Origin of the sequence: Aromatoleum evansii, from assembly GCF_012910805.1 — a bacterium.
Taxonomy (GTDB): domain Bacteria; phylum Pseudomonadota; class Gammaproteobacteria; order Burkholderiales; family Rhodocyclaceae; genus Aromatoleum; species Aromatoleum evansii.
Genome location: NZ_WTVK01000045.1, coordinates 1 through 44,958, shown reverse-complemented (window position 1 = coordinate 44,958; position 44,958 = coordinate 1). Strand labels below are relative to the sequence as shown.

38 protein-coding genes and 1 riboswitch are annotated in these 44,958 nt (G+C 68.5%); of the genes, 22 read left to right on the top strand and 16 right to left on the bottom strand.

The window, feature by feature from the left end; all coding sequences use genetic code 11:
• The first annotated feature begins 213 nt into the window (after positions 1-213).
• From GO615_RS20205 to GO615_RS20115, 19 genes are all read left to right on the top strand, one after another.
• Complete coding sequence (locus GO615_RS20205; RefSeq protein ID WP_169131375.1) at positions 214-1,122, top strand: EpsD family peptidyl-prolyl cis-trans isomerase; 909 nt, start codon at positions 214-216, stop codon at positions 1,120-1,122.
• A 15-nt stretch (positions 1,123-1,137) separates the two neighbouring features.
• Positions 1,138-2,001, top strand: coding sequence for a polysaccharide export protein EpsE (epsE, locus tag GO615_RS20200; protein WP_211167250.1), 864 nt, complete (start codon positions 1,138-1,140; stop codon positions 1,999-2,001).
• Positions 2,002-2,014: 13 nt separating this feature from the next.
• Complete coding sequence (epsF, locus tag GO615_RS20195) at positions 2,015-3,412, top strand: chain length determinant protein EpsF (protein ID WP_169131373.1); 1,398 nt, start codon at positions 2,015-2,017, stop codon at positions 3,410-3,412.
• 4 nt (positions 3,413-3,416) lie between these two features.
• Positions 3,417-4,286: a chain length determinant protein tyrosine kinase EpsG gene (gene epsG, locus GO615_RS20190; protein ID WP_169131371.1), complete on the top strand. Its 870-nt coding sequence runs from the start codon at positions 3,417-3,419 to the stop codon at positions 4,284-4,286.
• A gap of 3 nt (positions 4,287-4,289) precedes the next feature.
• Positions 4,290-5,252, top strand: coding sequence for a glycosyltransferase family 2 protein (locus tag GO615_RS20185; protein ID WP_169131369.1), 963 nt, complete (start codon positions 4,290-4,292; stop codon positions 5,250-5,252).
• Between the two features lie 13 nt (positions 5,253-5,265).
• Complete coding sequence (locus GO615_RS20180; protein ID WP_211167249.1) at positions 5,266-6,657, top strand: O-antigen ligase family protein; 1,392 nt, start codon at positions 5,266-5,268, stop codon at positions 6,655-6,657.
• Positions 6,654-8,051 carry an Atrophin-1 multi-domain protein gene (locus tag GO615_RS20175; protein ID WP_246262385.1) on the top strand — a complete coding sequence of 466 codons (1,398 nt, stop codon included), beginning with the start codon at positions 6,654-6,656 and terminating at the stop codon, positions 8,049-8,051. The genes GO615_RS20180 and GO615_RS20175 overlap by 4 nt, the downstream gene beginning before the upstream one ends.
• On the top strand, positions 8,048-8,677 hold the full coding sequence (locus GO615_RS20170) for a serine O-acetyltransferase (RefSeq protein ID WP_169131365.1): 630 nt from the start codon (positions 8,048-8,050) through the stop codon (positions 8,675-8,677). The genes GO615_RS20175 and GO615_RS20170 overlap by 4 nt, the downstream gene beginning before the upstream one ends.
• Positions 8,674-9,897, top strand: coding sequence for a glycosyltransferase (locus tag GO615_RS20165; protein WP_169131363.1), 1,224 nt, complete (start codon positions 8,674-8,676; stop codon positions 9,895-9,897). Before GO615_RS20170 ends, GO615_RS20165 begins: the two co-directional genes overlap by 4 nt.
• A complete protein-coding gene (locus GO615_RS20160) occupies positions 9,894-11,090 on the top strand; it encodes a glycosyltransferase family 2 protein (RefSeq protein ID WP_339380090.1) in 1,197 nt (398 codons plus the stop codon). The genes GO615_RS20165 and GO615_RS20160 overlap by 4 nt, the downstream gene beginning before the upstream one ends.
• A complete protein-coding gene (locus GO615_RS20155) occupies positions 11,087-11,836 on the top strand; it encodes a WecB/TagA/CpsF family glycosyltransferase (RefSeq protein ID WP_169131361.1) in 750 nt (249 codons plus the stop codon). Before GO615_RS20160 ends, GO615_RS20155 begins: the two co-directional genes overlap by 4 nt.
• Positions 11,833-12,900 carry an SGNH/GDSL hydrolase family protein gene (locus GO615_RS20150; protein WP_169131359.1) on the top strand — a complete coding sequence of 356 codons (1,068 nt, stop codon included), beginning with the start codon at positions 11,833-11,835 and terminating at the stop codon, positions 12,898-12,900. The genes GO615_RS20155 and GO615_RS20150 overlap by 4 nt, the downstream gene beginning before the upstream one ends.
• 6 nt (positions 12,901-12,906) lie before the next feature.
• Positions 12,907-14,328 carry an MBOAT family O-acyltransferase gene (locus GO615_RS20145; RefSeq protein ID WP_169131357.1) on the top strand — a complete coding sequence of 474 codons (1,422 nt, stop codon included), beginning with the start codon at positions 12,907-12,909 and terminating at the stop codon, positions 14,326-14,328.
• A gap of 41 nt (positions 14,329-14,369) precedes the next feature.
• Complete coding sequence (locus GO615_RS20140; protein ID WP_169131355.1) at positions 14,370-15,404, top strand: glycosyltransferase; 1,035 nt, start codon at positions 14,370-14,372, stop codon at positions 15,402-15,404.
• Positions 15,405-16,889, top strand: a complete 1,485-nt coding sequence (locus GO615_RS20135; protein ID WP_169131353.1) for a lipopolysaccharide biosynthesis protein — start codon at positions 15,405-15,407, stop codon at positions 16,887-16,889.
• Between the two features lie 51 nt (positions 16,890-16,940).
• Positions 16,941-17,759 (top strand): polysaccharide pyruvyl transferase family protein, encoded by an 819-nt coding sequence (locus GO615_RS20130; RefSeq protein WP_169131351.1) that lies wholly within the window; start codon positions 16,941-16,943, stop codon positions 17,757-17,759.
• Between the two features lie 52 nt (positions 17,760-17,811).
• On the top strand, positions 17,812-19,134 hold the full coding sequence (locus GO615_RS20125; RefSeq protein ID WP_169131349.1) for a UDP-glucose dehydrogenase family protein: 1,323 nt from the start codon (positions 17,812-17,814) through the stop codon (positions 19,132-19,134).
• Positions 19,135-19,214: 80 nt separating this feature from the next.
• Entirely contained in the window at positions 19,215-20,318 is a 1,104-nt protein-coding gene (locus GO615_RS20120; RefSeq protein ID WP_169131347.1) for a nucleotidyltransferase family protein, read from the top strand.
• Between the two features lie 224 nt (positions 20,319-20,542).
• Positions 20,543-20,725 (top strand): hypothetical protein, encoded by a 183-nt coding sequence (locus tag GO615_RS20115; RefSeq protein WP_169131345.1) that lies wholly within the window; start codon positions 20,543-20,545, stop codon positions 20,723-20,725.
• Positions 20,726-20,782: 57 nt separating this feature from the next.
• Here GO615_RS20115 and GO615_RS20110 read toward each other — a convergent pair whose 3' ends face one another.
• From GO615_RS20110 to GO615_RS20075, 8 genes are all read right to left on the bottom strand, one after another.
• Positions 20,783-22,840, bottom strand: coding sequence for a M3 family metallopeptidase (locus GO615_RS20110; protein ID WP_169131343.1), 2,058 nt, complete (start codon positions 22,838-22,840; stop codon positions 20,783-20,785).
• A 180-nt stretch (positions 22,841-23,020) separates the two neighbouring features.
• Positions 23,021-23,794, bottom strand: a complete 774-nt coding sequence (locus tag GO615_RS20105; protein ID WP_169131341.1) for a DUF2189 domain-containing protein — start codon at positions 23,792-23,794, stop codon at positions 23,021-23,023.
• A 237-nt stretch (positions 23,795-24,031) separates the two neighbouring features.
• A complete protein-coding gene (locus tag GO615_RS20100; protein ID WP_169131339.1) occupies positions 24,032-24,967 on the bottom strand; it encodes a phosphoribosylaminoimidazolesuccinocarboxamide synthase in 936 nt (311 codons plus the stop codon).
• Between the two features lie 212 nt (positions 24,968-25,179).
• Positions 25,180-26,469, bottom strand: a complete 1,290-nt coding sequence (locus tag GO615_RS20095; protein WP_169131337.1) for a DUF3422 family protein — start codon at positions 26,467-26,469, stop codon at positions 25,180-25,182.
• A gap of 113 nt (positions 26,470-26,582) precedes the next feature.
• The gene (locus GO615_RS20090) at positions 26,583-27,278 is read right to left on the bottom strand and encodes a YiaD family glycine zipper/OmpA-like lipoprotein (RefSeq protein WP_169131335.1); all 696 of its coding nucleotides are present in this window, start codon (positions 27,276-27,278) and stop codon (positions 26,583-26,585) included.
• A 95-nt stretch (positions 27,279-27,373) separates the two neighbouring features.
• A complete protein-coding gene (locus GO615_RS20085; RefSeq protein WP_169131333.1) occupies positions 27,374-29,944 on the bottom strand; it encodes a putative bifunctional diguanylate cyclase/phosphodiesterase in 2,571 nt (856 codons plus the stop codon).
• A gap of 113 nt (positions 29,945-30,057) precedes the next feature.
• The gene (locus GO615_RS20080) at positions 30,058-30,756 is read right to left on the bottom strand and encodes a hypothetical protein (protein ID WP_169131331.1); all 699 of its coding nucleotides are present in this window, start codon (positions 30,754-30,756) and stop codon (positions 30,058-30,060) included.
• A gap of 113 nt (positions 30,757-30,869) precedes the next feature.
• Positions 30,870-31,418: a glutathione peroxidase gene (locus GO615_RS20075; RefSeq protein WP_169131329.1), complete on the bottom strand. Its 549-nt coding sequence runs from the start codon at positions 31,416-31,418 to the stop codon at positions 30,870-30,872.
• Positions 31,419-31,611: 193 nt separating this feature from the next.
• Here GO615_RS20075 and GO615_RS20070 point away from each other — a divergent pair, with 193 nt between their 5' ends.
• Positions 31,612-33,477, top strand: coding sequence for a diguanylate cyclase (locus tag GO615_RS20070; RefSeq protein WP_169131327.1), 1,866 nt, complete (start codon positions 31,612-31,614; stop codon positions 33,475-33,477).
• Between the two features lie 72 nt (positions 33,478-33,549).
• Here the strand turns inward: GO615_RS20070 and GO615_RS20065 are convergent, their stop codons facing one another.
• From GO615_RS20065 to pyk, 4 genes are all read right to left on the bottom strand, one after another.
• The gene (locus GO615_RS20065; protein WP_169131325.1) at positions 33,550-34,221 is read right to left on the bottom strand and encodes a hypothetical protein; all 672 of its coding nucleotides are present in this window, start codon (positions 34,219-34,221) and stop codon (positions 33,550-33,552) included.
• Positions 34,222-34,269: 48 nt separating this feature from the next.
• The gene (fba, locus tag GO615_RS20060) at positions 34,270-35,334 is read right to left on the bottom strand and encodes a class II fructose-bisphosphate aldolase (RefSeq protein WP_169131323.1); all 1,065 of its coding nucleotides are present in this window, start codon (positions 35,332-35,334) and stop codon (positions 34,270-34,272) included.
• Positions 35,335-35,469: 135 nt separating this feature from the next.
• Positions 35,470-36,225, bottom strand: a complete 756-nt coding sequence (gene bluB, locus GO615_RS20055; protein WP_169131320.1) for a 5,6-dimethylbenzimidazole synthase — start codon at positions 36,223-36,225, stop codon at positions 35,470-35,472.
• Between the two features lie 45 nt (positions 36,226-36,270).
• Positions 36,271-36,475, bottom strand: a riboswitch (cobalamin riboswitch).
• 38 nt (positions 36,476-36,513) lie between these two features.
• Positions 36,514-37,962, bottom strand: coding sequence for a pyruvate kinase (pyk, locus tag GO615_RS20050; RefSeq protein WP_169131318.1), 1,449 nt, complete (start codon positions 37,960-37,962; stop codon positions 36,514-36,516).
• Between the two features lie 189 nt (positions 37,963-38,151).
• Here pyk and GO615_RS20045 point away from each other — a divergent pair, with 189 nt between their 5' ends.
• Together GO615_RS20045 and GO615_RS20040 are read left to right on the top strand one after the other, a co-directional pair.
• The gene (locus GO615_RS20045) at positions 38,152-39,027 is read left to right on the top strand and encodes a cache domain-containing protein (protein WP_169131316.1); all 876 of its coding nucleotides are present in this window, start codon (positions 38,152-38,154) and stop codon (positions 39,025-39,027) included.
• Between the two features lie 111 nt (positions 39,028-39,138).
• On the top strand, positions 39,139-39,387 hold the full coding sequence (locus GO615_RS20040; RefSeq protein ID WP_169131314.1) for a hypothetical protein: 249 nt from the start codon (positions 39,139-39,141) through the stop codon (positions 39,385-39,387).
• A 96-nt stretch (positions 39,388-39,483) separates the two neighbouring features.
• Here the strand turns inward: GO615_RS20040 and GO615_RS20035 are convergent, their stop codons facing one another.
• The 4 genes from GO615_RS20035 to GO615_RS20020 form a co-directional block, all read right to left on the bottom strand.
• Entirely contained in the window at positions 39,484-40,668 is a 1,185-nt protein-coding gene (locus GO615_RS20035; protein ID WP_169131312.1) for a phosphoglycerate kinase, read from the bottom strand.
• Between the two features lie 65 nt (positions 40,669-40,733).
• Positions 40,734-41,750, bottom strand: coding sequence for a type I glyceraldehyde-3-phosphate dehydrogenase (gene gap / locus GO615_RS20030; protein ID WP_169131310.1), 1,017 nt, complete (start codon positions 41,748-41,750; stop codon positions 40,734-40,736).
• Positions 41,751-41,848: 98 nt separating this feature from the next.
• Entirely contained in the window at positions 41,849-43,882 is a 2,034-nt protein-coding gene (gene tkt / locus GO615_RS20025; protein ID WP_169131308.1) for a transketolase, read from the bottom strand.
• Positions 43,883-44,031: 149 nt separating this feature from the next.
• Positions 44,032-44,907 carry a phosphoribulokinase gene (locus GO615_RS20020; RefSeq protein WP_169131306.1) on the bottom strand — a complete coding sequence of 292 codons (876 nt, stop codon included), beginning with the start codon at positions 44,905-44,907 and terminating at the stop codon, positions 44,032-44,034.
• Positions 44,908-44,958 lie beyond the last annotated feature (51 nt).

Below are 44,958 nucleotides of genomic sequence, written 5' to 3'. Positions count from 1 at the left end.
GATGACGGGGAGGGCGGGGTCGATTCGCTGCTGCTGGCGGGACTCGCACTGTTTGCCCTGATTGCGCGCCAGCGGCTATCTGCAATGCCGCGCATCCGTAATTCCGCCCTATTCCAGTAGATCCGATGTGCGCAATTGCGCGGGGCAGTGCGCCGCGCAATTGCCGACCGCGGCTTTACATATTCTGATTCAAATCATCAATCGGGTAGATCGATGTCTTCGCTTGAACGCGGCGCATTTTCTGGCCCATTCTCCGGCCCATTTCCTGGCGCAATTCCTGCCGTACTTCTGGCCGTCTTCCTCCTCAATGCCTGCAGCAAGGGCGAGGCGGAAGGAAAGCCGGCGTTCGACGTGGTTGCGAAAGTGAATGAGCAGGAAATCCAGGCCAATGAATTGAATTCGGTCGCGGCCCGCGCGGCGTCGCAGGGGGCGACCGAGACAGGAGCGCTAGAGCGCCTGATCGACCAGGAGCTGATGGTGCAGCAGGCGCGCGAACGCAGGCTCGATCGCGACCCGCGCGTGCTGCAGTCCTTCGAGGCGGCGCAGCGGGAGATCCTTGCACGGGCCTATCTGGAGCAGGTGACGGAACAGATCCCGCCGCCGGGCGATGCGGAGATCTCGGCCTTCCATGCGGCCCATCCCGAGCTGTTCGCGCGCCGGCGCATCTACAGCCTGCAGGAGCTGGAGATCCGCGTGCCGGTAGAGCGCTTCGACGAGCTCGAGCGCGTGAGCGCGAAGGCGGCGGGCGTGGACGAGGTGAAGGACTGGCTTGCGCGCGAACGGATCGAGTTCCGCGTCACCACCGCGGTGAAGCCGGCCGAGCAGCTGCCGCTCGAGAGCCTGAAGGGCTTTGCGCGCATGAAGGACGGGCAGATGGCGCTGAGCCGGACCGGAAGCGGCGCGCTGCTGGTCCATCTCGTCACGTCGCGCGAGCAGCCGGTGGATCTGGCGACCGCGCGCCCGATGATCGAACGCTATCTGGTGAATGAACGCAAGACGGCGCTGGCCAAGGCGGAGGTCGAGCGCCTGCGCGATGGCGCGCGCATCGAGTATGCGCCCGCGGCCGCGACCCCGAATGCGGTCGCCCCTGCGGAGCCGCCCCGCGCGTCCGTGCCGCGATGATCGAGGGAGAGATTCATGCTGTTGTCGACAACGATTCGAGATGTTTTCGGGATTTCGCTGCAGATCTGCCTGGCGTGCGCGTCGGCGTGGGCGGTGGCCCAGGTGCCGCCGCCTGCACCGGCGGCGGTCGCCGCGCCGGTCGGGGCGGACGCGCGCGAGTACGTGCTGGGGCCGGGCGACATCGTGCGCATCAGCGTGTTCCAGAACCCCGACCTCACGACCGAAGGGCGGGTGTCGGAGACGGGGGCGCTGACCTTCCCGCTGATCGGCAGCATTCCGCTGGGCGGACTCACGGTGTCGGCGGCCGAGGCGCTCATTGCGGAGCGTCTGCGGACGGGCGGCTTCGTGCTGCAGCCGCAGGTGACGGTGCTGCCGGTGCAGATCCGCGGCAACCAGGTGGCTGTGCTGGGGCATGTGAACAAGCCGGGCCGCTATCCGCTCGACACCTTCAACGTGCGCGTGACCGACATGCTCGCGAACGCAGGCGGAATCGCGACGGGCGGTGACGACGTGATCGTGCTGGTCGGTACGCGCGACGGCCAGCCCATCCGGCAGGAGCTGGACCTGCCGGCGCTGTTCCAGCGTGGCGATGGCGACGCGAACATGATGCTGTCGCCCGGCGACGTGATCTTCGTGCGGCGTGCGGACGTGTTCTACATCTACGGCGAGGTGCAGAAGCCGGGCGCCTTTCGCCTGGAACGCAACATGACGGTGATGCAGGCGCTGGCGACGGGCGGCGGGCCGACGCTGCGCGGCACGGTGCGCGGGCTGCGCATCCATCGGCGCGGTGCGGACGGCAAGGTCGCGGTGATCGAGCCCACGCTGGAGGACCGCCTGCGGCCGGACGACATCATCTACGTGAAGGAGAGCCTCTTCTGAGGCGGGGCCGATCATGAATCTCGGACAATTCCTGCGCATCCTGCGTGCGCGCTTGTGGCTGGTGTGCGCGGTGGTGGTGGTCGTCATGGCGGCGGCCTTCGCGGTGAGCGTCGTGCTGCCTCAGAAGTACTCGGCCGAGACGGCGCTGGTCATCGACGCGAAGTCGGCCGATCCGATCGCGGGCGGCATGATGCCGTCGCAGCTGATGGCGAGCCACATCGCGACCCAGGTCGACATCATCGGCTCGGAGCGCGTCGCGCTGCGCGTCGTGGAGCTGGCGGGGCTGGAGCGCATGCCGCAGTTCCGCGAGCAGTGGCAGGAAGCGACGGGGGGGACGGGCGAGCTCCGCGCCTGGATCGGCGCGGTGCTGCGCTCGCGTCTGGAGGTGAAGCCCGCGCGCGAGAGCAACGTGATCCGCGTCCGCTATACGGCATCGCAGCCGGAATTCGCCGCGATGATCGCCAACACCTTCGCCAAAGCTTACATGGAGACGGCGCTGGAGCTGCGCGTGGAGCCGGCGCGGCAGTACGCGCAGTGGTTCGACGAGCGCACGCAGGGCCTGCGCGAGGAACTGGAGGCGGCGCAGAAGCGCCTGTCGGACTACCAGCAGAAGCACGGCATCGTGTCCGCGGACGGACGGCTGGACGTCGAGACGGCGCGGCTCGCGGAGCTGTCGAGCCAGCTCGTGCAGGTGCAGGGGCAGCGCGCGGAGAGCCGGTCGCGCTACAGCCAGGCCGGTGCGGCCGAGTCCCTGCCGGAAGTCACGCAGAACCCGCTGATCGCCAACCTGAAGGCCGAGCTCGCGCGGCGCGAGGCCGAGCGCGAGCAGATGCTCGGCCGGCTGGGGCCCAACCACCCCGAGGTGGGCAAGCTCGCTGCGGTGATCGCTTCGCTGCTGCAGCGTATCGGCGCCGAGACGCAGCGCGTCGCCGCGTCGCTGGGCTCGTCGAGCCGCATGAGCGCGGCGCGCGAGGCGGAGGTGGCAGCGGCGGTGCAGGCGCAGAAGGCGCGTGTGCTGCAGCTGCAGCAGCATCGCGACCAGATCTCGGTGCTGCAGCGCGATGTCGAGGGCGCGCAGAAGGCCTACGACCAGGTGGCGCAGCGCCTCTCCGCGACGAGCCTGGAGAGTCAGGCGCAGCAGGTGAACGTGGCGGTGCTGACGCCCGCGGCGACGCCGATGTGGCCGTCCGGCCCGCGCCTGCTGGTCATGCTGGCGCTGGCGCTGGTGGTCGGCGTAGTGCTGGGCGTGGGCAGCGCGCTCCTGATCGAACTGATCGACCGGCGGGTGCGCGGCGAGGACGACCTCGCCGGGCTGCCCGGCGTGCCGGTGCTCGGCAGCGTGCCGGGCAGCCGGTGGGGCGACCGGGTCTCCCGGGCGCGCGTGTCGAGTCGAACTGCCGGAGTCTATTGATCCCATGAATGCACCCCTGAGCGGCGCCCTCGATCCGAAGGGCGAACATTCGATCGGCGCGATCCTGATGGCGGCGGGCCGCCTGCGTGCCGACGAGAACGAGCGCATCGTGCGCCTGCAGCGCGACAAGGGCCTGCGCTTCGGCGAGGCTGCCGTGAAGCTGGGCCTCGCGAGCGAGACCGACATCCGCTACGCGATGGCGCGGCAGTTCGACTACCCCTGCCTGCAGGCGGGCGAGAGCAAGGTGTCGCCCCGCGTGATCGCGGCGTTCAACCCGTTCTCGGCGCAGGTCGAGGCGCTGCGTGCGCTGCGCAGCCAGCTGATGCTGCGCTGGTTCGACCCGTCCGCGGGGCGCAAGCTGCTGGCGGTGGTGAGCGCGGATCGCGGCGCGGGGCGTTCGTGGATGGCGGCGAACCTCGGCGTAGTCTTCTCGCAGCTCGGGCTGCGCACGCTGGTGATCGACGCCGACCTGCGCCGGCCTTCGCTGCACACCCTGTTCGGCCTCGACACCGGCAGCGGACTCTCCACCCTGCTGCTCGGCCGCCCCGCGCCCGATGCGCTGCGACCGGTGCCCGGCCTGCGTTCGCTCGCGGTGCTGCAGGCCGGCGTGGTGCCGCCGAACCCGCAGGAGCTGCTGTCGCGCCCGATGCTGGGGCAGCTGCTGCAGCAGTACTCGGCGGCTTTCGACGTAGTGATCCTGGACACCGCCGCGGGCGAGCGCTGCGCCGATGGCGTGATGGTCGCGGCGCGCGCACGCGCGGCGCTGATGGTGGCCCGGCGCAATACGAGCCGCATGGCGGCCGTGCGCCGCTACGCGGAGCGACTGCGCGAGTCGGGCGTGGGCCTGGCGGGTTCCGTGATGAACGGGGATTGAGACATGAGCCGCCTGACCGATGACCCCGGGATCGTCGCCGCGCAGCAGTGCCTGCGCCGCGCGCCCGCGCCGCTCGTGAGCGTGGTGATCCCGTCCTACAACCGTGGCCACGCGCTCGGCGCGTGCATCGCCAGCGTGCTGGGGCAGACGCTGGAGGACTTCGAGATCGTCGTCGTGGACGACGCCTCGACCGACGACACGCGCGAGCGCGTTGCCGCGATCGGCGATGCGCGCATTCGCTATGTCGCGCACGAGCGCAACCGCGGCGGGGCGGCAGCGCGCAACACCGGCGTGCGCGTTGCGCGGGGTGACTTCATCGCCTTCCTCGACAGCGATGACGGCTGGGCGCCGCGCAAGCTCGAGCGGCAGATCGCGCTGCTGGGCGAGCGCGGGCCGGAGTACGGCGTCGCCTACACCTGGTTCATCGGGCGCGACCGCGACGGCGGCGAGGTGTCGCGCTCGGACCACAGCCTCGACGGCAGCGTCGCGGATGCACTGCTGGTCGCGAACCATGTCGGCACCTTCTCCAGCATCGTCGTGCGGCGCGACGTGTTCGAGTGCGTCGGCGGGCTCGATGAGGATCTCAGGAGCTGCCAGGACTGGGACCTGTCGATCCGCCTGAGCCGGGTGACGAAGATCTGCTGCGTCGAGGATTACCTCGTCTCGTACTTCCACAACGGCGCAGACAAGCATCGCATCTCGTCGAATCCCGCGTCCCTGATCCAGGGCCATCGGCGCATGCTTGACAAGTTTGCCGACGACTACGCGCGCCTGCCGCGCGACCGGGCGGCGCAGGCGCTGCGGGGCTACCTCGACGTGTTCGCGGGCGCAGGGTCGTTCGAGGACGTGCTGCGGCTCGGTCGCCGCATGCTCGCGACGACGCGCCACCCGGGCAGCGCGCTGCAGTGCGGCGTGGCGCTGGCGCGTGCCGCCAAGCGGCGCATGACGGGGCGCTTCGGGTACTGACGTGGGACACTCGATGCAGTCGCCCCCTCCTGCCGTGCTGACCGGCGGCGCGCTGCTCGTCGCGCTGGCGGTGGGACTGGCGCTGCCGCTGTACGCGCAGGCGATGTCCGGCAGCGCCGTGCGGCTGCTGGCGCTGCCGGCCCTGCTGGTGCTCGCGATCCTGTTCCTGTATGACCGCCTCGTGCTGCTCGCGCTGGTGCTGCTGTTGCGCGCTGCGGGCGACCTGGTGTTCGAGACCACGCGCGTGGAGATCGGCGGCCTCGCGATCGGCTTCGGCGGGTTGGTGAATGCCTTCGTGATCCTGATCGCGGTGCTGCTGGTCGCCGCGCGGCCGGAGCGATTTCCCACGCGCGTCGCCGCGCCCTGGGCGGCCTTCCTGATCGCCGCGCTGATCGGAGTGGGGATGGCGCCGAACCTCGGCGATGCGGTGCGGAGCTACCTCGGCCTGCTGTCCTACTTCGCGGTCTTCGTCAGCGCCTTTTACTTCGTGAGGGGCGAGGGCGACTTCAAGGTGTGCGTGAAGCTGGTGCTGCTGTCCTCGCTGCTGCCGGCCGCGTACGGGCTGGGAGAGCTGGCGCTGCACGGGCTCGCGGGCGGCCTGCAGGCCTTCCGGCTGAAGAGCACCTTCAGCCATCCGAACATCTTCGCGTTCTACCTGACGCTGGTGCTGCTGCTGTCGCTGTACGCGCTGAAGAGCCCGGCGATCGCGCTGACGCCGCTGCGCCGCACGCTGCTGACGGCCTACGTGCCGCTGCTGCTGGGCCTGCTGCTGCTCACGCAGACGCGCAGCGCATGGGTTGCGTGCTTCGCGATTTTCGCGCTGTACACGCTGCTGTTCGAGCGGCGCTACCTCGTCTACCTGCTGCTAGCACCGGCGCTCGCGCTGCTGGTGCCGGGCGTGCGCGAGCGGGTGCTGGACCTGGGTAGCGGCAACGAAGTCGTGCAGTACGCGAAGCTCAATTCCTTCGCCTGGCGCCTGCAGATCTGGGAGTACGGCCTGCGCTGGATCCGCCCGGAAAACCTGCCGCTCGGCTACGGCCTGGGTGCGTTCAAGCATTTTGCGCCGGTCTTCTTCCCCTATTCGGGCGGCGTGAATTTCGGCGCGCACAACATCTACGTGCAGATCCTGTTCGAACTCGGCGCGCTGGGCCTTGCGGCCTTCGCGTGGCTGTTCGCACGCCTGTTCTCGATGCTGCGGCGCATGGCTGTGGTCGACCGCCTCGGCGCCTTCGTCGCGATCGCACTGCTCATCGAGTACCTGATCATTTCCGCGTCGGACAACGTCCTCGCCTATCTCGCCTTCAACTGGTACGTGTGGATCGTGCTCGGCGCCGCGTGCGCGGTCGCGCTGAGCCGGACGGCGCCGGTTGCGGCTGCGAGACCGACGCAAGGAGGGACAACATGACGAATATCATCGCGCGTCTGGCGGCCTGCGGGCTGACACTCGCATGCGCCGGTGCGGCGGCGCAGAACGGCACGGTGTGGGGCAGCTACGAGACGCCGTTCGCGGCCACTTCGCCGTGGAACAGCCGGCCCGTGAACCCGACGTTCGGCGAATTCGTGATCCCGAAGTCGGACTATTACCCGTCGATCGCCGAAGGCGCGTGGTCGACCGGCGTGTTCCTCGCGGGCAGCGAGGATCCGCCGGTGACCGTGGTCGGGCTGCCGAACAGCAAGGGCGTGTGGGACCCCGATGCGGGCGTCCATCGCACGGTGGCGATCCCGCGCTGGCCCGCCGGCGTGATTCCGGCCAGCGCTGCGGATGGCCACGCCGACATCGTCGATCCGCTCGCCGGCGTCATCCATTCCTTCTACAAGCTGCGCCAGTCGGAGGGCCAGTGGATGGCCGCGCAGTACGCGTGGACGCGCCTCGACGGCCGCGGCTGGGGCGATCCGGCGCATTACTTCCAGGGCGCGCGGGCGGCCGCGGTGCCGACCTCCGGCGGCCTGGTGCGCAAGCACGAGATCGACGACGGCCGGCCGCTGTACCGCCATGCGCTGGCGATGTCGCTGACCTACAACGCCCTGTCGGCGAACCCGACCTACGTCTTCCCGGCGACTTCGGCCGACCGCGACGCAGCGACGACCAATACCGGCCAGATCCCGGAAGGCGCGCTGGTGATGCTGCCGCCCGCGTTCGACCTGGACAGCATCAAGACCACGGCCGTGCGCAAGGTCGCCGAGACGCTGAAGACCTACGGCGCCTACGTCGTCGACCGCAATCGCGGCACGCCCTACGTGATCTACGTCGAGAACGGGTCGGGCTTCAACCTGCATCGCGGCGGCTGGAACACCGTCGCCGCCGCGGATCTCGAACGCATCCGCCAGGGGCTGCGGCAGGTCGTCGCGGTCGATGGCTGGGTCGATGGCGACGACAGGTCGGTCGAGCCGGAGCGCAACCTCAACCTGCTGTCGATGCGCGGGCCGTGGGCGCGCACGGGCGGCACCGTATCGGGCAGCTTCGAAACCTGGGAGCAGGCGGTCGTGTTCCCGCCGACGGCGAGCGCGACGGTGATGGTGAACAGCAGCGGCCGCAGCCTGCATCCGGTCGCATGGGCGCTTCCCGTCGCCGGCCAGGGCTACCGCCTGCGCGCGATCGCGACCGGCGGGGCGCGCCTGCGCCTGCAGCTGCGCGACAAGGCCAGCGGCGCGACGCTGTTCGACAGCAAGGAATTGAACAACGACGAGGTCGCCGACTTCGTCTGGCCGACCGGTGCAGTGACGCCGGTGGTGACGGTGATCAGCGGGGTCGGCACCGGTTCGACGGTGCGCGGCGAACTGTTGAGGACGGGCGGATGAGCGTGCAGCAGGAAGTCGCCGCCCGTGCCGGATGGCGCGCACGGCGGGATCGCGACTGGGCCGCGGACCGGCGCCGCTACGGTGTGCGTCGGCCTTTCCTGAAGGAGCAGTCGATCTGGGCGGTCGCCGTGTATCGCTTCGGCCGTCGCGTCGATGCGCGGCCGGACGGGCTCGCGAAGCGCCTGCTGACGGCCGTCTACTGGCTCGCCTTCCGGCTCGTCGAGACCGCGGTGGGCATCAGCCTGCCCAAGGCCGCGCGGATCGGCGGCGGGCTGCGCATCTGGCACTTCGGCGGCGTGTTCGTGCATCCCGACGCGGTGATCGGGCGCAACTGCACGCTGCGCCAGGGCGTGACGATCGGCAATCGCCACGAGGGTGGCCCGGCGCCGGTGATCGGTGACGACGTCGAGTTCGGCGCCTATGCGCAGGTGCTGGGCGGTGTGCGCATCGGCACGGGCGCGCGCATCGGCGCGCTGTCGGTGGTGCTGTGCGACGTGCCCGACGGCGCGACCGCGGTGGGCGCGCCGGCACGCATCGTCAGGGAATGCGCGGTGCCGCTCCCCGGCATGGAACACAGGAGGGAAGACGTGGAAGACGATGAGCTGATCTTGGAGGGTGGACGTTGAGGATCGCCTACCTGATCAACCAGTATCCGAAGGTGAGCCACAGCTTCATCCGTCGCGAGATCCTCGCGCTGGAACGGCAGGGCTTCGACGTGCTGCGCATCGCCGTGCGCGGTTGGGATGCGGAGCTGGTTGATGCCGAGGACCGCGCCGAGCAGGCGCGCACCACCTACCTGCTGCAGGACGGCCTGGGGGCGTTGGCGAAGGCGGTCGCGCAGGCCGCGCTGCGCGAGCCCGGCCGCTTCCTCGCCGCACTGCGCCTCGCGCTGCGCATGGGGCGCCGCGCCGACCGGCCGTGGCCCTACCACCTCGTCTATCTCGCCGAGGCCTGCCGCGCCTTGCCGGCCCTGCGCGAGTTCGGTGCACACCATGTACATGCCCATTTCGGCACCAATCCGGCCGAGGTCGCGATGCTGATCGAGACGCTCGCCGGCCTGCCCTACAGCTTCACCGTGCATGGACCGGACGAGTTCGACAAGCCGGGTTTCCTCGGCACCGGCGAGAAGATCCGGCGCTCGGCCTTCGTCGTCGCGATCAGCTCCTTCGGCCGCAGCCAGCTCTTCCGCTGGGCCGCGCACCGCGACTGGGAGCGCGTGAAGATCGTGCACTGCGGGCTGGAGCCCGCCTTCCACGCCGTGCCGCCGACGCCGCTGCCGGCCGCGCCGCGCCTCGTATGCGTCGGCCGCCTGTGCGAGCAGAAGGGCCAGCTGCTGCTGGTCGAGGCGCTGGCGCGGCTGGCGGAGAAGAAGGTCGATTTCGAGATGGTGTTCGCCGGTGACGGCGAACTGCGTGGCGAGGTCGAGCGCCTCGTCGCCCGCCACGGCCTGCAGCGGCAGGTCCGCATCACCGGCTGGATCAGCAGCGAGCAGGTGCGCGACGAGATCCTCGCCGCGCGCGCGCTGGTGCTGCCGAGTTTCGCCGAAGGCCTGCCGGTGGTGATCATGGAAGCGCTGGCGCTGCGCCGTCCGGTGGCGACGACTTACGTCGCGGGAATTCCCGAACTGGTGCGCCCGCAGGAGAACGGCTGGCTCTTCCCCGCCGGGTCGGTCGAGGCGCTCGCCGCGGTGCTGGAAACGGTGCTGGCGACGCCGGCCGCGGAGCTCGAGCGCATGGGCGAGGCCGGGCGTCGGCGCGTGCTCGAGCGCCACGACGTCGACCGCGAGGCGGCAAAGCTCGGGGACTACTTCCACGGGGCCTGTGCGGCAGGGAGGGGGGCCCGGTGAGCATCCTGTCCGCGCTCCTCGCGACCGTCCTTGCGATCGTCCCCGCGCTGCTGCTCGTGCCGGTGGTCGTGCTGTTCGTGCAGGTCCTCGCCGCGCTGCCGCGGCGCCGGTCCCGATCGGTTCGGGCGTCCGCGCGTCCGCGCGTCGCGGTGCTGGTGCCGGCGCATGACGAGGCGCTCGGTATCGTCGCGACGGTCCGCAACATCCGCGCCCAGCTCGGCGACGGCGACCGGCTTGTGGTCATCGCCGACAACTGCAGCGACGACACCGCCTTGCTCGCCCGCGAGGCCGGCGCCGAGGTCATCGTGCGCCAGGATCCGCAGCGCCGCGGCAAGGGCTATGCGCTCGATTTCGGCATGCGTTTCCTGGAGGCGGCACCGCCGCAGGCGGTGGCGATCGTCGATGCCGACTGTCGCCTCGCCGACGGCGCGCTCGACCGCCTCGCGCGCAGCTGCGGCGCGAGCGGGCGCCCGGTGCAGGCGCTGTACCTGATGCATGCGCCGGCCGGCGCCGGTCTCAAGCTGCGCATCGCCGAGTTTGCCTGGGCGGTGAAGAACCGCCTGCGCCCGCTCGGCTATGCGCGGCTGGGCCTGCCGTGCCAGCTGATGGGCTCGGGCATGGTCTTCCCGTGGGCGACGCTGCGCGACGCCGAGCTAGCGAGCGGCCACATCGTCGAGGACCTCAAGCTCGGGCTGGAGCTGACCGCGGCCGGTCATGCGCCGCTTTTCTGCCCGGAAGCGCGGGTGGGCAGCGACTTCCCGTGCTCGGACGAGGGCGCGCGCACGCAGCGCACGCGCTGGGAGCACGGCCACCTCGCGATGATCGTCGCCGACGCGCCGCGCCTGCTGCGCCTGGCGCTCACTCGCCGCAACCTGCGGCTTGCCGCGCTGGTCCTCGACCTGTGCGTGCCGCCGCTCGCGCTGCTGACGTTGGCCGTCGTGGCCGCGTTCGCGCTCACCGGCGTGCTGGCCGCGGCCGCCGGGCCGGTCCTGCCCTTCGCGCTGGCCACGCTCGCCTGCGCGCTGCTTGCGACGGCCGTGTTGCTGGCCTGGGCCGCCTGCGGGCGCGACATCGTCTCCTTCGCCGATCTCGTCCGCGCGCCGCTGTACGCGCTGTCGAAGATCCCCCTCTACCTGCGTTTCCTCGTCCGCCGCCAGGTCGACTGGGTACGCTCCCGCAGGGATGCCTCATGAATCCGCCCACCGTATTGCAGGCGCGCTGGACCCAGGTCCTGCGCCATCTCCTGACCATTCCCAGCGACGACGACGCGGCAAGGCTCGTCGAGGAACTCGCCGCCGGCCGGCAGCCGCGCATGCTCGCCTTCGTCAATGCCCACGCGATGAATTCCGCCGTCGGCGATTTCGAGTTCTACAAGGCGCTGTGCGATGCCGACGTGCTGCTGCGCGACGGCTCGGGCATGGCGATGCTGTTCCGCATGCTCGACGGCGATCCCGGCCTCAACATGAACGGCACCGATTTCATCCCGCGCCTGCTCGAAGCCTATCGCGGCCGGCGCGTGGCGCTGTGGGGGACCTCGGACAAGTGGCTCGCCGCAGCGGCCGCGCGCTGCGAGGCCGAGTTCGGTGTCGAGGTGGTCTCGTCCGAGAACGGCTTCCATGCGCCCGCGCACTATTGCGACGCGGTACGGCGCACGCGCCCCGAGCTGATCGTGCTCGGCATGGGCATGCCCAAGCAGGAAACGGTCGCCCGCCTCGTGCGCGCGACCGCCGGCGGCGCCCCGCTGATCGTGTGCGGCGGCGCGGTCATCGACTTCCTCGGCGGCAAGGTCGAGCGCGCGCCGCGCTGGGTGCGGCGGGTGGGCATGGAATGGGCCTACCGCCTCGTGCGCGAACCGCGCCGCCTGTTCCACCGCTACGTCATCGGCAATCCGCTCTTCATGCTGCGGGCGTGGCGCTGCCGCGCGGCCTGGGCGCGATGAATCGCACAGCCGGAGCGGGCCGGCGCATCGCGACGATCGTCGTCTCCGCCGCCCTCGTCTTCGTCGCCGTCGAGACCGCGCTGCAGGTCCGCTCGCATCTGCGCTTCGGCCAGAGCGTGTTCAACGCGCTGCGCGGCGAGACGCGCTACGTCGAGGACGAGCGCACCGGGCTCAAGCTGCTGCGCCCGAACCGCGTGTTCCCCGGTCAGGACGTCGAGATCCGGACCAACAGCCTCGGCCTGCGCAGCCCCGAGCTCGCGCCGCAACGCGCGCCGGGCAGCCTGCGCGTCGCCGTCGTCGGCGCCTCGACGGTGATGGGCGAACTCACGCGGAGCAACGACGCGACCTTCCCGGCCCTGCTCGCCGAACGGCTGCGGGCGCACCATCCGCAGCGCGCGATCGAGGTCGTGAATGCCGGCATCTCCGGCTACCGACTCGCCGACCAGCTGCGCATGCTGGAGAAGGTCGTGCTGCCGCTGCAGCCTGACCTCGTCATCGTCTATCCCGGCTTCAACGACTTCGCCGACTACTGTCGCGCCGCGGCGCCGGCCACCACGCGCCAGGGCCTGCCGCTGCTGACCCTGCCCGGCTGGTTGCTCAGCGTCGAGGCCGTGCGGCGCCACACCGCGTTCCTGCGCGCCGGCTCACCGAGCCGGCAGACGCTGCTCGACCCCGCCGCGGTCGACCTGCAGCCCTATCGCGCGCGGCTGGAGGGCCTCGTCGCGCGGGCGCGCGAGGCCGGCGTGCCGCTCGTGCTCGCGACCAACGCCCGCGCCTATCGCCCCGAGCAGCCGCTCGAGGAGCAGATGCGCCTGTCGGCGCAGGCGCGCCATTTCAACCCCTGCTTCGACCTGCCGGGGCTCAACGCCCTCTACGACCGCCACAACGGCGAGATCCTCGACGCGGGCCGGCGCCTGGGCGTCCCGGTGCTGCCCCTGCACGAACGCATCCCCGGCGGGCGCGCGTACTTCGCCGACGCCAGCCATTTCACGCTCGCCGGCGAGCGGCTCGCGGCCGACACCATCTTCGCCTTCCTCGTGCGCCGCGGCCTGCCCGGCGCCTGACATGCGATGAGCTTCCAGTCCCTGCATTTCCTGCTGTTCCTGTGCCTCGTGTTCGCGCTCAACCGGTGCCTGCTGCAGCGTCCCGACGCGCGCAAGAACCTGTTGCTCGCCGCCAGCTACTACTTCTACATGTGCTGGGACTGGCGCTACGCCGGCCTGTTGCTCCTCATGAGCGCGGTGAACTTCCTCGCCGGGCGCAGGATCGAGGACAGCACCAGCGAGCGCGGCAGGAAGCTGTGGCTCGCCTTCGCGCTCGCCGTCTCGCTCGGCGTGCTCGCCTGCTTCAAGTACCTGAACTTCTTCATCGACAGCGCGGCGCGCCTCGCAGCGTCCTTCGGCGTCGAGGCGGACCTGCCGGTGCTGCAGCTCCTGCTGCCGGTCGGCATCTCCTTCTTCACCTTCCAGAGCCTCTCCTACACGCTCGACATCTTCCGCGGCCGCGAGCGTGCGACCGGCAGCTTCCGCGACTTTGCACTCTTCGTCGCCTTCTTCCCGACCGTGCTGTCCGGGCCGATCACGCGCGCGCGCCAGTTCCTGCCGCAGCTCGAAGCGCCGTTGCCGGACAGCCGCGAGCGCGTGGAGGAGGGCCTCGTGCTGATCCTGCGCGGCTTCGTGAAGAAGATGGCCTTCGCCGACGTGCTCGCGCTCCATCTGGTGAATCCGGCTTTCGCGTCGCCGGCCGACTACTCGCCGCTGTTCCTGCTCGTCGCCGTCTATGCCTTCAGCTTCCAGCTCTACATGGACCTCTCCGGCTACACCGACATCGCGCGCGGGGTCGCCAAACTCCTCGGCTTCGAGCTGCCGACGAACTTCGACCGCCCCTACCGGGCGCTCAGCGTGTCGAACTTCTGGCAGCGCTGGCACACCTCGATGTCGGGTTTCTTCCGCGACTACCTCTACTTCGGCGTCGGCGGCTCGCAACGCGGCAACGTGTATGTGAACCTCTACATCACCTTCATCGCGATCGGCTGCTGGCATGGCGCGGGCTGGAACTTCGTGCTGTACGGCGTCATCCACGGCAGCTGCGTGTGCTTCGAGCGCTGGCGCCGCGGCCGGCGTGCCGCGCGCGGGCTGCCGGCCGAACCGCAGGGCCTCGCGCCGCGCCTCGTCGCCATGCTCGTGACCTTCCACATCGTCGCGCTGTCGCGAATCCTGTTCCGCGCGCCCGACCTCGACGGCGCGGCGGCCTACCTCGCGGCGATGCTGCAACCGGCAAGCGCCCAGGCGGCCCCCTTCACCGCAGTCGGCGTCGCGACGCTGCTCGTCGCGGCGCTGCTGCACTACGTGTCGCCGCGTCTCTTCGAGCACGCCGCCCGCGGCTACCTGCGGGCACCGGTGGTGCTGCAGGGCGGAGCGCTCGCCGGCCTCGCGTTCATCCTCCTGGCCTTCTCCTCGGGCGGGGCCTCGTTCATCTACTTCCAGTTCTGAGCCCGAGCACCGGGGCCGGACGAGATCAATTGGAGACATTCATGGGAGCCAGTCTCGCAGTCGCCACGCAGGCGCCGATCCGGGTGCTGCAGTCCTTGCGGCCGCAGGTCGACGACAACCCGTACGTGAAGCAGGTCGTCACCGCCGTGTCGCGGCATGCGGACGTTTCCTGGTTTTCGTGGCGCACCGCGCTGTTCGGCCGCTACGACGTGCTGCACGTGCATTGGCCGGAGTTCCTGCTGCGGGCTCCCGAGCGCAGCAGGCTGCTGCAATACGCGCTGTTCCTCGCGCTGATCGCGCGGACGACCCTGTCGCGACGGCCGGTCGTGCGCACTCTGCACAACTTCGAACCACACGAAGGCGCAAGCCGCGTCGAGCGCTTCCTGCTGGAGCTCCTCGACCGGCGCACCCGCGTGTGGATCCGTCTCAACCCCGTGACCGCCGAGCGCGCACCGCAAACCGTCACCATCCTGCACGGGCACTACCGCGACTGGTTCGCGCAGTTGGACGTGCCCGAGTCGGTGCCGGGCCGCCTCTTGTATTTCGGCCTGATCCGGCCCTACAAGGGCGTCGAGACCCTGCTCGACAGCTTCCTCCGCATGGACCCCGAAGCGGCTCCGGGAGCGGAGCTGCACATCGTCGGCCACGCATCCACCGACGCGCTGCGCCGCCATATCGTCGAGGCGTGCAACCTCGATCCGCGCATCGGTGCGCGCCTGAGCTACGTGGACGACGCCACGCTCGCGACCGAGATAGGCCAGGCGGAGCTCGTCGTGCTGCCCTTCCGCCGCATGCTCAACTCGGGTTCCTTGCTGCTCGCGCTGTCGCTCAACCGCCCGGTGCTGGTGCCGCGCAACGAGGCCAACGAGGCGCTCGCCGAGGAGATCGGCCCGGGCTGGGTCTACATGTACGACGGCGATCTCGATCGCGACACGCTGATCGGCGCCCTGTGGCAGGTCAGGAACGTGCAGCGTGCCCCGATGCCGGATTTCTCCCGGCGCGAATGGGCCGATGCCGGCGCCCGCCACTACCGTGCCTACCTCGCGGCAATCCGCGGCGAGCCGGTCGAGGGCTGAATGAGCAGCGGCAACGTGTCCGCGGCGGCGAACGCCGTCGCCCCCCGACTGGGGCGGCTGGCGGCACGCGGCGCGCTCGTCACGATGGGCGGTCAGGCGTGCAAGGTCCTGCTGCAGCTCGGCGGCATCATCGTGCTCGCCCGCCTGCTGTCGCCGGGCGACTACGGCCTGCTGGCGATGGTCACGGCGATCGTCGGCGTCGGCGAGGTGCTGCGCGACTTCGGTCTGTCCTCGGCCGCGGTGCAGGCGCACAGCGTGTCGCCGCAGCAGCGCAGCAACCTCTTCTGGATCAACAGCGGCATCGGCCTCGCGCTCGCCCTCGCGGTGTTCGCCTGCGCACCGGCGATCGCCACCTTCTACGCCCAGCCGGCGCTGCAGCCGATCGCGCAGGCGCTCGCGCTGAGCTTCGTCATCAACGGCATCGCCACGCAATACCGTGCCCAGCTCAACCGCGACATGCGCTTCGGCCGCCTCGCCGCCGCCGACGTCGGCGGGCAGGCGCTCGGGCTCGCCGCGGGCGTCACGCTCGCGCTGCGCGGTCACGGCCACTGGGCGCTCGTCGCCCAGCAGCTCGGCCAGGCGCTCGTGACGCTGCTGCTGATCGCCGCGACGAGCGGCTGGCGTCCAGGGCTGCCGCGCCGCGGTGCCGACATGGGCGGCTTCCTGCGCTACGGCGGCAACCTCATGAGCACCCAGCTCGTCGTCTATGCCAGCCGCAACGTCGACGCGCTGATCATCGGCCAGCGCTTCGGTGTCGAACTGCTCGGCCTGTACAACCGCGCCTACCAGTTGCTGATGCTGCCGCTCAACCAGATCAACGCGCCGGCGACCTCGATCGCGCTGCCGGTGCTGTCCCGCCTCCACGACGACGGCGAGCGCTACGGCCGCTTCCTGCTGCATGGGCAGGCGGTGATGCTGCACCTCACGGTGGCGAGCTTCGGCTTCGGCTGCGCCCAGGCCGAGCCGCTCATCGTGCTCGTGCTCGGTCCGCAATGGGCTCCCGCCGTGCCGATCTTCCAGATCCTCGCCGTGGGCGGCGCCTTCCAGGTTGCCGCGCAGGCGAGCTACTGGGTCTTCCTGTCGAAGGGGCTCACCGGTTCCAACCTGCGCTTCACGCTCGTCTCCCGTCTGCTGCTGATCGCCGGCATCGTCTTCGGCGCGCAGTGGGGCGCTCAGGGCGTGGCGACGGCCTACACCCTCGGCGTCGCGCTCGCCTGGCTGGGCGGCCTCGTATGGCTGCGCGACTCCGGCGCGCCGGTCGGCGCGATGGGCCGCAACGCGCTGCGCGTGATACTTGCCTACGCCCTGTGCGGCCTCGCATCCGCCGCGGCGGCGCTGGAATGGGCGGGTTCGCTCGCCGGGCGCCTCGCGGTCGGCACCGGGGCCATGCTTGCCGCCTTGCTCCTGCTGCTCGCGCTGTGGCCCGCCTTCCGCCGCAGCGTCGCCGACGTCCTGCGCAGCCGCAATTTGCTGCGTGCGGCCTGAGGAGCGGGCCGCGCCGCACCCATCGGAATCTCCCATCACGCGCACGAAACGATGCTCAAACGAATCAAGAACCTCTTCGGCCCCGCGCCCGTGCCCCAGCCGCCCGTCGCGGCGCCGCTACCCTACCGCCATGTCTCGTTGTTCCACTGGCGCCCTGCGAACGGCAGCGTGAACTTCGGCGACCACCTGTCGCAAGTGCTCGTCTCGCGCGTGCTCGGCCTGCGCGGCCTGACGCTCGAGGACCAGGTCGAGCAGTCCGCGCGCCTGCTCGCGATCGGCTCCATCCTGCACTTCGCCACGCACGACGACGTCGTGTGGGGCTCGGGCGTCAACGGCAAGGTGCCCGAGTCCGCCTTCACCGCGCAGCGGCTCGACATCCGCGCGGTGCGCGGCCCGCTCACCGAGGAATTCCTGCGCAGCCGCGGGCACCGCGTGCCGGCGGTGTATGGCGACCCCGCGCTGCTCGTGCCGCATCTCTTCGCCGGCCGCTTCCGGCCCACCGGCGAAAAGCCGCACGTGATCGTCCCCAACCTGCACGACCTGAGGGTCGTCGCCGGCAAGCCCGACGTCGTGTCGCCGCTCGCCGGCTGGAACGTCGTCGTCGCCGAGATCCTCAAGGCCCGCCTGGTCATCGCCAGCTCGCTGCACGGGCTCGTGATCGCCGAAGCCTTCGGCATTCCCGCGCGCTATGTGCGCCTGAGCGAAACCGAGGACCTGTTCAAGTACCGCGACTACTACTACGGGACCGGGCGCACGGACTTCGAGTACGCGAGCTCGATCCCGCAGGCGCTCGAGATGGGCGGCATGCCGGCCTTCGCCTTCGATCCGCGGCCGCTCCTCGACGCCTTCCCGTGGGACCTGTGGCGCTGAACGCGTCCCGCGCGGCACACCCCATGCAATCCAGAGAAAAGGAAGAAACCCAATGAAGCTCACCGTCATCGGAACCGGCTACGTCGGCCTGGTCTCCGGCGCCTGCCTTGCCGACGTCGGCAACGACGTGCTGTGCCTGGACGTCGACCCCGCCAAGATCCGCACCCTGGAGGAGGGCGGCATCCCGATCCACGAGCCGGGCCTGCTCGACATCGTGCGTCGCAACGTCGAAGCCGGTCGCCTCGCGTTCACGACCGACCCCGAGCGTGCCGCCCTGCACGGCGAGATCCAGTTCATTGCCGTCGGCACCCCGCCCGACGAGGACGGCTCGGCCGACCTGCAGTACGTGCTCGCCGCGGCGCGCGCCATCGGCCGCCACATGGACGGCTACCGCGTCGTCGTCGACAAGTCCACGGTTCCCGTCGGCACCGGCGACAAGGTGCGCGCCGCGATCGCCGCAGAGCTCGCCGCGCGCGGCATGGAGCTGCCCTTCTCGGTCGTCTCCAACCCCGAGTTCCTCAAGGAAGGCGCCGCCGTCGACGACTTCATGCGCCCCGACCGCATCGTCGTCGGCGCCGACGACGAGCGCGCGATCGAGCTGATGCGCCGCCTCTACGCCCCCTTCCAGCGCAAGCACGAAAGGCTCGTGGTGATGGACGTGCGCTCCGCCGAACTCACCAAGTACGCCGCCAACGCGATGCTCGCGACCCGCATCAGCTTCATGAACGAGCTCGCGAACCTCGCCGAGACGCTCGGTGCCGACATCGAACTGGTGCGCCAGGGTATCGGCTCCGACCCGCGCATCGGCTGGCACTTCCTCTACGCCGGCTGCGGCTACGGCGGCTCGTGCTTCCCCAAGGACGTCAGGGCGCTGATCCGCAGCGCGTCCGAACACGGCCGCGAGCTCAAGGTGCTCGCCGCGGTCGAGGCGGCCAACGATGTGCAGAAGCACGTTCTGGTCGACAAGATCGTGCGCCGCTTCGGCGAGGACCTCAGCGGTCGCCGCTTCGCGCTGTGGGGTCTCGCCTTCAAGCCCGATACCGACGACATGCGCGAGGCGCCGAGCCGCGTGCTGATCGAGGAGCTCCTGCGCCGTGGGGCGCGCGTCACCGCCTACGACCCGGTCGCGATGCGCGAAGCCGAACGCATCTTCGGCGACGATGCGCGCATCAGCTACGCCGGGCGTCCCCGGAGCGCGCTTGAAGGCGCCGATGCGCTGGTGATCATCACCGAGTGGAAGGAATTCCGCAGCCCCGACTTCGAGGCGATCCGCAGTCGCCTGCGCCAACCGGCGATCTTCGACGGTCGCAACATGTACGAGCCCGCGCGCGTGCGTTTCGAAGGCATCGAGTACTTCGGTATCGGGCGCGGCTGAAGTCCCACCCTTCCGAGCCGCTTCCAACCCCCGCGACCGCGCGGCGGGGTTCCGTTTCCAATCAAGAGAGAGGTGTCACGATGGCAAAAGCAATGATCCTGGCCGCAGGGCAGGGCACGCGGGTGCGCCCGCTGACGAAGAACGTGCCCAAGCCGATGGTGCCGATCCTCGGCAAGCCGGTGCTGGAATACCTGATCGAACATCTCGCGCGCTTCGGCGTGAAGGAGATCATGATCAACGTCGCCTTCAACCACCACAAGATCGAGGACTACTTCCGCGACGGCCACCGCTGGGGCGTAGAGATCGGCTATTCCTACGAGGGCGTGCGCGACCACGGCGAGATCGTGCCCAAGGCGCTCGGTTCGGCCGGCGGCATGCGCCGCATCCAGGACTTCGGCGGCTTCTTCGACGAGACCACGCTGGTGATCTGCGGCGACGCGCTGATCGACCTCGACATCCGCGCGGCGCTCGACGAGCACCGCCACAAGAAGGCGCTCGCGAGCGTCGTCACGCTCGAGGTGCCGCGCGAGCAGGCGCAGAACTACGGCATCGTCGTCACCGACGCCAACGGCCGCGTGAAATCCTTCCAGGAAAAGCCCCGGCCCGCGGAGGCGAAATCAACGCTCGCGAGCACCGGCATCTACATCTTCGAGCCCGAGGTCATCGACCTGATCCCACCGGGGCGCGAGTTCGACATCGGCAGCGAACTCTTCCCCCTGCTTGTCGCCGAGGAACGCCCCTTCTACGCGCAGACCCGCTTCTTCAACTGGATCGACATCGGTCGCCTCACCGACTACTGGGCGGTGCTGCAGCGCGTGCTGCGTGGCGAGGTCGCGCAGATGGACATGCCCGGCAGGGAGATCCGCCCCGGCGTGTGGGTCGGCCTCAACACCTCGATCGAGTGGGACAGCGTGCAGGTCGTCGGCCCGGTGTATATCGGCTCGGGCGTGCGCATCGACCCCGGCGTATCCGTCATCGGCCCGACCTGGATCGGCCACGGCAGCCATCTGCGCGCCGGCTCACGGGTCGAGCGCAGCATCCTGTTCGAGTACACCCGAGTCGGCGAAGGCCAGCGTTTCAGCGAGAAGATCCTCTCGCCGCAGTACTGCGTGGACCGCTCGGGCGAGACGCTCTACGTCGGTGACGACCGCACCGAACTGCGCTGGGGCGACGCCCGGGCCTGAGTCGCGGGAGGTATATTGTCGGAGGCGCGACACGGGGGCCGGCGCTTGCCATGTCGGCCGCTTTTACAGATTGCGCCGCTGCGCTCGCGGCGGCCTCAACACTGCGGTGTATCTCTTTGTGTAGACAGAAAATTCTTGAAATGGCCCAGATCATGCTTCGCTTGAGCCGAGGGGGCCGACACACCGGCTCCGACAGTTCGTGCACTCGGGCGGGGAGGCTTGGTATGGTTGACTATCAAGGGCCGGAGCAGCGCGTCGATTGGGTGATGCGCCAGTACGTCGAGACCATCGTCCAATACCTCGCCCGAGGCGGGGGTCAGGCGAATGCCCGGAGAAACATGACGGAACGCGGCGTGCCGGTCCACGTGCAGGAACGCGTGCTGGAAGGCTACGCCGCGATTCACTGATCGCATAGGGCGTGAGGTGTGAGCGAGGGGTACGTCCCGCCGTGCCCCTCGGGAGCGTTACGCTTCCACCATGCCATTGTGGCGCAGAAGCGCATCGACGCGCGGTTCGCGTCCGCGGAAAGCCTTGAACGAATCCAGCGCCGGACGGCTGCCGCCCACCGCGAGGATCTCGCGCCAGAAGCGCTCCCCCGTGGCGCGGTCGAGCAGCGTCCCCTTGCCCGCGCCAGCCTCCTCGAAGGCCGCGAACGCGTCCGCCGACAACACCTCGGCCCACTTGTAGCTGTAGTAGCCCGCCGCATAGCCGCCCGCGAAGATGTGCGAGAAGCTGTGCGGGAAGCGGTGCCAGGCCGGCGGGAACATCACCGCGACTTCGCGGCGCACCTCGTCGAGGAGTGCCATCACGCGCTCGACCGGCACCGGGCCGGCGGAGGCATCGACTTCGCTGTGCAGGCGCAGGTCGAACATCGAGAACTCCAGCTGGCGCACCGTCTGCATGCCGCTCTGGAAGTTCTTCGCCGCGATCATCTTGTCGAACAGCGCGCGCGGCAGCGGCGCGCCGGTGTCGACGTGGGCGGTCATGCCGGAGAGCACGTCCCACTCCCAGCAGAAGTTCTCCATGAACTGGCTCGGCAGCTCGACCGCGTCCCATTCCACGCCGTGGATGCCGGACACCGCGAGCTCATCGACGCGCGTCAGCAGGTGGTGCAGGCCGTGGCCGCATTCGTGGAACAGCGTCAGCACGTCGTCGTGGGTAAAGGTCGCCGGCTTGCCGCCCACCGGGCCGGGGAAGTTGCACACCAGGTAGGCCACCGGCGTCTGCACGCCGCGCATGTTCGAGTAGCGGCTGCGCGCCGAATCCATCCACGCCCCGCCGCGCTTGGTCTCGCGCGCATGCAGGTCGAGGTAGAAGTGGCCCACCGTCTCGCCCGCCTTCTCGATGCGGAAGAAATGCGCGGCCGGATCCCATTTCGGTGCGTCCTCGGCGACGATATCGACGCCGTACAGGCTCCTGATCACCCCGAACAGGCCTTCGAGCACCTTGGGCTCGGGGAAGTACTGCTTCACCTCCTGCTCCGAGAACGCATAGCGCGCCTGGCGCAGCTTCTCCGACGCGTAGGCGACGTCCCACGGCTGCAGCGGGTCCAGGCTCAGCTCCGTGCGCGCGAAGTCCTTCAGTGCGGCGAGATCCTGCTCCGCAAAGGGCTTCGCCTTGGCCGCGAGCTCGCGCAGGAAGTCGAGCACCTGGGCGGGCGAGTCGGCCATCTTCGCGACCAGCGACACCTCGGCGTAGTTCGCGTAGCCCAGCATCTTCGCCTCTTCGGCGCGCAGCGCGAGGATGCGCCCGATCAGCGGGCCGTTGTCGAGTTCGGCCTTGCCCTGTTCGGACGCGCGCGTCGCATAGGCGCGGTACATGCGCTCGCGCAGCGCCTGGCTGTCGGCGTACTGCATCACCGGCAGGTAGGACGGCATGTGCAGCGTGAATTTCCAGCCCGGCTTGCCGTCGCGCTCGGCCGCGGCACGCGCGGCGTCGATCGCGTCCGCGGGCAGGCCGGCGAGTTCGGCCTCGTCACCGATCCACTCGGCGTGCGCGTTGGTCGCGTCGAGCAGATTCTCGGAGAACTTCGCCGCGAGCGCCGACATCTCCTCCTGGATCGCCTTGAAGCGCGGCTTGTCGGCGTCCGGCAGCTCCGCGCCGGACAGGCGGAAGTCGCGCAGCTCGTGGTCGATGATGCGCCGGCGCACCGGCGGCAGCTGGTCGTACTCAGCGCTGTTGAAGAGCTGGCGGTACTTCTCGAACAGTTCCAGATTCTGCCCCACCTCGGCGTAGAAGCTCGACACCTCGGGCAGCAGCGCGTTGTAGGCCTCGCGCCATTCGGGCACGTCCATCACGCTGTGGAGATGGCCGACCACGCCCCAGGCGCGCCCGAGGCGCTCGCCTTCCTCGGTGAGCGGGGTGACGAAGTTCGCCCACGTGGGCGGCGCCGGGTCGGCGATGAGGTCGGCGATCAGCGCGCGGTTCTCGTCGATGAGCTGGCGGATCGCGGGGGCGACGTGTTCCGGCCGGATCTCGTCGAAGCGCGGCAGGCTGGTGAAATCGAGCAGGGGATTGGGCATGCGGTTCTCGGCTGGCGCAATGATCGTTCTGGAATGGGCGGGCGAAGCCAGTGCGCGGCTGTTGCGAGCCGCGCACGCGCGCTGCCCCGGCCGGTCATTCTAACCGCAGGGGCCGCGCCACGCCCGGGGGCGTGCGCGCGGCCGGACGTTGCCGCTGCACGCCGGAAGCGCCTTGCAGGCTTACTCGACGAGATCCTTGTAGGCATGCCACGTAGCATGGCCGACGAGCGGCAAGAGCACCACCATGCCGATCATCATCGTCGCGAAACCGAGTCCGATCAGCACGACGATCAGCGCGGCCCACATGGCCATCGCGCCGAGGTTGAAACCGACCGCACGGGCGCTGGTCATCATCGCCGTCACCATGTCGCTGTTGCGGTCCATGAGCATGGGCACCGATACCACCGACAGCGCGAACACCAGGCCGGCGAGCGCACCGCCGACGACGAGGTAGGAGACGACGAAGTGCACATAGTCGCCGGACAGGAAGACATCGCGGAAGAAGTTCGCCATGTCGGGCGTCACGCCGTGATAGAAGAGCGCGAACAGGATTGCCGACAGGCGTTCCCAGCCGAGCAGCACGAAGGCGAGAAAGGCGCCGTAGTAGAGCAGATGGTCGCCGTGCTGGCGCAATCCCTTGATCGACTCGAGGAAGCTGGCGCCTTCGCCGCGTTCGTGGCGGCGCGAAATTTCATACAAGCCCGCCGCGGCCAGCGGCCCGACGAGGAAGAAGCCGGAGACCGCCGCCGTGAACAGGTAAGGCATGTCCGTCGCGTAGGCGAGGATCACATAGCCGAGCACCGCGAAGATCACGCCGTAGCTCAGGCTCGCGCCCATGTTCGCGCGCATGTCGTCCCAGCCCATGCGCAGCCACTGCAGCGGTCGCGATGCTTCGACCTGCCTGACGTGGGGCAGGGTGAAATGACGGTCGAGGGTATTGAACGACTTGTCCATGGCAGCCTCCTTGGGGTTCGAAGTACCCGCGGGCGGTTCCGTCCGGCATGGCCGCGATGGGGATAGCCCCCGGGTGGAGTTTTAGAGCGGCCTTGGTCGGGCAAGTTCGGGGATTTTCACCCGTTTTGCGGCGGGTTTGCGAGCTCGTTCCCACGATCGCCGGGCGGCGGATGTGAAAAAGCCCGCCGTCCCCGGCGTGATGCCGGGCAGGGCGGGCCTTGGCAGGGCGCGGTGCGCTCAGGCCAGGGTCTGGCCGGTCAGGCGCTCGTAGGCCTCGCGGTACTTCGCGGCGGTGCGCGCGATCACTTCCGCGGGCAGCGATGGGCCCGGCGCCTTCTTGTTCCAGGTCAGCGTCTCGAGGTAGTCGCGCACGTACTGCTTGTCGTAGCTCGGCGGGCTGATGCCCTCGCGGTAGCTGTCGGCGGGCCAGAAGCGCGATGAGTCGGGCGTCAGGGCTTCGTCGATGAGGTGAAGGGTGCCGGCCGCGTCGATACCGAACTCGAACTTCGTGTCGGCGATGATGATGCCGCGCCCGGCGGCATAGTTGGACGCTTCCGTGTACAGCGCGATCGCCGCATCGCGCGCCTGGCTGGCGAGCTGGGCGCCGTTCTTGCCGGTGCCCGCGAGCTCATTGACGAGCGCGGCGGCGCAGCGCGTCTGCGCCTGCTCGAAGGAGATGTTCTCGTCGTGGTCGCCGACGTCGGCCTTCGAGGCCGGCGTGAAGATCGGCGAGGGCAGCTTCGCCGCCTGCTTGAGGCCCGCCGGCAGCTTGATGCCGCAGATCGCGCCCGTGTCCTGGTAGTCCTTCCAGCCCGAGCCGATCACGTAACCGCGCACCACCGCCTCGATCGGCAGCGGCTTCAGGCGTTTCACGACCAGCGCGCGGCCGCGCACCTGCTCGCGCTCGTCGGCAGCAACAACCGACTCCGGATCGATGCCCGTGAGCTGGTTCGGCACGATGTGGCCGAGGCGCGAGAACCAGAAGTTCGCCATCGCGGTCAGCACGCGGCCCTTGTCCGGGATCGGGTCCGGCAGGATCACGTCGAAGGCGGAGAGCCGGTCGCTGGTGACGATCAGCAGCTTGTCGGCGTCGACGGCATAGATGTCGCGCACCTTGCCGCGCCCGAGCAGCTGCAGGCTCTTGATGGAGGATTCGAACAGGGGAGTGGCCACGATGGAAAGCTCTTTCAGGGCAAAACGCGATTATAGGACAGCTTGCAAGCTACTCGTCTCTCCGGCCGCAGCGAAGCCGAGGCGATCGCGCGCACGCGGCACTGGGGGGCATCTGTGGGAGCGGCTTCAGCCGCGAATCGGCCCAGGGAGCGCCCCGCCGGTGGATTCGCGGCTGAAGCCGCTCCCACACCGAAAGCGCTCCCGCGCGCCCCTCAGTGCCCGCCTTCCTCGGCGGCGAGCTGGCGGCGCATGCGGCGCAGCCCCAGCGCCACGATCCCCGCAATGACCGGAATCGACACCGCGGTGACGATCTCCGGCGTGGCCGGATGAATGTAGTCCTTCACGCCCTTGGCGAGGTACTGCACCAGCTGCGAGCCGTAATACGTGATCGCGACCACCGACAGCCCCTCCACCGTCTCCTGCAGGCGCAGCTGCAGCTTCGCACGGCGGTTCATTTGGGCGAGCAGCTCCTGGTTCTGGCGCTCGAGCTCGATCTCCACGCGCGTGCGCAGCAGCTGCGAGTTGCGCACGATGCGGCTCGACAGGTCTTCCTGCCGCCGCGCCACCGTCGCGCAGGTGTCGATCGCCGGGGTCAGGCGCCGCTCCATGAATTCGCGTACCGGCGGGTAGCCCTTGACGCGCACCTCGCGCAGGTCGTCGATGCGCTGGCGCACCAGCCGGTAATAGGCGGCCGCCGCGCCGAAGCGGAAGGTCGTGCGCGCCACCGAGCGTTCGACGTGCGCGGCGAGCCGCGTCAGGCGGCCGAGCACCTGGCGCTCGTCCTCCGGCGAGGTCGCCGTGCCCATCGCGTCCATCAGGTCGGCGAGCTCGTCCTCGGCGAGCGCGAGCAGGCGCCCCACTTCCTTCGCGACCGGGAAGGCGAGCAGGGCCATCACGCGGTAGGTCTCGATCTCGAGCAGGCGCTGCACCGTGCGACCGGCCTGGCGCGGGGTCAGCGAGGCGTCGAGGACGAGGAAGCGCGAAAAGCCGTCGGCGATGAGGAAGTCCGTGAAGACCCAGCCCGCGCCGTCCGCGACCTGCGACGCCACCGAGGTCGTGCCCGTCGGCGAGAGCTGCGCGAGCACCGTCTCGGGGGCGACCTCGTCGACGCCGCGCAACTCGACGTGCGTGGCGACCAGCAGCTGGCCGGGGATCTCGCGTCGCCATGCGGCAGGCACGTCGAGCAAGGGGTTGTCGTCGCTTGCGCCGCTGAAGTCGATGCGGCGCACGAAGGTGTAGCTGGTGAACTCGTTGTGGCGTTCCCACTTCAGGCGGAACCCGCCGGCGTCGAGGAAGACGTGGCCCGAGGACGTGTCCGGCGGCGGCAGTTCGAACTGCTCGGCGAGCTGGCGCAGATGATCCGCCTCACGTTCGGCGCTGCCGTCGACGTGCAGGAAGGCAAGATAGGTGACGAACTCCGGTGTCTCCAGCGTCACCGGGGGGCGCGCGTGGACTTCGTCGTTCAGTTTCTGGCGTAGCGGATATTCGTCGAAGAGGGGCATGGCGCGGCAACGAGGTCGAGCGCGCTAGGTTAACGGCCGCGGAGCGATTGCGAAAGCCCCGTCGCGCCGGGCGTGCTGCCGCGGCGGGGCGGGGCGGTTGGGAAGGGAAGTGCTCAATAGCGCGGCGCAGGGGCCGGCTGCATCATGCCCGGCTGCTGTTGGGCCTGTGCCGGTACGATCAGCACTTCCACGCGACGGTTCTGCGCGCGGCCCTGGGGCGTGCCGTTGTCGGCGACGGGGCGCGATGCGCCGTAGCCGACGGCGATCAGCCGGTTCGATTCCACGCCGCGCTGGGCCATGTAGCTGCGCACGGCCTCGGCGCGGTTCTCGGACAGCGTCTGGTTGAAGCTCGCCGAGCCGGTCGAGTCCGTGTGGCCCTCGATCTGCACGACGGTGTCGGGATACTGCTGGATGCTGTGGGAAACGCGCGTCAGTACCGGCTGGAATTGCGGCTTCACGTCGGCGCGGCCGGTGTCGAAAGTGATGTTCTCGGGTGCCTGCAGGCGGATCGTGTCGCCCTGGCGTTGCACTTGCACGCCGGTGCCGGCCATCTGCTGGCGCAATTCGGCTTCCTGCTTGTCCATCTGGCGTCCGACCAGACCGCCGACGGTCGCGCCGATCGCCGCGCCCACCAGGCCGCCCGTCGTGCGGTTGCCCGAACCGGCAACGACGTTGCCGAGGATCGCCCCCGCGCCGGCGCCGATGGCGGCCCCGCGCGCCGTCTGCGCGTTCTCGCCGTAGAAGGGATTCTGTGCGCAGCCGGCGATCGTCAGGACCGACAGGGCCGTGACAACCAATGTTTTTTTCATTATTGCCTCCTGAGTTGAATGGGGAAACGCAGATATTTTGAGCGTGTCCGCCTATCCGGGGTTCCGGGAAGCATAACGAATTGTAAGTGCCGGGCTTAGCTGCCGATGCCGATGGCCTGCTCGATGGACGGTGTCGGGCGCTGGATGTGATAGCCCTGGGCGAGGTCGATCGACTGGTCGATCACCTTGTCCAGCACTTCGGCATCCTCCACATATTCGGCCACCGTGCGGATGCCCAGGTCACGCGCGAGCGCGACGATGCTGCGCACCAGGGCGCGGTCCTTGTCGTTGTGCTTCATGCCGACGATGAAGTCGCCCTCGATCTTGAGGAAATCGATCGGGAAGCGCTTCACGTAGTGGAAGGACGAGAAGCCCGAGCCGAAGTCGTCGATCGCGAGACGGAAGCCTTCGCTGCGCAGGGTGTTGATGAAGCGTTCCAGTAGCGCCATGTTCTTGATCGTCTCGCGCTCGGTGATCTCGAACACGATGCGCGCGGGATCGAAGCCCGATGCGCCGGCAATGCGCCGCGTCTCCTGCACGAAATCGGTGAGCACCAGCGCGCGCGGAGACATGTTGAGGAACAGCAGGCCCTGGTAATCGGCCGCGACGGCGGCCTCGAGCGCGCGCTCCATCAGGATGTAGTCGAGCTTGTGCATCAGGCCCATCTTCTCGGCGATCGCGACGAAGGCGTCGGCGACGAGGATGGAGCCGTCGTCGAGGCGGATGCGCGCGAGCACTTCGAGCGCCTCCACCTTGCCCGTCCTGGGGTCGATGATGGGCTGGTAGTAGGGGATCACCCCGCGCGCCTCGACGGCGGCGAGGATCAGCATGCTCTTCTCGGACAGCGAGCGGAACACCTCGACCACGTCTTGTTCAGTCGGGATCGCCACGCGGCCTTTGCCATCGGCCTTGGCGCGATACATCATGCTGTCGGCGAAGAGGAAGAGGTCCTTGGTCTCGATGGCGTGGTCCGGATAGACCGCCATGCCGACCGACAGCGAGCCGTTCACGCGTGTATTGTCCGGCGTCTCGATCGCCAGCGAGGTGACGGCGTCGATGATGCGCTGGGCGACCTCGATGGTGCCCGCAAGGTCGGTCTCGGGCAGGATCGCGACGAACTCGTCGCCGCCATAGCGCGCCAGCAGGTCGTCCTCGCGGATCGCACGCCGGATGGTCGTCGCGACCTCCTGCAGGAACACGTCGCCGAAGCCGTGGCCGTAGGTGTCGTTCACCGACTTGAAGTTGTCGGCGTCGATCATCAGCAGGCCGAACTTGTAGCCGTGACGGCCCGAGCGCGTCGCCTCGCTGTCCAGCAGTTCCCAGAAGACGCGCTGGTTGTAGAGATTGGTCAGGGGATCGCGCGTCGCGTAGTACTCGAGATCCTTGGTGTACTTGTCGATCGCCTTCACCGAGCCGACCACGTTCAGCAAGGTCGACAGGATGCTCTCGACCACCAGCCAGCGCGTCGTGTCCGCGCCGGCCTGGGCCTGCATGCCGATGCCGACGATGCCGCCGATCTTGGGGGCCTCGACCAGCAGTGACTTCGTCTGCACTTCGATATCGCTGCGCACCAGTTCGGGCGAATTGCGCGAGCTGTCGGCGATGTTGTGCTCGATGCGCACCGCGTAGCCGTCGGCGAAGTAGGGATTGCGGCGCAGCGATTCGCGCACCGTCTCCTCGAACAGCTGCCGGCTCTCGGTCGACGGCGTGTAGCGCCAGAACACCTCGAGGTCGAAGATGTCGTCGCCGGTCTTGAAGATCGAGAACAGCGCATAGGCGGGCATCACCCCGTCGATGTCGATGAGCAGGCGATTCACGTACTCACGCCAGTCCTTGACGACATCGGAGGTGAGGATGAATTTCTCCAGCAGGCGGATCTCGAACTCGAGCATCTCCTTGTCGACGGCCACGCTGCGCACCCGCTCGGTGAGCTGCTTCACTTCGGTGGCGACCGGGCTGAATTCGCTGAAGCCGAAATCAAGCGAGGCCTTTTCGATCTGCTTGAGGTCGGACAGTCGGCTGATGGAGCGTATGTTCTTCGCAAAGCCCGCAATCGCCTTGTCCAGCCGGCGGCGGATATAAATCACCATCAGCAGCGTCGCCACGATCGCCACCGGCACCACCGGGGCGAAGGCGAACATGAACTGGCGCTTGCCGGCGTCGAGGAGCGGCCGGATGTCCTGCCGCACGTCGATCACCCCCAGCACCTCGCCCGGCTTCGCGTTGGTGTGGCATTGGCGGCATTCTGCCTCGGCGCGCAGGGGATTGATGAAGCGCACCTCCGGGCCGTCATCCACGCGCCGGCTCTCGCCGGTCGCGATCACCTCGAGGATCGCGGCATCCATCTCGCGCTGCCGGATCTCGCCGAACAGTTCGGTGACGCGCGGCGCACGATAGATGGCGATCTGGTGCTTGGTCTTGTCCACCGAACGCTCGATCGCGCGGATGAATTCCTCGAGCTGCGTGCGCGTCCAGCCGGTGCGCATCAGCTGGAACATCGACTGGAAGGTCATTTCCGAGAAGGTGTGCGCGTCGCGCATCGCTTCCTCGCGGATCGAGCGCTCGTGGAGGCCGGACACGACGTACTGGGTGGCGAGCGCGAGCGCCGTCGAGAACACGACGGCAGCAGTCAGCAGGAGTCCGCGGATGGTCTTGATCGGAGTCATTGCGTGAGGCGATCCGGGACTTGCACAGGCGCCGCACGCGGTCACTGCCGGGGACCGGTCCGACGCCCGAGGCGAAGTGTAAGAACGCGTAACAAAAAGGAAATTTCCGCGGACTATACTCCCCCGCCCCCGTTACGGAAAGCCTTGTCCCGGGGAGGGGAATCAGTCCCCGCGAGCAGCGTATCGGCCTGCTCGCGGGTGAGGAAGCGGCCGGGCAGCGGGACCAGCCCGGCGACCGCGGCTCGGTAGCGGGCGTAGGCCGTGCCGTGCAGGGCGAGGAGCTTGCGCTCCTCGAGCAGCGAGCCGATCCACAGGTAGGCGGTGATGCACAGCGAGGACGTGAGCCGCGCCGCATCCATGTCGCGCGTCCACAGGATCAGCAGGCCCAGGAAGTACCACGGGTGGCGCACGACGCGGTGCAGCGGCGACAACTGCAGGCGCCCTTCGTCGTGCAGCGGCGGATTGCCGCCCGCGTGCCACTGCGCGAGACCGGAAAAGCTGTTCATGTCGTAATGGCGCGTGGTCCACAGGAAACCCGCCAGGGCGCCCAGCGCGACGGCATTCGCAAGCCACGCGCCGATGCCCGACCATTCCCACAGCAGAGGACCGCGCAGCTCGAAGGTGAGCCACGCGGGGGGCACGAGCAGCAGGCCCGCGATCGCGTTGAAGGCCAGCCGGTAGGCGCGCGCTGCGGCGGGCCAGCGCCGTGCGACGAATTCCTTCGCCGTGAACGAGGCGAGCAGCGAATGGATCACGCCGTACAGCGCCCACGCGGCGACGAGGGTGGCGAGCTGCACGGCGGAAGGTGACATGGGCGGCCCCGGCGGTGTCTCATGCGGGCGGATCCCGCGGCGAGCGGGATGATGTCACGAATGCCCGCCCCGGTCATCGGCCGCCGGGCAGGGCGCCGCAGGATCCTTTCCGCCTAAAGCGCGCGCTCGATCGCCTCGCGCACCTCGCGCGAGTCCGGCTCGACCCGGCTCGGGAACGCTGCGATCACCTTGCCGTTGCGATCCACCACGTACTTGTGGAAGTTCCAGCGCGGGGCGCCGGATTGTCGCGCCAGTTCACGGAACACCGGGTGGGCGCCGTCGCCGCGGACGCCGATCGGCGCGAACATGTCGAAGCTCACCCCGTAGTTCACGAAGCACACCTGCGCGGCCTCCGCCTCGTTGGCGGCTTCCTGGCGAAAGTCGTTCGAAGCGAAGCCGACGACCTTCAGGCCGCGGTCCGTGTATGCCTTGTGCACCGCTTCGAGGGCCTTGAACTGTCCCGTGAAGCCGCAGTGGCTGGCGGTGTTGACGATCAGCAGCGGCTTGCCCCCATAACGCTGGCGCAGGTTGACGACTTCGTCGGAATGCAGTCGGCGCAGGGAGTGATCCAGGTAGGCAAGTCCGTCGGCCGGGCCGGCCGCAGTCGCGCCGAGGGGGAGGAACAGGGCGGCACACGCCGCCGCGAGGAATGCGCGGATCATCTTCTTCTCGCTGTCTGGGGCTGGGGTGCGAGTGTGACCGCCAAGGCGGCTTCGAGTTCGCCGCGCATCGGTCCGGGCAATGCCACGAGCAAGCCCGACTACCCCTTTCGTCGGGTGTTACAAAGCTTTTCCGGGCATAATTGCACCCCGGCGAAATAAACAAGCGGGGGCGTCGCGTACCCTCGGAGTCCGAATGAATCTGAATCGTAAGATGACCCTGCTGTTCGGCGGCATCGCGGTGGGAACACTCGTGCTGCTCATCCTGATCAGCCTCTATGCCTTCCGCAGCTATTCGATTGCCTCCTCGACCGCGCATGTGCGCACGGCCGCGGAAATCGTGCGCGTCCATCTGACCGAGGCGATGATCCAGGGCGTCATCGACAAGCGCGAGCAGTTCCTCAATCGCCTGGTCGAGGTCCAGGGCTTGCGCACCGCGCGAGTCGTGCGCTCGTCGCATGTGAATGAGCAGTTCGGCGCCGGCATGAACCGCGAAATGAACGCCGACGAAATCGAGAAACTCGTGCTCGCCGACGGCCAGCCCCGCTACGAGATCCGCGACGAGGCCGGCGATTCGGTGTTCCGCGGCACCATCCCGTTCGCCGCCTCCTCGAGCGGCAAGCCCAACTGCCTGCAGTGCCACAAGGTCAACGAGGGCACGGTGCTCGGCGCGGTGACCATGGAGCTGTCGCTCACCGAACTCAAGGCGAAGGCGCTCATGACCGTGACCTGGATCAGCATCACGATGGCCATGTTCGCGGCGCTGTCCATCGTGCTCGCGCGGCGCCTGATCCTGCCCGTGGGGTCCACCGCACAGGCCGTGGAGCGCGCGGTGCAGCGCGCCCTGAAGGGCGATTTCAAGGGGCGCGTGGAGAAGCGCACCGACGACGAGATCGGCCAGATCGCGAGCGAAACAAACAGCCTGCTCGCCTTCCTCGACGACGGCCTCGCGCGCATCAGCCAGCGCGTCGTGCAGCTCACCGGCCGCACCCTGAGGCAGGACGACAACCAGCTCGAGGTCGCGATCGACATGGTCAATGGCCTCGCCGACGCCTCCAGCTTCAAGCAGGCGATCGAGGAGGACGAGACCAAGTCCGAGATCTTCGACCGCTTCGGGCGCGTGCTGACCGACCAGTTCGGCGTGCGCGAATTCTCCATCTACGAGACGTCCGGGCCGAAGCAGCTGGAACCCTTCATGGTCGATGGCGTGCAGGGCAGTCCGTGCCGCTGGTGCGATCCGCAGATCCTCGTGCGCAGCGACATGTGCCGCGCCAAGCGCTCCGGCCATACCGTCGACGGGCTCACCCAGCCGGGCATCTGCTATGCGTTCAAGCAGCCCGAGGAAGCGGGCGAGACGCGGCGCCACTACTGCGTGCCGATCATGCAGTCCGGCTCGGTGGGCAGCATCGTCCAGCTCGTGGTGCGCGAATCCGAGGCCGCGCGCTTCCACGCGCAGGTCCCGTACGTGAACGTCTACGTGCGCGAGATGGCGCCCGTGCTCGAGGCCAAGCGCCTCACCGAGACGCTGCGCGAGTCTTCGCTGCGCGATGCGATGACCGGACTGAACAACCGGCGCTTCCTCGAGGAATACGTCGACACCCTGGTCGCCACCGCGCGTCGGCGCAAGACCGAGCTGGCCATCCTGGTGCTGGACATCGACTACTTCAAGATGGTCAACGACACCTACGGCCACGATGCCGGCGACGCCGTGCTGAAATCCCTGGCTGCCGTGCTGCGGACCTCGGTGCGGGCGTCCGACATGGTCATCCGTTTCGGTGGCGAGGAGTTCCTCATCGTCCTGCAGGAAACCGAGGCCGAGAACGCGCTGCGTGTCGCCGAGAACATCCGCGCCACGGTCGAGGGCCTGAAGATCCAGATCGGCGGCGCCGTACTGCAGAAGACGATCTCGATCGGCGTCGCGATGTTCCCCGAGGACAGCCAGACCTTCTGGCAGGCCGTGAAGTTTGCCGACGTGGCCCTCTACCGCGCGAAGGAAGACGGGCGCAACCGCGTCGTGCGCTTCAGGCCCGAGATGTGGGAAGGGCACGCCGACTCGTACTGAGCGGCGCCAAGCGGCAGAATTGCCCGGGATCGCCCGCCGCGCGGCGGGCGGGCCCTCAACTGCAGGGCGGGATCAGCCGCCCTTCTGCCAGAGGGCGACCAGGGCGTCGCGGTGCGCCGCGAGCTCTCCGAGCGCCACCTCGATCACAGGGCCGCTCAGCGTGTGTCCGGCACAGGCGCCGCGCAGGCGGACTTCCGAACCCTGGATGGCCACCACCAGCCCGTCCTGATTGGCCTGCAAGCGGCTCTGGCGGTCTTGCTCGCTGACCAGCACGCTGCCGTTGGTGAGGTTCAGCCGTGCGGCGAGGGTGGCGTCCTTGCCGGAACTCAGGCGCGCCCCGACCACGCAGGGCACCATGCGGAATTCACCCGCGAGCGCGAGGGCATGGCGCCGCAGGAAGCGCCCGCGCTCGGCGTCGGCGAGGGGCACGCGCCCGGCCGAGCGGCGCGCAAGCTGATCGAGTTCGTCGTCGGTGAGATGCGGGCCGGCGGCGACGAGCTCCGCGCGCGGAACCGACGTCGCGGCGGTGTTCAGCACGTCGAGGTGATGGTGGTGGGAAAGCACCGCGACGCCCGCCTTCGCGAGCTGCTTTGCCGTCACCGTCGGCATTCCCTGCAGCACCATGGCGCCGAGGAGTTCCTGCACGGCCTTGCACAGCTTCTCGTGACTGGCGTCAACGAAAGCGGCGGGCGCCTCGAGTTCGAACTCGAAGCTGACCGTGAGCTTCAGGTTGGGCTTGGACATGGTTGCGCGGGTGGGCGCCGCGCCCGAAGGCGCGGGCCCGTCCGGGGCTTAGCGGACGACCTGGGTGAGCTCGCCGGACTTGTAGCGCGCGGCGATCTTTTCCAGCGACATGGGCTTGATGCGGCTGGCCTGGCCGGCGCAGCCGAAGGCCTCGAAGCGGGCCTTGCACACCAGCTTCGCGGCTTCGCGGGCCGGCTTGAGGAATTCGCGCGGATCGAACTTGGACGGGTTCTCGAACAGGAACTTGCGCACGGCGCCCGTCATCGCGAGGCGGATGTCGGTGTCGATGTTGATCTTGCGCACGCCGAACTTGATCGCGGTCTGGATCTCCTCGACTGGCACGCCGTAGGTTTCCTTCATGTCGCCGCCGTACTGGCGGATGATCTCGAGCAGTTCCTGCGGCACGCTCGACGAGCCGTGCATCACGAGGTGGGTGTTCGGCAGGCGTGCGTGGATCGCCTTGATGCGGTCGATCGCGAGGATGTCGCCGGTGGGTTTGCGCGTGAATTTGTAGGCGCCGTGGCTCGTGCCGATCGCGATCGCCAGCGCGTCGCAGTCGGTCTGCTTGACGAAGTCGGCCGCCTGGTCCGGATCGGTGAGCAGCATCGAGTGGTCCAGCGTTCCTTCCGCACCGACGCCGTCCTCTTCGCCGGCCTGACCGGTCTCGAGCGAGCCGAGGCAGCCCAGTTCGGCCTCCACGGTCACGCCGATGGCGTGCGAGAACTTCACCACCTCGCGGCTCACCGCGACGTTGTACTCATAGGAGGACGGCGTCTTGCCGTCTTCCAGCAGCGACCCGTCCATCATCACGCTGGAGAAGCCCGAACGAATCGCGCCCATGCAGATCGCCGGCGACTGGCCGTGATCCTGGTGCATCACGACGGGGATCTGCGGATAGGCCTCGACGGCGGCATCGATCAGGTGGCGCAGGAAGGCCTCGCCGGCGTACTTCCGTGCGCCGGCCGACGCCTGCATGATCACCGGGCTGTCGCACTCGGCCGCGGCTTCCATGATCGCCTGGACCTGCTCGAGGTTATTGACGTTGAACGCCGGCAAACCGTAGCCGTTTTCGGCGGCGTGATCGAGCAGCTGGCGCATGGAAACGAGGGGCATTGTCCTTCTCCGGTATCAAGTGCGGGCACGCGAAGCGTGCCGGGTTGCGAATTGGCTCGCATTTTAGCGTTTGTTGGGCGGCAGCGGGTCCGGCGAAGGAAACGGCATGCAAATACCCGCCGCCGCGTCGTGTCGTCAGAGCGGCGGCAGGCCCCGCGCGGCGAGCGCCTGGGCAGCGCGCAGCTCCGCGCGCAGCGACTCGGCGTCCGCGTGCTCGCCGCCCCAGCCGTCGAAATGCACCAGCTCGTCGAGCGGCAGGCGCTGACGCCAGCCGGCTGTCTGCAGTTCGGGCTGGTCGAAAAAGTGACTGACGTGGCCGATGCACAGGTAGGCGACCGGCATCACGCGCTCGGGCAGCGACAGGATCTCGCGGATCGCCGACTGACGGAAGATGCTCACCCAGCCCACGCCCAGTCCTTCTGCACGGGCAGCGAGCCACAGGTTCTGCACCGCGCACACCGAGCTGTAGAGATCCATCGCCTTGATGTGCGTGCGGCCGATCACGACAGGGCCGGCGCGGTCGCGGTCGCAGGTGATGCACAGGTTGATCGGCGCTTCGAGGATGCCCTGCAGGCGCAGGCCGGAATACACCTCGCGCTGCTTGCCCTCGAACATCTGTGCGGCTTCGGCGTTGGCGAGCGTGAAGGCGTCGTGCACGCGCTGCTTCACGGCTTGGTCGCGCACGAGGACGAAGCTCCACGGCTGCATGAAGCCCACCGACGGGGCGAAGTGTGCGGCGGTGAGAATGCGGGCGAGCATGTCGTCGGCGACCGGCTCGGGCAGGAACTGTCCGCGCACGTCGCGCCGCGCGAGGATGTTGCGATACACGGCGGCGCGCTCGGCGTCGTCGAACTGGTGGTGGGCCTGGTGGCCGGGCGTGGCGGTCTTCATCGATTCCCCTTGTGAAGCGCAGTGGACGGCGAACGGACCAGTCCGCCGTTGTTCTGCCTCCCGGCCGGTCTTCTGACTCGGGTTCGTCCCGCGCCGCGCCTTCCCGACCCGCGGGTCAGTGGCATCTTGCGGCGGCGGTCCCCCTCACAGCGCTGGGCACGTTGCGGAATCGCGGTGCTGCCGGCAGCACCGCCTCACCGCATTCCCGATTCTCCCGCGGATCGCGGGCACCGGGAGGCGTCATGGAAAGCCTGCCAGTCTAGCAGTCGTGGCGCGAGCGCTGCACGCTCACTGCTCGTTCAGGTGCGGCGCGGGATGCTCGCCTACGCGCACGATCTTGAGCGTGTTCGTGCCGCCGGAGGCGCCGATCGGTTCTCCGATCGTCAGCACGATCAGGTCGCCGTGCTCGACGACGCCCTGGTCGAGCAGGATCTGTTCGGCTTCCCATAGCAGCAGGTCACGATCCTGGTGCGTCTGCGACATCAGCAGCGGGAATACCTCGCGGTACAGCGTCATCTGGTTGCGGGCCGCGGTTTCCGGTGTCAGCGCGTAGATCGGCACGCCGCTGTTGAGGCGGCTCATCCACAGCGCGGTCGAGCCCGTCTGAGTGAGCGAGGCGATGGCCTTGACCTTGAGGTGCCAGGCCGTCCAGATCGCCGCCATCGCGATCGACTGGTCGATGCGGGTGAATACGCGGTCGAGCACCTCGCGGTCGAGCGTGACCTCGGCGGACTTTTCCGCCTCCAGGCACACGCGGCTCATCGCCTCGACGACATCGACCGGATATTTGCCCGATGCGGTCTCCGCCGACAGCATCACGGCGTCGGTGCCGTCCAGCACCGCGTTGGCGACGTCCGACACTTCCGCGCGTGTCGGCACGGGGCTGCCGATCATGGATTCCATCATCTGCGTCGCGGTGATGGTGAGCTTGTTGCGGTCTCGCGCGGCGCGGATCATCTTCTTCTGCAGCGCCGGGACGGCCGCGTCACCCACCTCGACCGCGAGGTCGCCGCGGGCGACCATGATGCCGTCGGAGGCGTCGAGGATCTCGTCGAGGTTGGCGACCGCCTCGGTGCGCTCGATCTTCGCGATCAGCAGGGCCTCGCTGCCCGCGGCGCGCAGGAGCTGCTGCGCCATGTACATGTCGGCGGCGCTCTTGGGGAAGGAGACGGCCACGAAGTCGACGCCGATGAGGGCGGCGGTCTTGATGTCGTCCATGTCCTTCGCGGTCAGCGCCGGTGCGGTGAGGCCGCCGCCCTGGCGGTTGATGCCCTTGTTGTTGGACAGCTCGCCGCCGACGCGCACGGCGGTGTGGATCTCCGCGCCGACGACGCGATTGACCACCAGCTTGATGCGGCCGTCGTCGAGCAGCAGGACGTCGCCCGGCTTCACGTCCCTGGGCAGGTTCTTGTAGTCGAGGCCGACGCGCGTGGTGTCGCCCAGCTCGCAGTGCGCGTCGAGGATGAAGTCCGCATCCTTGTGCAGATGCACCCGGTCGCCGGCGAACCTGCCGACGCGGATCTTGGGACCCTGCAGGTCGGCGAGGATGCCCACAGGCCGGCCCGCACGTGCCGAGGCCTCGCGGATCGCGGTGGCACGCGCGATGTGGTCGTCGGCCTTGCCGTGCGAAAAATTCATGCGCACGACATCGATCCCCGCATGCACCATGCGTTCCAGGACTTGCGGATCGGACGAGGCCGGACCCAGGGTGGCGACGATCTTCGTGTGGCGCGGCATGTTGTCTCCGTGTCGATATGCATCCAAGAACACGATTCTACCTGCGCGCGGCCGGGCGACGGGACCGGCGGGTGAGGATTTGCGTCGCGCAGGATGCATATGCCTTGTGCGCACTTCAGGTACTCGACAGAAGCTGTAGCTTCCTATAGTTTTGTCTTCATCAATTTAATCCGTGGACCCGCGAACGCCATGAAACTCGCCCCTGTCGCTTCCTTGTGTGCACTCGTCATGTTGGCGCTGCCGGTTCCGGCGGCCGAACCGGTTCCTGCGACGGCGGTGGGAGGACTCGTGCAGCGCGCCGACGAGAATCGCAGCATGCGCCTGCTCAACAAGGCCGTGGCGCGTTTCCGCGAGGCCGGCGACGCGGCGTTCGACGAGTTCAACAACGCGCCGCAGTTCAAGGACCGCGAGCTGTATGTGTACGTCCTGGGCATGGATGGCACCATGCTCGCGAGCGGCGGCTCTTCGGTGGCGCTGGTCGGGCGCAACGTCGCGACCATGCAGGATGCCGCCGGCAAGCCCTTCTTCCGCGAGATGCTCGACACGGCGGCGAAAAGCGGCGAGGGCCGCGTCGAGTATCGCTGGATGAATCGTGCCGACAAGCGCGAGGAGCTGAAGGTGACGCTGTTCCGCAAGGTCGGCGAGCGCATCATCGCCGTCGGCTACTACATCCCGCGAGCGACCCCCGCGCAGGCGAAGGACCTGCTGGAGCGTGCCGTTGCGGCGGTGAAGGAAAAGGGGCAACAGGCCGCGCTCGCAGCCTTCAATGCGCTCGACGGCGGATTCATGCAGGACGACCTCTACGTGTTCGCGATCGACCTGAACTCGCAGCGTTTCCTCGCGCATGGCGCGATGCCCAAGCTGGTCGGCAGTGATGGCCACGATCTGCGCGATCCAAAGGGCAAGGCGATCGTCGCCGACATGGTCAACATCGTCAGCCGCAAGGGCGAGGGGGAACTCGACTACGCGTGGCGCAATCCGGTCACCGACAAGCTGGAGAGCAAGCACTCGTTCATCCGGCGGGTGGACGGCATGCTGGTCGGTGTCGGCTACTACACGCGCTGACGCATCCGGTTGACTTCCGACAATATCCGACACCGGGCGATCCGCGAGAATGCACCTCCGCCGGATGCATTGCCGCCCGGCGAATGATCACTCCTGAAGGATGAAGCGCCCATGATCGACGACGTTACCCGCTCCCTGCTCGACAGCCTGCCGCGCGGCGGCAGCTACGACCTTTCGGTCGCTCACGATCCCGCGAGCGACATGCATGCGCTGACCATCGTGATCGACGGCCAGAGTTTCCAGCCGGGGATCGGTTACGAGAGCAGTGACGATTTCGAGTTCGACCGCGACCAGATTGCCAACTACCTCGTCACACGCAAGCAGAAGTGCGGCGGCTGCGGGAGCTGCAGCTGCGGCTGAGCGCAGGCGCGGCGCAGGAAGCGAAACGGCCACCCGCGGGTGGCCGTTTCCTTGTTGGGCCCGGATCGCCCGGGCCCAACTTGCACGAAGGCGTCCTCAGTCGTTGAAGCGCGCCTCGAGCGCCGCGATCGCCGGCAGCGTCTTGCCTTCGAGGAACTCGAGGAAGGCGCCGCCGCCGGTCGAGATGTAGCCGACGTCCTGGGCGATATGGAACTTCGCAATCGCCGCCAGCGTGTCGCCGCCGCCTGCGATGCAGAAGGCGTCGGAGTGGGCGATGGCCGAGGCCATCATCTTCGTGCCGCCGGCGAACTGGTTATGTTCGAACACCCCGACCGGGCCGTTCCACACGATGGTGCCGGCGTGGGCGATGATGTCGGCGAGCTTTGCCGAGGTCTTCGGACCGACGTCGAGGATGCGGTCGTGCGGGCCGACTTCCTCGACCGGGATGCGGTTCGCGCGCGCCAGCGCGGAGACTTCGTCGGCGACGACGACGTCGACCGGCAGCGGCACTTCGGCGCCGCGTGCCTTCATGATGTCCATGACGGCCTGCGCTTCCTTGACCAGCTCGGGCTCGGCGAGCGAGTCGCCGATGCGGTGGCCCGAAGCGAGCAGGAAGGTGTTGGCGATGCCGCCGCCGACGATGAGCTGGTCGACCTTCTGGGCCAAGGTCTTCAGGATGGTCAGCTTGCTCGACACCTTCGCGCCGCCGACGATGGCGACGAGCGGACGGGCGGGGTTTTCGGTGGCCTTGGAGAGCGCGTCGATCTCGGCGCCCATCAGCATGCCGGCGCAGGCGACCGGGGCGAAGCGGGCGATGCCGTGCGTCGTTGCCTCGGCGCGGTGGGCGGTGCCGAAGGCGTCATTGACGTAGATGTCGCACAGCGCGGCCATCTTCTTCGCCAGCTCCTCGTTGTCCTTCTTCTCGCCCTTGTTGCATCGGCAGTTCTCGAGCAGGACGACCTCGCCCGGCTTCACTTCGAAGCCGCCGTCGACCCAGTCGCGGATCAGGCGCACGGGCTTGCTGAGCAACTCGCCCAGGCGCACGGCGATGGGGGCGAGCGTGTCCTCGGCGCGCACTTCGCCTTCGGTCGGGCGGCCCAGGTGCGAGGTCACCATCACCGCGGCACCGTTATCGAGGCAGTACTTGATCGAGGGCAGCGAGGCGCGGATGCGGGTGTCCTCGACGATGTTGCCCGCCTCGTCCTGCGGCACGTTGAGGTCGGCGCGGATGAAGACGCGCTTGCCGGCGACGTTGAGGTCGACGAGTTTCTTGACTTGCATGGATTCCTTCCCGATGTGAAAACGCCCCGCAGGGCAGGGCGTCGGATTGCTTTGGCGCGGGTGTATTACTTCGCGTTGTGGAACACGCGGGCTGCGTCGAGCATGCGGCAGGAATAGCCCCACTCGTTGTCGTACCAGGCCAGCACCTTGACGAGGTTGCCGTCCATCACGCGCGTCTGCGTCGCATCGAAGATCGAGGAGTGCGAGTCGTGGTTGAAGTCCATCGACACCAGCGGATCCTCATTGACGGCCAGCACGCCCTTCAGCGGGCCCTTGGCGGCTTCCTTCATCAGCGCGTTGATCTCTTCCTTGGAGGTCGCACGGCTGGCGGTGAAGGTGAGGTCGACCAGCGAGACGTTCATCGTCGGCACGCGCAGCGCGAAGCCGTCGAACTTGCCCTTCAGCGCGGGCAGCACCAGGCCCACGGCCTTGGCGGCACCGGTCTTGGTCGGGATGATGTTCTGCGCGGCGGCACGGGCGCGGCGCAGGTCCTTGTGGCGCACGTCGACCAGTACCTGGTCGTTGGTGTAGGCGTGCACGGTGGTCATCAGGCCCTTCTCGATGCCGATGTTGTCCTGCAGCACCTTCGCGACCGGGGCGAGGCAGTTGGTCGTGCACGAGGCGTTGGACACGACGGTCATCGCCGAGGTCAGCACCTCGTCGTTCACGCCGTAGACGATGGTCGCATCGACGTCGTCGCCGCCCGGGGCGGAGATCAGCACCTTCTTCGCGCCCTGCTTGAGCAGCACTTCGGCCTTGGCCTTGGCGGTGTAGGCACCGGTGCACTCGAGCAGCACGTCGACACCCAGGTCGCCCCAGTTCACGCCCAGCGGATCCTTGGTCGAGAAGAAGGGGATGCGGTCGCCATTGACGATCATGAGGTTGTCGCCTTCGGTCTCGACCGGGAAGGCGAAACGACCGTGGGTCGTGTCGTACTTCGTCAGGTGGGCGTTGGTCGCCAGGTCGCCGGAGGCGTTGATCGCGACGATCTCGAACTGGTCGCGCAGACCGAGTTCGTAGAGCGCGCGCAGCGTGCAGCGACCGATGCGGCCGTAGCCGTTGATGGCGAGTTTGATGGTCATCGAGGGTTCTCCCGGAGCAATGATACGAACAGCACAATCCGATGGTCGGCGCCGCGGACTGCCGGCGCCGACTGCGCCGGGAGCGCGGCGACGACGTCTTACTTCACGATCTGCTTCACGGCCTCAGCGACCGCGTCGGCAGTGATGCCGAAATACTTGAACAGCTCGCCGGCAGGGGCGGACTCGCCGAAACGGTCGAGGCCGATCACCGCGCCTTCGAGGCCGACGTACTTGCGCCAGCCGTCGGTGACGCCTGCTTCGACGGCGACGCGCGGCACGCCCGCGGGCAGCACTTCAACCTGATACGCGCGCTCCTGGCGGTCGAAGACGTTGGTCGAGGGCATCGACACGACGCGCACGGCGATGCCGGCTTCGGCGAGCGACTTCTGTGCCGCGACGGCGAGCGCGACTTCGGAGCCCGTCGCGATGATCACGGCTCTGGGCGCGCCGCCCACGGCTTCCGACAAGACGTAGCCGCCGCGACGGATCGCCGCGATCTGTTCGGCCGAGCGCGCCTGGAAGGGCAGGTTCTGGCGCGAGAAGAGCAGCGAGCTCGGGCCGTCCTTGCGCTCGATCGCGTGTGCCCAGGCCACGGCCGATTCGGTCGTGTCGCAGGGGCGCCACACGTCCATGTTGGGGATCAGGCGCAGCGTCGCGGTCTGCTCGACCGGCTGGTGCGTCGGGCCGTCCTCGCCGAGGCCGATCGAGTCGTGCGTGAACACGAACAGCTGACGCACCTTCATCAGCGCGGCCATGCGCAGGGCGTTGCGCGCATATTCGCTGAACATCAGGAAGGTGGCGGTGTAGGGGATCAGGCCGCCGTGCAGGCTGATGCCGTTTGCGATCGCGGCCATGCCGAATTCGCGCACGCCGTAGTAGATGTAGTTGCCGCCGGCTTCCCTGGTGACGCCCTTCGCGCCCGACCACAGCGTCAGGTTGGAGCCGGCGAGGTCGGCCGAGCCGCCGACGAGTTCGGGCAGCTTGGGCGCGAAGGCCTCGATGCTGTTCTGGCTCGCCTTGCGCGTGGCGATGGTCTCGGCCTTGTCGACGATTTTCGCGATCACCGCGTCGATGTGCGCCGACCAGTCGGCAGGCAGCTCGCCAGCCATGCGGCGCTTGAATTCTGCGGCTTCGGCGGGGAAGGCCTGGGCGTAGGCGGCGAAGCGCTGGTCCCAGCCCGCCTCGAGGGCAGCGCCCTTGTCGCGCGCATTCCACGCCGCGTAGACCTCGGCCGGGATCTCGAACGGCGCGTGGGTCCAGCCGATGTGCTCGCGCGTCGCGGCGATCTCGGCAGCGCCCAGCGGCGCGCCATGCACGTCGTGGCTGCCCTGCTTGTTGGGGGCACCCGCGCCGATCACGGTCTTGCAGCAGATCAGCGTCGGTTGCGTGGTGTTGGCCTGGGCAGCGCGGATGGCGGCGTCGATCTCGGCCGCATCATGACCCTGCACGTCGGCGATGACCTGCCAGCCGTAGGCTTCGAAGCGCTTGGGCGTGTCGTCGGTGAACCAGCCTTCGACGTGGCCGTCGATGGAGATGTTGTTGTCGTCGTAGAAGGCGATCAGCTTGCCCAGGCCCAGCGTGCCGGCGAGCGAGCAGGCTTCGTGCGAGATGCCTTCCATGAGGCAACCGTCGCCGAGGAAGACGTAAGTGTGGTGGTCGACGATCGCGTGGCCGGGGCGGTTGAACTCGGCGGCGAGCATCTTCTCTGCGAGCGCCATGCCCACGGCGTTGGTGATGCCCTGGCCGAGCGGGCCGGTGGTCGTCTCTACGCCGGGGGTGTAGCCGTATTCGGGGTGGCCCGGGGTCTTGCTGTGCAGCTGGCGGAAGCGCTTGAGCTCCTCGATCGGCAGGTCGTAGCCGGTGAGGTGCAGCAGTGCGTAGATCAGCATCGAGCCGTGGCCGTTCGAGAGCACGAAGCGGTCGCGGTCGGCCCACTTCGGATTCGCGGGGTTGTGGCGCAGATGATGGCGCCACAGCACTTCGGCGATCTCGGCCATGCCCAGCGGGGCGCCCGGGTGGCCGGAGTTGGCCTGCTGGACGGCATCCATTGCCAGGGCGCGGATCGCGCCGGTGACGGGATTGAAGACCGGGGGCCGCACGTTGCGCGGGTTCTCGTTGCGGGCTGCCTGCATGGATCTCTCGGGCCTGGTGGCCGGCTGGGAAAAGCGCGGATTATCGCCGAAAAAGGGGGCGCTTGGGTAGCGCCTGCTGCACTGCAAAACGCACACAAACCCCTGTGCGTTCAGGTCAAATGTCGCTCCGGGGCGCGTCCCGCAAGGCGTCAGATCGCTTCGCGCCGGCGCTCCATGAGTTTCCAGATCAGCGGCGTGAGGATGAGCTGCATCGCCAGGTCGAGCTTGCCGCCGGGAATCACGATGCTGTTCGCGCGCGACATGAAGGCATCGTGGATCATGCGCAGCAGGTAGGGGAAGTCGACGCCGCGCGGGTCCTTGAAGCGGATCACCACCATCGACTCGTCGAGCGTGGGCACTTCGCGCGCGATGAAGGGGTTGGAGGTGTCGACGACCGGAACGCGCTGGAAGTTGATGTGCGTGCGCGAGAACTGCGGGACGATGTAATGCACGTAGTCGTGCATGCGCCGCAGGATCGTGTCCTGCACCGCCTCGGGCGAGTAGCCACGCTCGCGCGTGTCGCGGTGCAGCTTCTGGATCCATTCGAGGTTGATCGTCGGTGCGACACCGATCAGGAGATCGACGTGGCGGGCGACATCGACCTTGTCCGTTACGAGGGCGCCGTGCAATCCCTCGTAGAACAGGCAGTCGGTGCCGACCGGGAGATCCTCCCACTCGGAAAAGCTCCCCATCGGAAGGCCGGTGCGTGCGGCGCGTTCGGCATCATGGATGTAGCTGCGGTGCCGTCCCGTGGCGGACTTGCCGTAGGCGCGGAACAAGGCTTCGAGCTCTTCGACGAGGTTCGCTTCGGGGCCGAAATGGCTGATGCCCCGCCGGCCCGCCCGCTCGGCTTCCTCGATCAGCTTGGTCATCTCCTCGCGCGTGTAGCGATGGAAGCTGTCGCCCTCGACGATGGCCGCATTCACGTTCTCGCGATGGAAGATCGCCTCGAAGGTGTGTTTGACCGTCGTGGTGCCGGCGCCCGACGAGCCGGTGACGGCGATGATGGGGTGTTTGGTCGACATGGTGGTGGCCGTTGCGATGGGGGCGTGGGTGCGCGGCGCTCAGGCGTCGGC

What these genes read in the sequence shown, in the direction of transcription:
- GO615_RS20205 (WP_169131375.1), top strand. Translation starts at nt 214, where the DNA reads ATGTCTTCGCTTGAACGCGGCGCATTTTCTGGCCCATTCTCCGGCCCA.
- epsE (WP_211167250.1), top strand. Translation starts at nt 1,138, where the DNA reads ATGCTGTTGTCGACAACGATTCGAGATGTTTTCGGGATTTCGCTGCAG.
- epsF (WP_169131373.1), top strand. Translation starts at nt 2,015, where the DNA reads ATGAATCTCGGACAATTCCTGCGCATCCTGCGTGCGCGCTTGTGGCTG.
- epsG (WP_169131371.1), top strand. Translation starts at nt 3,417, where the DNA reads ATGAATGCACCCCTGAGCGGCGCCCTCGATCCGAAGGGCGAACATTCG.
- GO615_RS20185 (WP_169131369.1), top strand. Translation starts at nt 4,290, where the DNA reads ATGAGCCGCCTGACCGATGACCCCGGGATCGTCGCCGCGCAGCAGTGC.
- GO615_RS20180 (WP_211167249.1), top strand. Translation starts at nt 5,266, where the DNA reads ATGCAGTCGCCCCCTCCTGCCGTGCTGACCGGCGGCGCGCTGCTCGTC.
- GO615_RS20175 (WP_246262385.1), top strand. Translation starts at nt 6,654, where the DNA reads ATGACGAATATCATCGCGCGTCTGGCGGCCTGCGGGCTGACACTCGCA.
- GO615_RS20170 (WP_169131365.1), top strand. Translation starts at nt 8,048, where the DNA reads ATGAGCGTGCAGCAGGAAGTCGCCGCCCGTGCCGGATGGCGCGCACGG.
- GO615_RS20155 (WP_169131361.1), top strand. Translation starts at nt 11,087, where the DNA reads ATGAATCCGCCCACCGTATTGCAGGCGCGCTGGACCCAGGTCCTGCGC.
- GO615_RS20150 (WP_169131359.1), top strand. Translation starts at nt 11,833, where the DNA reads ATGAATCGCACAGCCGGAGCGGGCCGGCGCATCGCGACGATCGTCGTC.
- GO615_RS20145 (WP_169131357.1), top strand. Translation starts at nt 12,907, where the DNA reads ATGAGCTTCCAGTCCCTGCATTTCCTGCTGTTCCTGTGCCTCGTGTTC.
- GO615_RS20140 (WP_169131355.1), top strand. Translation starts at nt 14,370, where the DNA reads ATGGGAGCCAGTCTCGCAGTCGCCACGCAGGCGCCGATCCGGGTGCTG.
- GO615_RS20135 (WP_169131353.1), top strand. Translation starts at nt 15,405, where the DNA reads ATGAGCAGCGGCAACGTGTCCGCGGCGGCGAACGCCGTCGCCCCCCGA.
- GO615_RS20130 (WP_169131351.1), top strand. Translation starts at nt 16,941, where the DNA reads ATGCTCAAACGAATCAAGAACCTCTTCGGCCCCGCGCCCGTGCCCCAG.
- GO615_RS20125 (WP_169131349.1), top strand. Translation starts at nt 17,812, where the DNA reads ATGAAGCTCACCGTCATCGGAACCGGCTACGTCGGCCTGGTCTCCGGC.
- GO615_RS20120 (WP_169131347.1), top strand. Translation starts at nt 19,215, where the DNA reads ATGGCAAAAGCAATGATCCTGGCCGCAGGGCAGGGCACGCGGGTGCGC.
- GO615_RS20115 (WP_169131345.1), top strand. Translation starts at nt 20,543, where the DNA reads ATGGTTGACTATCAAGGGCCGGAGCAGCGCGTCGATTGGGTGATGCGC.
- GO615_RS20110 (WP_169131343.1), bottom strand. Translation starts at nt 22,840, where the DNA reads ATGCCCAATCCCCTGCTCGATTTCACCAGCCTGCCGCGCTTCGACGAG.
- GO615_RS20105 (WP_169131341.1), bottom strand. Translation starts at nt 23,794, where the DNA reads ATGGACAAGTCGTTCAATACCCTCGACCGTCATTTCACCCTGCCCCAC.
- GO615_RS20095 (WP_169131337.1), bottom strand. Translation starts at nt 26,469, where the DNA reads ATGCCCCTCTTCGACGAATATCCGCTACGCCAGAAACTGAACGACGAA.
- GO615_RS20090 (WP_169131335.1), bottom strand. Translation starts at nt 27,278, where the DNA reads ATGAAAAAAACATTGGTTGTCACGGCCCTGTCGGTCCTGACGATCGCC.
- GO615_RS20085 (WP_169131333.1), bottom strand. Translation starts at nt 29,944, where the DNA reads ATGACTCCGATCAAGACCATCCGCGGACTCCTGCTGACTGCTGCCGTC.
- GO615_RS20080 (WP_169131331.1), bottom strand. Translation starts at nt 30,756, where the DNA reads ATGTCACCTTCCGCCGTGCAGCTCGCCACCCTCGTCGCCGCGTGGGCG.
- GO615_RS20075 (WP_169131329.1), bottom strand. Translation starts at nt 31,418, where the DNA reads ATGATCCGCGCATTCCTCGCGGCGGCGTGTGCCGCCCTGTTCCTCCCC.
- GO615_RS20070 (WP_169131327.1), top strand. Translation starts at nt 31,612, where the DNA reads ATGAATCTGAATCGTAAGATGACCCTGCTGTTCGGCGGCATCGCGGTG.
- GO615_RS20065 (WP_169131325.1), bottom strand. Translation starts at nt 34,221, where the DNA reads ATGTCCAAGCCCAACCTGAAGCTCACGGTCAGCTTCGAGTTCGAACTC.
- fba (WP_169131323.1), bottom strand. Translation starts at nt 35,334, where the DNA reads ATGCCCCTCGTTTCCATGCGCCAGCTGCTCGATCACGCCGCCGAAAAC.
- bluB (WP_169131320.1), bottom strand. Translation starts at nt 36,225, where the DNA reads ATGAAGACCGCCACGCCCGGCCACCAGGCCCACCACCAGTTCGACGAC.
- pyk (WP_169131318.1), bottom strand. Translation starts at nt 37,962, where the DNA reads ATGCCGCGCCACACGAAGATCGTCGCCACCCTGGGTCCGGCCTCGTCC.
- GO615_RS20045 (WP_169131316.1), top strand. Translation starts at nt 38,152, where the DNA reads ATGAAACTCGCCCCTGTCGCTTCCTTGTGTGCACTCGTCATGTTGGCG.
- GO615_RS20040 (WP_169131314.1), top strand. Translation starts at nt 39,139, where the DNA reads ATGATCGACGACGTTACCCGCTCCCTGCTCGACAGCCTGCCGCGCGGC.
- GO615_RS20035 (WP_169131312.1), bottom strand. Translation starts at nt 40,668, where the DNA reads ATGCAAGTCAAGAAACTCGTCGACCTCAACGTCGCCGGCAAGCGCGTC.
- gap (WP_169131310.1), bottom strand. Translation starts at nt 41,750, where the DNA reads ATGACCATCAAACTCGCCATCAACGGCTACGGCCGCATCGGTCGCTGC.
- tkt (WP_169131308.1), bottom strand. Translation starts at nt 43,882, where the DNA reads ATGCAGGCAGCCCGCAACGAGAACCCGCGCAACGTGCGGCCCCCGGTC.
- GO615_RS20020 (WP_169131306.1), bottom strand. Translation starts at nt 44,907, where the DNA reads ATGTCGACCAAACACCCCATCATCGCCGTCACCGGCTCGTCGGGCGCC.